Origin of the sequence: Streptomyces sp. NPDC002490 (assembly GCF_040296045.1) — a bacterium.
Lineage (GTDB): Bacteria > Actinomycetota > Actinomycetes > Streptomycetales > Streptomycetaceae > Streptomyces.
Genome location: NZ_JBEOWM010000034.1, coordinates 1 through 44,161, shown reverse-complemented (window position 1 = coordinate 44,161; position 44,161 = coordinate 1). Strand labels below are relative to the sequence as shown.

Annotated in this window: 43 protein-coding genes and 2 pseudogenes; 19 read left to right on the top strand and 26 right to left on the bottom strand. The window is 73.6% G+C overall.

What is annotated here, in order from left to right; genetic code table 11:
- Nucleotides 1-145 precede the first annotated feature (145 nt).
- The 10 genes from ABT092_RS21435 to ABT092_RS21390 form a co-directional block, all read right to left on the bottom strand.
- Nucleotides 146-613, bottom strand: a complete 468-nt coding sequence (locus ABT092_RS21435; RefSeq protein ID WP_351246173.1) for a DUF6099 family protein — start codon at nucleotides 611-613, stop codon at nucleotides 146-148.
- 349 nt (nucleotides 614-962) lie between these two features.
- Nucleotides 963-1,286 (bottom strand): nucleotide pyrophosphohydrolase, encoded by a 324-nt coding sequence (locus ABT092_RS21430; RefSeq protein WP_351246255.1) that lies wholly within the window; start codon nucleotides 1,284-1,286, stop codon nucleotides 963-965.
- Between the two features lie 89 nt (nucleotides 1,287-1,375).
- Entirely contained in the window at nucleotides 1,376-2,554 is a 1,179-nt protein-coding gene (locus ABT092_RS21425; RefSeq protein WP_351246171.1) for an AAA family ATPase, read from the bottom strand.
- A 317-nt stretch (nucleotides 2,555-2,871) separates the two neighbouring features.
- Nucleotides 2,872-3,255: a cell division protein SepF gene (locus tag ABT092_RS21420; RefSeq protein WP_351246169.1), complete on the bottom strand. Its 384-nt coding sequence runs from the start codon at nucleotides 3,253-3,255 to the stop codon at nucleotides 2,872-2,874.
- 130 nt (nucleotides 3,256-3,385) lie between these two features.
- Nucleotides 3,386-3,868 (bottom strand): pyrophosphohydrolase domain-containing protein, encoded by a 483-nt coding sequence (locus ABT092_RS21415; protein WP_351246167.1) that lies wholly within the window; start codon nucleotides 3,866-3,868, stop codon nucleotides 3,386-3,388.
- A gap of 128 nt (nucleotides 3,869-3,996) precedes the next feature.
- Complete coding sequence (locus ABT092_RS21410) at nucleotides 3,997-5,370, bottom strand: cytochrome P450 family protein (protein WP_351246165.1); 1,374 nt, start codon at nucleotides 5,368-5,370, stop codon at nucleotides 3,997-3,999.
- Nucleotides 5,371-5,437: 67 nt separating this feature from the next.
- Nucleotides 5,438-6,028, bottom strand: coding sequence for a GTP-binding protein (locus ABT092_RS21405; RefSeq protein ID WP_351246163.1), 591 nt, complete (start codon nucleotides 6,026-6,028; stop codon nucleotides 5,438-5,440).
- Nucleotides 6,003-6,377 carry a DUF742 domain-containing protein gene (locus tag ABT092_RS21400; RefSeq protein ID WP_351246161.1) on the bottom strand — a complete coding sequence of 125 codons (375 nt, stop codon included), beginning with the start codon at nucleotides 6,375-6,377 and terminating at the stop codon, nucleotides 6,003-6,005. Before ABT092_RS21400 ends, ABT092_RS21405 begins: the two co-directional genes overlap by 26 nt.
- On the bottom strand, nucleotides 6,374-6,778 hold the full coding sequence (locus ABT092_RS21395) for a roadblock/LC7 domain-containing protein (RefSeq protein WP_351246160.1): 405 nt from the start codon (nucleotides 6,776-6,778) through the stop codon (nucleotides 6,374-6,376). The genes ABT092_RS21400 and ABT092_RS21395 overlap by 4 nt, the downstream gene beginning before the upstream one ends.
- The gene (locus ABT092_RS21390; protein ID WP_351246159.1) at nucleotides 6,775-8,016 is read right to left on the bottom strand and encodes an ATP-binding protein; all 1,242 of its coding nucleotides are present in this window, start codon (nucleotides 8,014-8,016) and stop codon (nucleotides 6,775-6,777) included. The genes ABT092_RS21395 and ABT092_RS21390 overlap by 4 nt, the downstream gene beginning before the upstream one ends.
- Before the next feature lie 995 nt (nucleotides 8,017-9,011).
- On the opposite strand from ABT092_RS21390, the gene ABT092_RS21385 reads away from it, so the two are divergent.
- The 4 genes from ABT092_RS21385 to ABT092_RS21370 all read left to right on the top strand — a co-directional run bounded on the left by ABT092_RS21385 (nucleotide 9,012) and on the right by ABT092_RS21370 (nucleotide 11,689).
- Nucleotides 9,012-9,251: a hypothetical protein gene (locus tag ABT092_RS21385; protein ID WP_351246157.1), complete on the top strand. Its 240-nt coding sequence runs from the start codon at nucleotides 9,012-9,014 to the stop codon at nucleotides 9,249-9,251.
- 169 nt (nucleotides 9,252-9,420) lie between these two features.
- A complete protein-coding gene (locus ABT092_RS21380; RefSeq protein ID WP_502968474.1) occupies nucleotides 9,421-10,035 on the top strand; it encodes an ATP-binding cassette domain-containing protein in 615 nt (204 codons plus the stop codon).
- The gene (locus ABT092_RS21375) at nucleotides 10,032-10,943 is read left to right on the top strand and encodes a metal ABC transporter permease (RefSeq protein ID WP_351246153.1); all 912 of its coding nucleotides are present in this window, start codon (nucleotides 10,032-10,034) and stop codon (nucleotides 10,941-10,943) included. Before ABT092_RS21380 ends, ABT092_RS21375 begins: the two co-directional genes overlap by 4 nt.
- Nucleotides 10,853-11,689, top strand: coding sequence for a metal ABC transporter solute-binding protein, Zn/Mn family (locus ABT092_RS21370; protein ID WP_351246151.1), 837 nt, complete (start codon nucleotides 10,853-10,855; stop codon nucleotides 11,687-11,689). The genes ABT092_RS21375 and ABT092_RS21370 overlap by 91 nt, the downstream gene beginning before the upstream one ends.
- A gap of 50 nt (nucleotides 11,690-11,739) precedes the next feature.
- Here the strand turns inward: ABT092_RS21370 and ABT092_RS21365 are convergent, their stop codons facing one another.
- Nucleotides 11,740-13,440 (bottom strand): class I adenylate-forming enzyme family protein, encoded by a 1,701-nt coding sequence (locus ABT092_RS21365; RefSeq protein ID WP_351246149.1) that lies wholly within the window; start codon nucleotides 13,438-13,440, stop codon nucleotides 11,740-11,742.
- Nucleotides 13,437-15,224: a CoA transferase gene (locus ABT092_RS21360; protein ID WP_351246147.1), complete on the bottom strand. Its 1,788-nt coding sequence runs from the start codon at nucleotides 15,222-15,224 to the stop codon at nucleotides 13,437-13,439. Before ABT092_RS21360 ends, ABT092_RS21365 begins: the two co-directional genes overlap by 4 nt.
- 168 nt (nucleotides 15,225-15,392) lie before the next feature.
- On the opposite strand from ABT092_RS21360, the gene ABT092_RS21355 reads away from it, so the two are divergent.
- Nucleotides 15,393-16,631, top strand: coding sequence for an acyl-CoA dehydrogenase family protein (locus tag ABT092_RS21355; RefSeq protein WP_351246145.1), 1,239 nt, complete (start codon nucleotides 15,393-15,395; stop codon nucleotides 16,629-16,631).
- Here the strand turns inward: ABT092_RS21355 and ABT092_RS21350 are convergent.
- The 9 genes from ABT092_RS21350 to ABT092_RS21310 form a co-directional block, all read right to left on the bottom strand.
- Nucleotides 16,595-17,266, bottom strand: a complete 672-nt coding sequence (locus tag ABT092_RS21350; RefSeq protein ID WP_351246143.1) for a response regulator — start codon at nucleotides 17,264-17,266, stop codon at nucleotides 16,595-16,597. The two genes, ABT092_RS21355 and ABT092_RS21350, sit on opposite strands and share 37 nt — an antisense overlap.
- The gene (locus ABT092_RS21345) at nucleotides 17,263-18,600 is read right to left on the bottom strand and encodes a sensor histidine kinase (RefSeq protein ID WP_351246141.1); all 1,338 of its coding nucleotides are present in this window, start codon (nucleotides 18,598-18,600) and stop codon (nucleotides 17,263-17,265) included. The genes ABT092_RS21350 and ABT092_RS21345 overlap by 4 nt, the downstream gene beginning before the upstream one ends.
- A 10-nt stretch (nucleotides 18,601-18,610) precedes the next feature.
- Entirely contained in the window at nucleotides 18,611-19,771 is a 1,161-nt protein-coding gene (locus ABT092_RS21340) for an acyltransferase family protein (protein WP_351246139.1), read from the bottom strand.
- Complete coding sequence (locus tag ABT092_RS21335; protein ID WP_351246137.1) at nucleotides 19,759-20,742, bottom strand: alpha/beta hydrolase; 984 nt, start codon at nucleotides 20,740-20,742, stop codon at nucleotides 19,759-19,761. Before ABT092_RS21335 ends, ABT092_RS21340 begins: the two co-directional genes overlap by 13 nt.
- Before the next feature lie 170 nt (nucleotides 20,743-20,912).
- Nucleotides 20,913-21,821, bottom strand: a complete 909-nt coding sequence (locus tag ABT092_RS21330; RefSeq protein ID WP_351246135.1) for a hypothetical protein — start codon at nucleotides 21,819-21,821, stop codon at nucleotides 20,913-20,915.
- Complete coding sequence (locus ABT092_RS21325) at nucleotides 21,818-22,855, bottom strand: SPFH domain-containing protein (protein ID WP_351246133.1); 1,038 nt, start codon at nucleotides 22,853-22,855, stop codon at nucleotides 21,818-21,820. The genes ABT092_RS21330 and ABT092_RS21325 overlap by 4 nt, the downstream gene beginning before the upstream one ends.
- Before the next feature lie 69 nt (nucleotides 22,856-22,924).
- The gene (locus ABT092_RS21320; protein WP_351246131.1) at nucleotides 22,925-23,992 is read right to left on the bottom strand and encodes a sugar ABC transporter permease; all 1,068 of its coding nucleotides are present in this window, start codon (nucleotides 23,990-23,992) and stop codon (nucleotides 22,925-22,927) included.
- A complete protein-coding gene (locus tag ABT092_RS21315) occupies nucleotides 23,989-25,182 on the bottom strand; it encodes an MFS transporter (RefSeq protein ID WP_351246129.1) in 1,194 nt (397 codons plus the stop codon). Before ABT092_RS21315 ends, ABT092_RS21320 begins: the two co-directional genes overlap by 4 nt.
- A gap of 113 nt (nucleotides 25,183-25,295) precedes the next feature.
- Nucleotides 25,296-25,601, bottom strand: coding sequence for an alpha-amylase inhibitor (locus tag ABT092_RS21310; RefSeq protein WP_351246127.1), 306 nt, complete (start codon nucleotides 25,599-25,601; stop codon nucleotides 25,296-25,298).
- Nucleotides 25,602-25,662: 61 nt separating this feature from the next.
- Between ABT092_RS21310 and ABT092_RS21305 the strand changes: the two genes are divergently transcribed.
- From ABT092_RS21305 to ABT092_RS21270, 8 genes and pseudogenes are all read left to right on the top strand, one after another.
- Nucleotides 25,663-28,557: an AfsR/SARP family transcriptional regulator gene (locus tag ABT092_RS21305; protein WP_351246125.1), complete on the top strand. Its 2,895-nt coding sequence runs from the start codon at nucleotides 25,663-25,665 to the stop codon at nucleotides 28,555-28,557.
- Nucleotides 28,558-28,623: 66 nt separating this feature from the next.
- Nucleotides 28,624-28,728 (top strand): annotated as a pseudogene (locus ABT092_RS21300) (IS5/IS1182 family transposase); the annotation flags it as partial.
- 233 nt (nucleotides 28,729-28,961) lie between these two features.
- Nucleotides 28,962-29,330, top strand: a complete 369-nt coding sequence (locus ABT092_RS21295) for a type II toxin-antitoxin system RelE/ParE family toxin (protein ID WP_351246123.1) — start codon at nucleotides 28,962-28,964, stop codon at nucleotides 29,328-29,330.
- Nucleotides 29,330-29,653 (top strand): helix-turn-helix domain-containing protein, encoded by a 324-nt coding sequence (locus tag ABT092_RS21290; protein WP_030399261.1) that lies wholly within the window; start codon nucleotides 29,330-29,332, stop codon nucleotides 29,651-29,653. Before ABT092_RS21295 ends, ABT092_RS21290 begins: the two co-directional genes overlap by 1 nt.
- 151 nt (nucleotides 29,654-29,804) lie before the next feature.
- A pseudogene (locus ABT092_RS21285) lies at nucleotides 29,805-30,315 on the top strand (transposase); the annotation flags it as partial.
- A 200-nt stretch (nucleotides 30,316-30,515) separates the two neighbouring features.
- Nucleotides 30,516-30,911, top strand: coding sequence for a hypothetical protein (locus tag ABT092_RS21280; protein WP_351246121.1), 396 nt, complete (start codon nucleotides 30,516-30,518; stop codon nucleotides 30,909-30,911).
- A 71-nt stretch (nucleotides 30,912-30,982) separates the two neighbouring features.
- Nucleotides 30,983-32,068 (top strand): polyprenyl synthetase family protein, encoded by a 1,086-nt coding sequence (locus ABT092_RS21275; protein WP_502968475.1) that lies wholly within the window; start codon nucleotides 30,983-30,985, stop codon nucleotides 32,066-32,068.
- An 83-nt stretch (nucleotides 32,069-32,151) separates the two neighbouring features.
- Nucleotides 32,152-33,378, top strand: coding sequence for an oxygenase MpaB family protein (locus ABT092_RS21270; RefSeq protein WP_351246119.1), 1,227 nt, complete (start codon nucleotides 32,152-32,154; stop codon nucleotides 33,376-33,378).
- A gap of 84 nt (nucleotides 33,379-33,462) precedes the next feature.
- Here ABT092_RS21270 and ABT092_RS21265 read toward each other — a convergent pair whose 3' ends face one another.
- From ABT092_RS21265 to ABT092_RS21255, 3 genes are all read right to left on the bottom strand, one after another.
- On the bottom strand, nucleotides 33,463-34,128 hold the full coding sequence (locus ABT092_RS21265; protein WP_351246117.1) for a 4'-phosphopantetheinyl transferase family protein: 666 nt from the start codon (nucleotides 34,126-34,128) through the stop codon (nucleotides 33,463-33,465).
- Entirely contained in the window at nucleotides 34,125-34,976 is an 852-nt protein-coding gene (locus ABT092_RS21260) for a metallophosphoesterase family protein (RefSeq protein ID WP_351246115.1), read from the bottom strand. Before ABT092_RS21260 ends, ABT092_RS21265 begins: the two co-directional genes overlap by 4 nt.
- 216 nt (nucleotides 34,977-35,192) lie before the next feature.
- Nucleotides 35,193-37,478, bottom strand: coding sequence for an ATP-binding protein (locus ABT092_RS21255; protein ID WP_351246113.1), 2,286 nt, complete (start codon nucleotides 37,476-37,478; stop codon nucleotides 35,193-35,195).
- 199 nt (nucleotides 37,479-37,677) lie between these two features.
- Here ABT092_RS21255 and ABT092_RS21250 point away from each other — a divergent pair, with 199 nt between their 5' ends.
- Complete coding sequence (locus ABT092_RS21250) at nucleotides 37,678-38,046, top strand: hypothetical protein (protein WP_351246111.1); 369 nt, start codon at nucleotides 37,678-37,680, stop codon at nucleotides 38,044-38,046.
- Nucleotides 38,047-38,450: 404 nt separating this feature from the next.
- Here the strand turns inward: ABT092_RS21250 and ABT092_RS21245 are convergent, their stop codons facing one another.
- Both ABT092_RS21245 and prcB read right to left on the bottom strand, forming a co-directional pair.
- The gene (locus tag ABT092_RS21245; RefSeq protein WP_351246251.1) at nucleotides 38,451-38,615 is read right to left on the bottom strand and encodes a ketoacyl-synthetase C-terminal extension domain-containing protein; all 165 of its coding nucleotides are present in this window, start codon (nucleotides 38,613-38,615) and stop codon (nucleotides 38,451-38,453) included.
- A gap of 119 nt (nucleotides 38,616-38,734) precedes the next feature.
- Nucleotides 38,735-39,562 carry a proteasome subunit beta gene (prcB, locus tag ABT092_RS21240; RefSeq protein ID WP_351246249.1) on the bottom strand — a complete coding sequence of 276 codons (828 nt, stop codon included), beginning with the start codon at nucleotides 39,560-39,562 and terminating at the stop codon, nucleotides 38,735-38,737.
- Nucleotides 39,563-39,846: 284 nt separating this feature from the next.
- On the opposite strand from prcB, the gene ABT092_RS21235 reads away from it, so the two are divergent.
- The 5 genes from ABT092_RS21235 to ABT092_RS21215 all read left to right on the top strand — a co-directional run bounded on the left by ABT092_RS21235 (nucleotide 39,847) and on the right by ABT092_RS21215 (nucleotide 44,030).
- Nucleotides 39,847-40,041 carry a ferredoxin gene (locus ABT092_RS21235; RefSeq protein ID WP_351246247.1) on the top strand — a complete coding sequence of 65 codons (195 nt, stop codon included), beginning with the start codon at nucleotides 39,847-39,849 and terminating at the stop codon, nucleotides 40,039-40,041.
- 183 nt (nucleotides 40,042-40,224) lie between these two features.
- Nucleotides 40,225-41,223, top strand: a complete 999-nt coding sequence (locus ABT092_RS21230) for an ABC transporter substrate-binding protein (protein ID WP_351246109.1) — start codon at nucleotides 40,225-40,227, stop codon at nucleotides 41,221-41,223.
- Between the two features lie 68 nt (nucleotides 41,224-41,291).
- Nucleotides 41,292-42,254, top strand: coding sequence for an ABC transporter permease (locus tag ABT092_RS21225; RefSeq protein WP_351246107.1), 963 nt, complete (start codon nucleotides 41,292-41,294; stop codon nucleotides 42,252-42,254).
- Nucleotides 42,247-43,275, top strand: a complete 1,029-nt coding sequence (locus ABT092_RS21220; RefSeq protein ID WP_351246105.1) for an iron chelate uptake ABC transporter family permease subunit — start codon at nucleotides 42,247-42,249, stop codon at nucleotides 43,273-43,275. Before ABT092_RS21225 ends, ABT092_RS21220 begins: the two co-directional genes overlap by 8 nt.
- Nucleotides 43,272-44,030 carry an iron ABC transporter ATP-binding protein gene (locus ABT092_RS21215; protein WP_351246103.1) on the top strand — a complete coding sequence of 253 codons (759 nt, stop codon included), beginning with the start codon at nucleotides 43,272-43,274 and terminating at the stop codon, nucleotides 44,028-44,030. Before ABT092_RS21220 ends, ABT092_RS21215 begins: the two co-directional genes overlap by 4 nt.
- The last annotated feature ends 131 nt before the right edge of the window (nucleotides 44,031-44,161 follow it).

Sequence of the window (44,161 nt, the reverse complement as noted above, 5' to 3'; positions counted from 1 at the left end):
GACGGCTCGACGGCTCGACGGCTCGACGGCTCGACGGCTCGACGGCTCGACGGCTCGACGGCTCGACGGCTCGACGGCTCGACGGCTCGACGGCTCGACGGCTCGACCAACGCCCCGTCACGGGGGCTGGTGTGTCACGGATCGCTCACGGTTCGCCTTCCGGGAGGGGGTGGGAGAGTGCGAGCAGGCGACGGAGCATCTCCACCACGCGGTCCCGGCACTCGTCGATCGCGTCGATGGCTTCCATGCACTGCCAGTAGGCCCCCTGGTCCTCGGCGGTGCTGGCGATGCCGACCAGGGCGATGCCGACCTCGCCCAGCAGGCTGCCCAGGTCGAGCAGGGCTGCGTGCGGGTCGCTGATGCCCGTGAGTCGGGCGGCCCGTATGCCGTCGGCGCCCAGGGCCGGGTAGTGGAGCGCCCCGCTGCCCCGGCCGCCGAGTTCGCTCAGCCGCAGCGCCTCGCCCCGTAGTTCCATCGGGCCGGTGACGGCGAGTCGGCTCCCCATCACCTGGGCGAGGGCCTGGGCCTGCCAGGACTCGGCCATGACCCCGCGCGGGTCGTCGCTGGCTGCCAGCAGCTTCCTGTTGATTCCGATGAGCCTTACCGCGTCCATCCGTACCCCCGTCTCCGTGGACGCTGGGAGTGAGCGTCCGACCACACCCTGCCGTTTCATTACCCAGAGTGAGTTGTCGCGAGACGGAAAGCTAGTGGATGCCGGAAATCTGTGGGGAACAAGACGGTTGTGGAAAAGAGCGCCACTCCGGAGAGTGACTGAGCAGGGGATCCGGTCGTTCGAGGGACATACGGCACGCCTCCCGCTCGAAGCGGTCGCGCCGCACGTCAGGGGGGCGGGGGTGTCGCCCGCGAGCTCCGCCGGCCCGGAGGGCAGAGCGGGTGGGAGCCCCGGGAGGGCGCTCCGGGCGGGGTGATCGCCCGGAGCGCCCTCCCGGGGCCGTTCGCGGTCATCGGCCGGCGGTGGCGGGGATGTCCGGCGGGGGGAACCTCTTCTCGTTGCGGTCGATCTTGTCGGCCAGTGCGGTCAGCGGATCGATGTCGAGGGTCGCGCAGAACTGGAGCAGATAGGCGAGGACGTCCGCGACCTCCTCGCGGACGTGTTGGGCCCGCTCGGGGTCGGCGGTGATCCGGGCGGACTCCTCGGGCGTCAGCCACTGGAAGATCTCGACCAGTTCGGACGCTTCCACGCTCAGCGCCATGGCCAGGTTCTTCGGGGTGTGGTAGCGCCCCCAGTCACGGACCCTGGCGAATTCGACCAGTCGGTCCCGCAGTTGGGCGACGGTCGGCGCGGGGTCCGCTTCCTCGGTCGGTCGGTGGGGTGGTTGCGGGGTGCCGGGCGGGGCCGGGGCGTTCGAGGGGCTCACCGGTCAAGGTCTACCACCGTGAGGGGTTCGCCGGTCACGCCCTCCCGCACCGGTGCGGTGTCGCGTACCGAGCCCAGCAGTCGGACGTGTCCGCGTTCGCACATCTCGGCCGCGAGTCGGGCGAGTTCGCGCACCTGTCGCGCGTCCATCGAGCGGTCGAGGTCGTCGGCGAGGACGGTGAGGCACTGGTATGCGGAGGGGATCTCGGTGACGGGGTCGACGTCGAGCACGCCGGGCCCGGTGAGCAGGACGAGGGCCAGGGCGAGGTAGCGCAGTTCGCCGTCGCCCAACCGGGGCAGCGGGGTGTGGTGCCCGTCACCGCGGTCGAGGACCGCGTGGGTCCTGCCGTCCGGGAGGTCCTCGGTGCGCAGGTCGACGACGGGGCCGGTGCAGCCGGCCCGGACGGCGGTCACCAGGCGGGCGTGGCGCCTGGAGCACTCGGTTCGGGTGCGGCGCAGCACGCTGGCGAGGTTGCCGCAGTGGGGCAGGAGGCGTCCGGTGTCGTGGGGGGTGCCGGTCGCGGTCGGGGCGCGCATCCGTTCGGGACGGGGGTCGCAGGCGAAGACGGAGCGGAGCGCGACGACGACCTGTTCGGCACCGGCCAGCACCTGGCGCTGGCCGGCGGTCTTGCCGGCGACGCGCAGGGGGAGCAGGGCGGTGCCGAGGCGGTCGCCGGGGAGGGGGGCGCGGGTGACGGGGGCCAGGCCGGCGGTGTGCCAGGCGGCCTGGACGGTGGACCGGGTGGGGTCGCGCAGTGCGCTCGTGAAGAGTTCGGTGCCGTCGTCGGTGGTCAGTCGTTCGCCGACGATGCGGAGTTCGGGGTGGGTCTGGACGGCGAGGTCGAGGTGGATCGGGCCGGTGGGGCCGGTGGTGGTGCAGCCGATGCGGAAGCCGCGGCGGCCTTCGGGGTCGGGGGCGGACCGTTCGGGTGCCCAGGCGGCGGGGTCGGGGAGGGCTTCTTCCAGGGTGGCGCCGGCGGCGAGGCGGGCCAGCGCCTCGTAGGCGCGCAGGATGCTGGTGCGACCGCTGCCGCTGGGGCCGGTGAGCAGGGTGAGCGGGCCCGGTTCGAGGGTGGTTCCGAGGTGGAAGGTGCGTGCGGTGAGCCGGAGTTCGGTGAGGGCAGGCCGGACGGTCGGGGCGCCGGGTCGGGTCAGGCCCGGGGTGAGCACTGTCATGGAGCAGGACGCTAGGGACCGTGGTGCGCGCCGAACCGTTCCGCCCGGGCGGCCTTCCCACGATCGGGGGAACGGGGCGGGCTCCACGGCGGTCGGGAGTCCGTGGTGCCGGCGGCCCGTCCCGTGGGGGTGGGCCACCGGCACCACGGGACGGGCGGGCGGCGGGGCGGTCCGGGCCCTCGTCGGCAGCCTGCTGGACTCGTGTGTCTCCCCGCGCTCCGCGGGGAGGTGCTGCACCGCGTGGGTTTCCTCCCCCGCCTTGCGATCCGCGGCACCGGTTCCCGCTCCCCGGGCCGGCCGGACCCGGAAGAAGGGGCCTAGGGAAAAGTGGCGCCGGCGACGAGTCCTTGGATCTCCGTGCCGGCCGGGGCGAGCAGGAAGACGTTCCGGTCGACGCGGTGCATGCCGCTGCCCAGGCCGAAGACGACTCCGCTGCTGAAGTCCAGCACGCGTTTGGCGGTGTCGGATTCGGCGCCGGTGAGGTCCAGGAGGACGGGGATGCCGGACATGAGGGTCTCGGCGACGTCGCGGGCGTCGGAGAACACGTTGACGCGCAACACCACGAAGCGGCGCCGGGGTTCGTCGTCGGGTAGTGGTTCGGCCGGGTGGCCGGTCCACGAGGGCCATTCGTCGCGGCCCCGCAGCGGGACCACCTGGGCCAGCCCCGCCCACTGTTCGTCGGTGACGTCGTGGCTGTTCAACGGCCCACCCCGTCCTGGTTCGTACTGTTCTTCCCCACCGGACCATTCTTACGCCAAGTCACCCGATCGGCCCAACACCGACACGGGCGGTCCGGGCGGGAACGGCGGAAACCCGATGTCGGACGGTCGGTCAGTCGAGGGTCGGGGACTGGCCGCGCCAGCCCTGGGAGCGGAGGACGGCCGCCACGTCGGGCGCCCGGTAGTGGTCGCCCTTGAGCACCTTGCCGTCCGCGCGGACCCGGGGGACTCCATCGGGTCCGATCTTGCTCATGTTGGCCCGGTGGATCTCGGCGATCACCCGGTCCAGGTCGATGCCGTGGACGAGGGCCGTCCCGTAGGCGACGTAGACCACGTCGGCGAGTTCGTGGGCGAACCGGTCGAGGGGGCCCGAGACGGCGACTTCCGCGACTTCGTCGACCTCTTCCGCCAGGAGGTCCTGGCGGTGGGCGGCGAGTGCGGGCGGGACCTCGTGGGGGGTGTCGCGGGCGTCGAGCCCGCACGCCTGGTGGAACGCGCGGACGAGGTGGGCGGGCGACGGCCGGTTCGCGGGCGGGACGTCCTCGGCGGGGGTCTCGCGGGAGCCGGCCGGCTCGGCGGCGGGTGGAGTGGGCACGGTGAGGAATCTACCGGTCGCCGCTGACACCGCGTTCCGTGCGGCCGGGGTCTCGGGGAGGCCCCGGCCGGGGTCGTGGGTAGCGGTGTGCCGGGCGGGGCGGTGTCGGGTCCTGCCCGGGCCGGTGCCTACACCCGGAAGACGTCCAGGAAGGAGCTCCACCAGCCCTTCTGCTTGCGGTGGGCATCCGTGCGCGTCGACGGGGCGGACGGGACGGGGTCGGCGGAGCGGGCCTGCGGGGCGGTCGGGGGGCGGGGCGGGAGGCGGCGGGGGGCCACCGGGCTGAAGTGCACGGGCAGCGAGGTGACCGACCGGTGGAAGGGGCCGGGGCGCCACTCCAGCTTCTCCTCGGGCAGGGCGAGGGTCAGGTCGGGCAGGGCGTTGAGCAGGCGCTCGATGGCGGTGAGGGCGATCACCCGGGACATGGACTTGGCCGGGCAGCTGTGGGGGCCGGCGCCGTAGGCGAGGTGGGCGCCCTTGCTGAGGGTGAGCCGCGCGTCGGTGAGCTGGGGGTCGGTGTTGGCGGCGGCGAAGCTGATGGCGACGGGGCTGTTGGCGGGCAGGGTCACGTCGTCGAGGCGGATGTCCTGCACCGGGTAGTGGATGGCGAAGTTGGCGACGGGCGGACTGTTCCACAGGACGTTGTCCAGGGCGTCCTCGACGAGCATGCCCGCGCCGCGGCCGTGGGTCCGGCCGTCGAGGAGGAGCAGGAGCGCGCTGCAGACGAGGCTGCTCTGGGGTTCGATGCCGGCGGACATGATGACGACGAGTTGGTCCTTGAGTTCCTCGTCACTGAGCCCGGCGGAGTGTTGGACGAGCCAGGTGGTGACGTCCTCGCCGGGGTGGCGGCGCTTGTGGGCGACCAGTTCCAGGAGGGCGGTGGTGAGTTCCTCGTTGGCCCGCGCGGCGTCGCCGTGGCCGTCGAAGATGCCGGCGACGCCGCGGGTGACCCGGTCGCCGATGTCGGCGGGGCAGCCGAACATCTGGTTGAACAGCAGCATCGGCAGCAGCTTGGCGTAGTCCTTGAGCAGGTCGGCGCTGCCGCGGTCGCCGAACTGGTCGATGAGGTAGTCGGCGATCTGTTCGGCGTCCCGGGCGAGCCGGCTGGTGTTGACCTTGCCGAGGCTGTCGGTGACGGCCTTGCGGAAGCGCAGGTGCTCGGCGCCGTCGGAGAAGAGGCAGTTGGGGCGGTAGTACATCATCGGCAGCACGGGGCTGTCGAAGGACACGCGCCCCTCGTTGAGGGCCTTCCACCGTCGGGAGTCGCGGACGAAGAGCGCCGGGTTCTGGAGCACGCGCAGGGCCGCTTCGTGCTGGGTGACCAGGGTGGCCTCGACGCCGGGGGCCAGTTCGACGGGGGCCGTGGGACCGTGGGCGCGGAGTCGGTCGTAGGTCGCGTAGGGGTCGGCGGCGAAGTCGGGGCCGTACAGCTGGGTCGGCGGCTGCTGGTGCATCGGGCACCCGGGGGGAGGGAGCGGGGCGGACCCGGTCTGTGCGTCCATGCGTAAGTCCTCGGGATGATCCCGGGGCCCGGTGGGGCCCCGGGAGGTGGGTGACTGAGGGGGTGGTTCAGTTCACGCGCGCGAGCAGGTGCTTGACGAGCGTGATCAGCGCCTGGGCCGACGACGTCTGGTCGCGTGCGTCACAGAACACGACCGGGGTGTGCGGCAGGAGGTCGAGCGCTTCGCGCAGTTCCTCCTCGGCGTGCTGGTCTGCCTGTTCGAAGCTGTTGACCGCGATGGCGTACTCAAGGCCGTACTTCTCGATCAGGTCGATGACGGGGAACGACTCGTTGAGCCGTTGGGGGTCGACCAGGAGCAGTGCTCCGAGCGCGCCCCTGGCCATGTCCTCCCACAGCTGCATGAACCGCTGTTGGCCGGGCGTGCCGAAGAGGTACAGCACGAGTTCGTCGCTCAGGGTGAGTCGCCCGAAGTCCAGGGCGACGGTGGTGGTCTCCTTGCCCGTGACCCCGCGCAGGTCGTCGACGTGGGTCGACGCCTGTGTCATCTTCTCCTCGGTCCGCAGCGGAGTGATCTCCGACAGGGTGCCGATGAAGGTCGTCTTGCCCACGGCGAAGTGGCCGACGACGAGGATCTTCGCGGTCGTGAGGACCGCTTCCGGTAGGTAGACGGTGTCAGCCGAACCGGCGTTGGAGCCCATGCAGCACCTCTTCGAGGATCTTCCGGTCGACGAGCTTGGCGGCGGGGGGTGCCGCGCGGCAGATTAAGTGTCCCTGCTCCGACAGGTCGGTCAGCAGCAGCCTGACCACGCCGACGGGGAGGGCGAGTCGTCCGGCGACCTCGGCCACCGAGAGGTAACCGCCCGCGCACAGGCCCCAGATGGCGCTGACCTCGGGGCTGGGGCGGGCGGGGGGCGTGCGGTCGGGGGCGATCGTCACGAGGGTCACCAGGGACAGGTGGTCCGCGGCGGGCAGGTTGCGCCCGCCGGTGATCACGTAGGAGCGGATGAACCCGCTGGTGACCGACTGTTCTTCGCCGGGCGCGGTCATATGTCGCTGCCGGCGTTCTGGCGCGGCGGCGAGGTCATGGCCTTGCCGAGGGCGCCGACCTGCTGCTGCATCCGGAAGGACATGGCCTCCATGTCCACGTCGGAGGAGGTCGCGGCGGCGAGGTAGGCGCCGCTGCCGGCGGCGATGAGGAAGATCCAGCCGTCCTCGTACTCCAGCAGCGTCTGACGCCAGCGGCCGGTGGTGCGGCTGCCGATGAACGGCGCGACGGCCCGGCTCAGCGATTGCATCGAACTCATGGCGGCGGCGACGGTCTCGGCGTCGTCGCGTCCGATGGCGCTGGAGTGCTCCAGCAGGAGGCCGTCGGCCGAGACGAGGATCGCGTGCCGTGCCCCGCGCACCTGGAGCACGTCGTTGAGCACCCACGACAGATCGGGGTTCACTGGTGGTCGGGTCCTTCCGTGGTCGTCATGTCGCGTCCGGATCGGGTGCCGCGCTGGAACGCGCCCAGCAGGGAGGCCGTCTCTTCCTGGCTCCGCGGCGGTTCGGGGGCTTCGACCGGTTCCGGCACCACGGCGACGGGGCGTTGGCGGCGGCGCTTGGGCAGGCCGCCCGCGGTGGTGCCGCGGACGGTGGAACCGGGTTCGGCGCTGGGAACGGCGGCGAAGAGCGGGGTGGGCTGTGCGGCCCTGCCCTCACCCGTCGACCGGTGTTGGCGGATGACGGGAACGCTGCTCTGGCCGGTGAGGTCGGCGTCCGTGACGGTGGCCGGCACGTCGCTGGTGAGGAGTTCGTCCGGGAGCAGGATCACGGCCCGGACGCCCCCGTAGGGGGAGACGGAGTCGACGGAGACCTTGAACCCGTAGCGGGCGGCCAGCATGCCGGAGACGGCGAAGCCGAACTGGGGCGGGTTGCCGAGGCCGGAGATGTGGATGGGTTCCCGCGGGGAGAGCAGGGCGGACGCCCGGTCCTTCTCCTCCTGCCCCATGCCGAGGCCGGCGTCGTCGACGATGAGGCACACGCCCTTGGGCACGGCCTGGATGTTGATCTCGACGGGGGTGCCGGGGGCGGAGTAGTTGGTGGCGTTGGCGAGCAGTTCGGCGAGGACCACCGCCACTGGTTCGACCACCTTGCTGACCACGGAGAAGTTGGCCTGGGCGTGGATCTGGACGCGGTCGAACTGGCGGATGCGGCCCTGGGCGCTGCGGGCGACGTCGTAGACGGAGGCGACCGTCTCGCGCCGTCCGAGCCAACCGCCGCACAGGACGGCGATGCCCTGGGCCCGGCGGCCGAACTGGTTGTTGGTGTGGTCGATGGCCATGAGGTCGGCGAGCATCGACCCGTCGTCGCCGTACTTCTTCTGGACCTTGTCGATGACGATCTGCTGCTCGTCGGCGAGGCTCTGAAGGGTGCGCATCGCCGCCTTCAGCACCGCTTTGGTCTCCTCCTCCGCGTCCTTGCGGACCTCCGCGAGTTCGTTGATGTGTTGGTTGCGCAGGCCGCTGTGCGCCGCGCCGAGTTCGTTGCGCTGGTGGAGCAGCGCCTCGTTCTCCGCGGCGAGGTTCGCGTTGCGTCTCCGCAGACCGATGTTGGTTTGCCGTGCGCGCAGCACTCCGCCCGAGGCGGCCACTACCACGGCGATCAGGACCCAGAAGAAAGGGTCCTGCACAAATGACGTCATGAGACTCTCTTCGAGTGGCATTCCGGTGGAAACGGTCGCTTTCCTCCAGCCGGGGCGCAGCCGTGACCCGAGGTCACGGGGTGCGCCGTCCGGGCCGGAGAACGTTTCTCCGGGACGGGGCCCGTTCGGCTGACTCCCCCTTGGTGCTTCTGATGCACCGTCAGCCCACTGTGAAGATCACACACTGTATCAGCGAGGCACATCCCGTACGCAAGTGCCAACATGTCCCGCACACCACTTTCCGTGCCGGACCGGTCACTGTCGCACCGGGCGATTCGCCCCTCCCTAAAGGGATATGACGGGGCGTCAGCGACGCGCACAGGCGTCGACTCACACGTGCCTCCAACACCCCTTTCCGCCAAGCAAGAGAGGCGCTCCATTTCTCCATATCCGAAGCGTTCGACGCAACATGACAGAGCGTCATATACGGACGGGCTGCCGCGTCCGGCCACCTTCCGGCACCCCTCGCCGGCACCCGGGACCGCCATCGGGATGATCGCCGTGGTGAAGAATCCGCGAAGGATTCGGGGCGCCCGCGGCGGAGAGCGACACCATTCGGCCAGTTCGCCCGGAAAGAACCGGAGGGACACATTCCCCTCATCGGAAGTCGTCCGGCATCCGGACACCCCGACGACGTCAGGGGTACAGACCACTGATGGCCGAAAACGTGAGGACAAGTCGGCCGGAAAAGTGTGCCCCATGAGGGAACTTCACGGGGCGGTCCACCGTCGGGTGCACGCCGTGTCACCACCGCCCGGGGAGCCGGTACCGAGCGGGGCGGACGGTCCCGACCGCAACGGCTCCCGCCATCAGGTCGCGGGACGGCTCCGATGAGTTCCCCTGCCCAGTGGGCGACATTCCTCACATCGACGAGGGACGGACGGCCCCCCTCACCACCACCGCGGCGGTGCCACCATGGACGGGCCGCCCCGCGCCACCGCCCTCCGCTCGTGCGACGCGGCTGCCCCCTTTCCCTTCCCCCTCCAGGAGCGGCGATGCCAGAGCCCCGTCCCTCGGACGCCCCGCGCCGGGCCCCGTACCGCACGGTCCTGGCCTTCCTGCTGCTGCTCGGTGCGGTGTTCTCCGCCGGCCGGGCGATCGGCTCCGCCGTGGACCCGGTGGGCCCCTCGGTCCACCCCGCCCGCACCGGGACCGACCGCCCCTCCCCCGTCGAGGGCACCGACCCCGGCGCGGAGCACCCGCCCGGACACCCCGCCCCGCACACCGGCCACTGAGCACACCGCCGGCCGGCCCCTCCCGGGAACGCACCGGAGCCGCCGCGAAGCACCCGGGAACCAACCCGACCCGCCGCCCGACCACTTCCCCTGGAGATGCGGTCTGCGCCCCGGCCGCCCGGACCGGGGGCGAGCGGAAGGACGGTCGGTGCGGGGACTCGAACTACGGATGCGGAAGGTGACGTGCCGCCACGGGCGCGTGGCCGTGGTGACGGACGTCGATCTGGAGATCGGGGCGGGCGAACGGGTCGCACTGACCGGAACCAACGGATCGGGCAAGACGACCCTGCTGCGGGCCGTGCTCGGACTGCACCGTCAGACGACCGGCAGCGTCACCGTGGGCGGCCGGGACGCACAGACCGCCTCCGACTGGGCCTGGCGACGCCGCAGTTGTGCCTGGATCCCGCAGAAGCCCGCCGCCGGCCGCTTCCCCCTGCTCGGCGAGGAACTCCTCGCGAGCAGCGAAGCGCCCGCCGAGGCCGCGGAGGGCGCCCGCCGGCTCGGGGTCGGATCGCTGACCGGACGGCCCCTGCACACCCTGTCCGGCGGCCAGTTGCAGCGGATGTACCTGGCCCGCGCCATCGGATGCGTCGCGGCGGGCGCCCGGGTGCTGCTCGCCGACGAGCCCACCGCCGCCCTCGACTTCGCCGGCCAGGAGGACGCCGCCGAGGTGCTCACCACCCTGCCGGTGACCCTGGTCGTGGTCACCCACGACCGCTCCCTCGCGGCCCGCTGCGACCGGGTGCTGGAGATGGCGGCCGGACAGCTGCGGGAGGTGCGGTGAACCTCGCGGCCGACGTGGGCGCCCTGCTCCAGCTCGTTCCCGTGCAACGGGCCGGATTCGCCCTGCTGTTGGCGGCGGTGGGCCTGCCGGTGATCGGCGTGGTCATCGTCGGGCTCGACATCATGCCGGTGCGGTTCGCGATGATGCACGTCGCCCTGCTGGGCATCGCCGTGGGCCTCGCCACCGGACTGGACCCGATGGGCTGCGCCCTGGTCGCCTGCGCCCTGTCCGGGGCCGGGGTGGCCCCGCTCGCCCGCACCCCGAGCGGGCTGTCCGGGGCGATGGGGCTGCTGATGAGCCTGGCGATCGCGGCGGCCCTGCTGCTGCTCGCCGTCTCCGGGGTCAACGCCTCTGGCGCCTTCGCCCTGTTGTGGGGGTCGATCCTCTCGGTGGGCACGGTCGACCTGGTCGTGCTGGGGGCGCTCGCGGTGGTGGTGCCCGCCCTGTTCTGGTGGCGCCGGCGCGACCTGGCGCTGCTGCTGCACGACCGCGAGCTGGCGCAGTGCTCCGGCGTCCCCGTGGGGGCGCTGACCCTGGCGCTGCTGATGCTGGTGGCGGTGTCCGTCGCCGGGGCGATCACGCTCACCGGCGCCCTGCTGGTCGACGCGCTGACCCTGCTGCCCGCGCTGGCCGCCCGTCGACTGGGCACCTCGCTGCGCTCCATCGTGTGCTGGGCGGTGGGCATCGGCGTCGCCGTCAACGCCACGGGGTTCCTCGTGGCCCTCTGGCTGGACTGGCCGCCCGGCCCGGTCCTCGTCCTGACCGCGGGGGCCGTCGTCCTCGCCGTCCACCTCCTCCCCGAACGGAGCACCCGCTCATGGCGCGCATCGGCGTCCGTCCCCCCGCAGTCCCCGCAGTCCCCCGCCCCCGGCGGGCCCGTCGCGCGCTCACCGCACTCCTCGCACTGAGCACGGCCGCCCTCGCGCTCGGCGGATGCGGCCGGGAGGAGACCGCGGGCGAAGGCGATCCGGGAACGGTGACGGTGGTGGCCACCACCACCTGGGAGGGCGCCTTCGCCCGGGCTGCGGGGGCCAAGGACGTCAAGGTGCTCGTCCCCCCGTCGACGGGGCACGCGCCCGACTACGAGCCCAAGCCCTCTGACCTGACGACCGTGGCGGCGGCGGACTTCGTGCTGTACGCGCCCTTCGAGCCGTACGCGGAGCAGATCAAGGACGCGGCCGGGTCGCAGGCCGAGCTGGTCGAGGTCGGCCTGGACAACGACGCCGCGAAGGTGCGGGCCGAGGTGACGCGGCTGGCCGCGCTCTTCGGCACCGAGGACGCCGCCGCCGACTGGCGGAAGCGGTTCGACGCCCACTACGCGCGGCTGGAGAAGGAGCTCAAGGCCGACTGGCCGGACGGGAAGCGGCCGAAGGTGGTCAGCCAGGTGTTCACCACCTGGGCGGCGAAGCTCGCGGGAGCCCGTACCGTCGGCGCCTTCGGGCCCGAGGCGGTGACGCCCGAGCAGCTCTCGCGGCTGTCGGCCCACGAGCCGGCCCTCGTCCTCGACAACGCGCACATGACCACCGGCGAGGTGCTGCCCGGCACGGACGCCCGGCAGGTGGACGTCGTCAACTACCCCGACCGGGACCTCGACCTGCTGGCGGTGTACGAGGACGCTGCGACCGCCCTGAGCGAGGCCATGACCGCCTCCTGACCCGCCCCGTCCCGCCCCCGGCCGCGCCTCCGCGACCGGGGGCGGTGCCGTCAGGCGGACGCCGGGTCCGGCTGCTCGTCCGCCGACGTGCCGGACGCCAGGAGGGCGCGCAGGGCCGCGCGGTCGACCTTCCCGGCGGGGGTCAGGGGCAGTTCGTCGACCAGCAGCAGCCGCTCGGGGTGCTTGGGCCGGCCGACGCCCCGCCCGGCGAGGTGCCGGCCGAGCGAGTCGAGGGTGGGCGACGGGCCGGGCGCGGGGACCACGCACACCGCGAGCCGCTCCCCCATCAGGGGGTCGGGGACGCCCACGCACACCAGGTCGCGCACCTGCGGGTGGCCGTGCAGCTCGCGTTCCACCTCGGCGGGGCTGATGTTGGCGCCACCGCGGATGACGACGTCCTTGAGCCGCCCGACGAGGTGCAGCAGGCCCTCCTCGTCCAGGAAGCCGAGGTCACCGGTGCGCACCCAGCCCTCGGCGGTGCGGTAGCGGGCGTCGAGTTCGGGCGCTCCGACGTAGCGGAGCGGGGTCATCGGTCCGCGGGCCACGATCTCCCCGGTCCGGCCGACGGGCAGCGGCTCGTGGGTCTGCGGATCGACGATCCGGATGTCGGCCACCCGCGGGTCGGGACGGCCCGCGACCACCCCGGTGCCGGCGGTGGGCGGGGTGCGGTGCTCCAGACCGGTGTGACAGTTGACGCCGTCCGCGGAGCCGTACAGGTTGACGACCGGACAGCCGAACGCCTCGGCCGCGGCGGTGGCGGTGGCCCCGTCCAGGGGGGCGCCGCCGAGCACCAGCGCCGTGGGCGGCGGCAGCCGGTGCCCGTCCCCGCCCGTCCCGGCCGGCTCGGCCGGTTCGCCGGCGAGGTGGTCGAGCATCATCCGTACCGCGGTGGGCACGCCGAGCACATGGGTCGGCCGGTGGTCACGGATCGCCGCGAGGGCCGCGGCGGGGGTGAAGTGGTCCAGCAGGACCAGGGTGCCGCCGTGCCGGGCCAGGGTGACGGCGGTGGCGTTGGAGCCGAAGGCGGAGGCCAGCGGGACCAGGAAGAGGCAGCGCGGCGGGGTGCCGTCCGGGATGAGGGAGGCGAGGAAGTTGCCGCGCCCGCCGGCGAGGGCGTTGGCGGAGTAGGCGACCATCTTGGGTTCGGCCTCGGAACCGGAGGAGACCAGGATGCGGGCCGCGGCGTCCGGGTCGGAGCGGTGGGGGACGAAGTCGGTGGCGTCGGTGCGCATCAGCTGCGACAGCGCCAGCGTGCCCTCGGGTGCCGTCCGCGCGCCCTCGGCGATGACCTGGCGCAACTCCGGCAGCCGGGGCGCGAGGTCCCGCAGTTCCTCGGCGTGCCGGGCGCCCCGGTGCTGGGTCGTCGCGATGACGGCGACGGCGCGGGAGCGGCGCAGCAGGGACTCGGCCTCACGGCCGCCCCGGCCCACCGGGAAGGGCAGGGCCACCGCACCGAGCGCGGCCAGCGCCAGGTCGACGACGACCGCGCTGCGCCGGGCGGGGAGTTGGACGCCGACCACCTCGCCCGGGGCGACCCCGAGGTGTCTGAGTCCGGCGGCCAGCGCGCGGGCCCTGCGGTCCAGTGCGGTGTAGCAGAGCGGTCCCTTGGCGTCGATGACGGCCGTGCGGTGGGGGTCGGCGATCGTCCGGGCCCGGTAGAGGCCGTACAGGTCGAGGTCGGGGGTGGAGCCGTCGGCCGCCCAGGAGCGGCGGAGGGCGGCGGGCAGCAGGTCGGTCAGGTCGAGGTTCATGCGAAGCTCCAGGGTGCGACGACGGTGGGGGCGCCGTGGGCGTCCCGGCTGATCGCGCCGGGCAGGCGGGGGTCGTGGGCCGGGTCGGTGAGGTCGGTGGTGACCCGGGTCGCGCCCAGGCCGTGGGCGTGCAGGCGGGCCAGGGCCGCCTCGGTGGTGAGCCGGCCCAGGTCGTGGCGGGCCGCGGCGGCGGCGCCCGCGTCGGCGGGGGCCACCCAGCCGTCCGCGGTGCGCAGGGGACGGCGGAAGCCCGCGGGGCTGCGGGGGGCCTCGCCGGCGGCGGCCCGGCGCAGGGCGGGGGCGGTCAGGGTGTCGGCGGCGCCGAGGAGGGAGGAGTCCACGCGCACCCCGTGCCCGGAGCGTTCCCGCAGCAGGAGGCCGGCGAGGACGGCTTCGGCGCCGAGGAGTCCCCCGAGGACGTCCAGCAGGGTCAGCAGGCTGGGCGCCGGGGGTTCGTCCGCGGGGCGGGCCGCCTCGCCGACCCCGGTGCGGGCCTGGACCATGAAGTCGGTGCCCATCGGGGCGTCGGCGAGGCGGTCCGCCCAGCCGCCGGTGTAGGCGTACACCAGGGCCGGGTTGACCCGGGCGAGGTCGGGCGCGTCCAGGCCGAGCTGGGCGGCCTTGCCGGGTGCCCAGTTGTGGAGGAACACATCGGCACCGGCGGCCAGTTCGCGCAGGCGCGCCCGGTCGGCGGGGTCCTTGATGTCGATCCGGACGGCCCGCTTTCCGCGGTTGAGGGCGAGCCAGCGGGCCGAGGTTCCCGCGCAGGTGGGGGGCATGCCGCGCAGCGGGTCGCCGCCCGGTGGCTCGATGCGGACGACGTCCGCGCCCAGCAGGCCCAACAGGTGTGCGGCCAGCGGGGCCTGGATGCGGCGGCCGGCCTCCAGCACGGTCAGCCCGGCCAGTGGCCGCTCCGGTGCCGCGGCGGGGGCGGGCGGGGCGAGGGGGTGCGGCCGTCCGGCGTCCAGCGGGGTGAGGGCCCAGGGGGCGGCGCCGTCGTGCTCCGCGGCGCGTTCGGCGAGGGTGTGCAGCCGGCACACGTCGACGCCGGTGGTGGCGGCGGCCCGCCGGACCGCGGCGAAGCCGTGGGCCCGGGTGGTGCGGTGCAGGGCGGACGGGAAGGGGGCGCAGCCGGTGGCGTAGCGGAACTGGAAGGGGAGCCAGCCGGTGCGGATCGCGTCGGCGGGGGCGTCCAGGGCCCGCCAGAAAGCGGCCCAGTCGCCGGGGTCGAGGGTCTCCAGTTCGAAGCGGACGCCGTCCGCGGAGGTGAACGGGGGGCCGCCGGGCGCCGGTTCGACGGCTTCTGCTTCGGTGGCGCCGGCGGCGGCGAGGTACTGGGAGACGGTGAGCAGTGCGGCGTGGTCGGCGCGGGTGGTGACCCGTTCGACGGTGCCGCCCCGGGCCCGGGCGAGGAGCGCCGCCAGCAGCCCCTGCACGGTGAGGACGCCGGTGGCGGTGGACACCCAGTCGACGGCGAGGCCGCGCGGGGTGCCATGGCGACGGCCGTGCACGGCCATCACTCCGGTGGCGGCCTGCACGGTGGCCTCGTCGACGAGTTCGCCGCCCGGCGGCGCCCACCGGATGCGGGCGTCCACGGGCGTCGCTCCGTCGCCGGAGAGGTGCACGCGGCCCTCGGCCCCGGGGGGCGCGGGGACGGGCTCGGGGCGGGCGCCGAGCAGGCGCAGGTGGTCGGTGACGAGGGCGGTGAGCTGCGGGGGCCCACCGGTCGTGAAGCGGAGCGCGTCCAGGGGGCGGGCCGCCGGGGTGGCGACGCGTGGCGTCATCGGGAACTCCTCTCCGGACCCGGCCGGGGCCGGGACCGTGGTCGGTCGCGCGGGGACGCCGTGGGAAACGTCGCCCGCGGGGAACCGGAAGGGGCTCGCGCCCGACCCGTTCCACCGAGAGGCAGTCGGACGGGTGTTCCCCCGAGTTCCCGGGGGCGGAGGAGAGAGATGACACGCACGGGCGATCCGGAGGAGTCGGGGGCGGAGCGGTTGCGGGGGGAGGTCGAGCGCTTCGTGCGCGGGCGGGTGGTGCCGCAGGAGCCGCTGCTGGACGCCGGCGGTCCGGCCGCGGCCGAGGCGTTGGCCCGGCTGCGCGGCGCGGCGCGGGAGGCGGGGCTGTGGGCCTTGCCGTTGCCGGCGGAACTGGGGGGCGGCGGGCTGTCGTTCGGCGCGTACGCGGAGCTGGCGGAGGCGGAGGGCGCCAGTGACCACGGTCCGGCGGCCCTGGGTTCCGCCACCCTGCTGGACGTGCGGATGCTGGGCCGGCACACTCCGCGCGCGGTCCGCGAACGGTACCTGGGGCCTCTGGTGGCCGGGGAGGTGCACGCCGCGTACGCGATGACGGAGCCGGACGTGCCGGGCACCGATCCGTACGGCACCGCGACCCGTGCCGTACGGCAGGCGGACGGGGGGTGGCGGGTGAGCGGGCGCAAGTGGTTCGTGTCCGGGGTGGTAGGCGCCGACCTGGTGACGGTGCTCGCCCGCACCCACGGGGCTCCCGGCGACCGGGACGGGCTGTCGCTGCTGCTGGTGCCCACCGGCTCGCCCGGCTTCCGGGTGGTGCGGGAGCTGGGGGTGCTGGGCGCCGCGGGTCAGGGCGAGATCGCCCTGGACGGGGTCGTGGTGCCGGCCGACCACCTGGTCGGGGAGCCGGGGCGGGGTCTGGAGGTCGCCGGGGAGCGGCTCCAGCTCGGGCGGACCCTGCGCTGTCTGCGCTGGCTGGGGCAGGCCCGACGCGCCTTCGACCTGTTGTGCCAGCGGGCGGTGTCCCGCACGGGTTCCCGGGGCCGGCTGGCCGATCACCAACTCGTCCAGCAGCACGTGTTCGAGTCGCTGTTGGCGCTGCGGACGACCCGGCCGTTGGTGTACGAGGCGGTGGCGCTGGTCGAGGCCGGTCGGGACGCGCGCACCGAGGTCGGCTTGGCGAAGGTGGCGGCGGCGCGGACCCTGCACCGGGTGGCCGATGCGGCGGTGCAGGTGTACGGGGCGGCCGGGTTGGGGCCGGACACGGCCCTGCCCGCGTTGCTGCGCACCGGGCGGGCGGCCCGGGTGCTCGACGGCCCCGACGAGCTGCACGTCACCTCGGTGGCGCGCCGGGTGCTGCGCGGGTACGAGGGGGCGCCGGCGGTCCCCGGCCCGGTGGGGGGAGCTCAGGCGCCGCCCGGGCGTACGAGCCCGGACTCGTAGGCGTAGATCGCCGCCTGGGTCCGGTCGCGCAGGTTCTGCTTGAGCAGGATCCGGCTGACGTGGGTCTTGACGGTCTCGTCCGCCACCACCAGGTGCGCGGCGATCTCCGCGTTGGACAGACCCCGCGCGATCAGCGACAGGACCTGGGTCTCGCGCTCCGTCAGGTTCCCGGTGCGCGCCCGGGGCAGCGAGCGGGGTTCCGCGCTCAGCCGGGAGAACTCGGCGATCAGGCGTCGCGTCACGTTCGGCGCGAGGAGCGCCTCGCCGGCCGCCACCACCCGGACGGCGTGGGCGAGTTCCGCCGCCGTCGCGTCCTTCAGCAGGAAGCCGGAGGCGCCCGCACGCAGCGCCTGGTACACGTACTCGTCCAGGTCGAAGGTGGTCAGCACGAGCACCCGGGCGGTCGTGGTCGCCGAGGAGGTGATGCGGCGGGTGGCCTCTATCCCTCCGAGGCCGGGCATCCGGATGTCCATCAGGACGACGTCCGGGGCCAGTTCGTCGACCTTGGCGACGGCCTCCGCGCCGTCGGCGGCCTGGCCGACGACCTCGATGCCCGGTTCGGCGTTGAGCAGCACCGTGAAGCCTTGACGGACCATGGTCTGATCGTCGGCTATCAGCGCGCGGACGGTCTTCATGCGGTGCTCTCCGTGCTCTCCTCGGGGGCGGCCGGGACGTCGCCGGGAAGCACCGCGGTCACTTCGTACCCCCCGTCGGCCGTGGTGCCGAAGGCGACGGTGCCCCCGAGCATCGCGGCCCGTTCCCGCATCCCCAGCAGCCCGTGTCCGGCGCCCGGCGAACACGGCGCCGGCCGGGTCGGCGCGGTGTTGGTGACCCGCACCGTCACCTGGCGCCGGTGGTACCGGATGTCCACGTCGACCCCCGCACCGGGGGCGTGGCGCATCGCGTTGCTCAACGCCTCCTGGACGATGCGGAACGCCGACAGTTCCACGCCCTGCGCCAGCGGGACCCGTTCCCCACTGGTGCTCAGGGTGACGTCGAGCCCGGCGCCGCGAACGGTGGCGACGAGTTCGTTCAGCCGGTCGAGGTCGGGCTGCGGGGCATGCCGTTCGCCTTCGGACCCGGTGCCCTCGGAACGCAGCACCCCGAGCACCTGGCGCAGTTCGGTGAGCGCGTCCTTGGCGCTCCGTCGGATGCTCTCCAGCGTCTCCTTCAGCTCGGCCGACGGCTGCTCGACGAGGTGCGGTGCGGCCTGTGCCTGGATGGAGATCACCGACATGTGGTGGGCGACCACGTCGTGCAGTTCGCGGGCGATCCGGGTGCGCTCCTCCAGGACGGTCCGCCGGGCCCGTTCCTCCGCGGTGCGCTCCTCCTGGACGACGAGCCTGCTGCGCGCCACGTTGCGACTGTGGAGGGCGGAACCGACCAGGGCGGCGATGGACAGCACGGCCACCTTGAAGACCGCATGGCCCGCGAAGCCCCAGACGAAGACGGCGAGCAGGCCCGCCACGACGCTGATCACCAGCGTCTCGGCCGCGATGCGGGGCCGGTTGCGCAGGGCCACGAAGAACAGCGCCCACGCCTGGAGGGCGAGTTCGACGCCCGTCCAACGGGGACCCTCGTGGTGGAAGTCGGCCCCGCCGGGGGTGAGGACGATCTCACCGGGGGTGAAGGCGACTTCTCCGGGCATGAACCAGGCTGCTGACAGCGCGAGTTGCATCAGTGTGGACATCCACCAGGCCGGGATCGGACGGTGTAGCGCGAGGGCCGGCACCACGGCTTGGCACAGCGCGATGAGGATGCCGGGAACTCCCAACTGGTAGGTGACGAAGTAGCGGTTCCACCCCGAGACGAGCAGGGCCGCCCCGGTCACCACCAGCCCCAGGTTGACGAATACCGACAGCCAGCGCGGCAGGTCGGTGCGGGGGCCGTCTGTCTCGGCCGCCCAGAGGTCCCTGCGCAGGGCCCGTCCGGCCGCCACGAACCGGCCGCCCACGTGCAGTTCGGTCATGAGGGCCACCCTAGACGTCGTGGTGAACGGGCTCGGACGGAGCAGGACTGCCCCGGCACGCCACGCGGGCCCCGCCGCCCCCGCGCTCGTACCTGTGGAAGGCGGCGCAGCAGACGAGGAGCGCCACGGCGAACGCGGGCAGCCAGGCCAGCCGGGCGAGCACCCAGTCCGGGGAGTCGGGCACGGTGTGCAGTCCGGGCAGCGGCCGGCCGGTGAGTAGCCCGAGGGCGGTGATCGCCATCATCGAGGTCTGGTGCCACAGGAAGATGGACATAGCGGAAATATTGACCAGGGCCACCGGCGTCCAGAGGGCGGGCCGGGCGAACACCCTCCGCAGCGGGCCGAGCAGCAGCAGGGCGGCGCCGCACTGGGCGAGCCCGAAGGCGACCGCCGCGAGGGTCGGCGGGTCGAGGTTGGAGACCTCCTCTCCGGGCACGCCGACCATCGAGGCGGGGTACCCGCCCCACCGGACGAGCCCGGCGGTGGCGACGGCGCCGCCGCACAGCAGCGTCCAGCCGGTTGCGCGGCCGTGCAGCCGGCCGCGGTCCCGGGCCGCGCCGAGGCAGTACGGAACCAGCCAGCCGGCCGCCACGTTGACCGGGTCGAGCCAGTCGGGTCCTTCCAGGGCGAACCTGTTGAGGTCGACGAGCAGGACGATCCCGAGCGGCCAGCCGGGGTGCAGCCTGGCCACCAGGGGGGTCGCGGCGGTCAGGGCGGCGAGGACGAGCAGGAACCAGAGCGGGGAGAGCACCCGCTTGCCCAGGGTGTGCAGGGTCGTCACGTCGACCCCGGAGGCGAGCATCATGAGGACCGCCGCCGCCCACACGGCCAGCAGCACGGCGGCCGGGCGGAGCAGTCGTACCAGACGGGCGCCGAGCCACTGCCGGTAGCGGAGTCCTCTGCCCTGGGCCGCAGCGTGGCTCTTCGCACCGACCTCGCCGCCCACCAGGAAGAAGACGGCCAGTGTCTGGAAGGCCCAGGAGACCGGTGTGAACCCTGGCAGGTGCGCGAGGGGGCTGTCGCCGCGCAGAACGCCGCTGTCGGTCACCAGCGCGGTCACCAGCCAGTGGCCGAGCACGACCCCGAGCATGGCCAGGGCGCGGAGCGCGTCGACGGCGCGGTCCCGGTCGGGAGGGGTGGCGGAGTCGATGCGCCTGATCAGTTCGCGCATGCCGGCACCCCGGTGGGCCGTTCGCACACCCGCTCGCCGGTGACGATCCGGGCCATGTTCCGCAGGGCCGGGGAACCCGGCCGCAGGTAGTCACTGTGGTCCCCGTCGCCCGTCGCGAAGAACCTGGCCCCGAACTCGGGCGAGACGGGGTCGGTGCCGAATCCGATCGGGCCGAAGGGCGTCCACAGCCGGATGTGCGGGATGCCCCCGGTCCAGTCGTCGGAGCTCCGGCCCGCCCAGACGGTGGCGTCGGTGCCCAGCGCGGCCACGTCCTCGTAGCCCGTCCCCGGACTGCCGTAGAGCACGAGGTCCGCGGCCTCCAGCCCGGACGCGGCGCGGGCGCAGACGACGCTGCCGTAGGAGTGGCACAGCAGGGAGGTGCGGGCAGCGGGCTTCAACCGGTGCAACTCGCGGGTGAAGGACCGGAGTGCGGGAGCGGCCTCCTCGGCGCGCCCGGCCGTGGCGGCGGCCAGGCTCGCGGTCACCGGGGTGCGGTACCCGAGCCAGGCGACGACCGCGGCCCGGTCGCCGAGCTGTCGCCGTAGCGCGACGGCGCCCGCCCTCAGTCGCCGGTAGCTGTCGACGCTGGTGCCCGCGCCGGGGACCAGGACGGCGAGCCGGTCGGCGCGGGCGAGATCGCCGACGATCTCGACGCTGCGGCCCCCGTCCCTGCCGTCGAAGGCGAGGAACTGTCGCGTGGGTGAGGCCAGGGTGCGCAGCGCGTCCGCCCTCCTGCGGTCACCACGGTCGTCCGCCACGCCTGCCGCCGCCTCGATGTCGGTGCGGGTCCCGGCGTACCGCTCGGCGAGTTCGTGCGGGGTGGCCGCGTGCAACCGTCCACGGACGGTGGGCGTCGGTGCCGGCACGTCCACGGGACGGGCCGCACCCGAGATGGGCACGGCCACCGAGGCCGTGACGAAGGCGACGAGCACGAGGCGCCGCAGGCGTCCCCTGCGGGTGCGGATGGTCATGGCGGGCCCCTCCGGCCAGTGGCAGGTCGTCTGTCGACCACCGAAGCTACGGATCGGCCCTGGTCACGGGCGTCCCGCCCGAGAGTGATCCTTCGGCGTAGCTCTCAAGTGCTACGGGGACGAATCCCGACGCGCACCGGGGCGCATCACTCTCCGGTCGTGCCGTCGTGCTAGACGAGGAGCCGCAACCGCAGGTCCGCCAGGCCCACCCGGACCGTCTGGCCCCAGGTCAGTTCGAGGGCGTCGCTCTCGACCCCGTCGCCGAAGGCGACGAGCCGGTCCGACTCGACCACCAGGTGCAGGTGTTCTCCGGTGGTGAGGGCGCCCTGGACGAGGGTGGTGCCGGTGGTGGGCGAGGGCCACGCCTCGCGGACGAACCAGAGGAGTCGGGGGTCGGCGGGGGCGGGCAGGGCGGGCGGGCCGGAGCGTTCCCGCCACAGGGAGCGCAGCCAGCCGGTGGCTCCGGTGCCGGTGCCGACGAGGACCCCGGAGGACGCCTGGGCCTCCTCGTGCGCGGGGCGCTCGGGGCGGGTGCCGGTGGCCAGTCGGTAGCGGGCGGTCTGGTGGCCCGGGGCGCCCAGGTAGACCTCGTTGAGGGCGCGGATGCGCTGGGTGTCGTCGGCGACCGCCTCCACCATGGTCAGTTCGTCGAAGGCGGCGCCGGGGCGGACGGCCGCGGCGAGCAGCTTCGCCGTGTCGGCGGGGCGGTGGCGCACCAGGACGCCGAGTCCGCGTCCCGGTTCGGGGTCCACGCCCACCACGGGCTGTCCGCCGAGGTACTTGGCGGTGTTGGCGACGAGTCCGTCCGCGCCGACCACCACCACGACGTCCTCCGGGCCGAAGAGGAACCGGTCGAGGTCGCCGCGTTCGACCCGGGCCCGGCGCCAGTGGAGGGGGACGGCCGCCTCGACCGCGGCGAGGGTGCGGCGGGCCCGGGCGTGGCGGGCGGCGACCGGTTCGAGGTCGCGGCCGCGCGAGGTGAGGAAGAAGGCGGCCTGTCCGGGGGTGCCGTGCCGGGCGAGCAGTTCCTCGTACTCGGTGGTGCGGTGGACCAGGACGGCCCGTGGGGCCAGGCTCATTCCGCGCTGCCCGGGGCGGGTGCGGGGCGCGGGTCCGCGGGCGGGCGGCCCAGGCGTTCCAGCAGGCCGGTGAGCACGTCCGGGGAGACGGTCAGGTGGTCGATGCGCGGCAGGTTCTCGGCGAGTCGGGCCGCGGTGAGGGCGTGCAGGGTCGTGGGGTCCGTCTCGGCGTGCACCTTGAGCCAGGCGGCCTCCGCCCGGGCCCGGGCCTCGCCGGCCTCCCGGGCCGCTTCGGCCTGCGCCTTGGCCAGTCGGACGGTGCGGGCGGCCTCGGCCTCGGCGCGGATCGCGTCGGCGGCGGCCCGTTCCTCGGCCTCCCGGCGGGCGTTGGCGCCGCGCTGTTCGACCAGGCGTTCCTCCTGTCGGGCGAGTTCGATCTTGCTGGCCAACTCGTTCTCGGCGATGGCGCGTTCGCGTTCGACGGCGACCGCGCGGCGTTCGTAGGTGGCCCGGTCGGCTTCCTGCTGGACGCGTTCGCGGGTGGGGGTGCGCAGGGCGCGTTCGACTTCGGGTTCGGGGCGGACGGCGACCACCCGCACGCCGACCACGTGCAGTCCGGTGGCGGCGAGCCGGGGTTCGGCGCCCAGGCCGGCGGTCACCCGGTCCCGCACCGCGGCCACGCCGTCCGTGAGGGCGTCGGCGAGGGGGGTGCGGGCCAGCACGGCGAGCGCGTGCTGTTGGGCCGTTTCGGAGAGCAGGGTGGAGAGTTGTTCCAGGGGCGCGCCGCGCCAGACGCCGGTGTCGGGGTCGATGGAGAAGTCGAGCCGTTCGGCGGCGAGGGCGGGGTCGCCGATCCGGTAGGTGACGGTCGCCTGCACGGTGACGTCCTGGAAGTCGGCGGTGCGGGCGTGGAAGGCCATGGACTCCTCCCGGTCGTCGACGGGGATCTCGGAGAGCGCCGCGGTGAGCGGCCGGTACCAGAAGCCGAGTCCGGGTCCGTCGTGGACCAGGCGCCCGCTCCGGTGGTGACGGATGTGCGTGGTGGGAGCGGAGCGCAGGTGGCGCCAGCCGAGGCGCCTGGTGATGTCGGCCATGGGGACCCCTTTTCGTCCCCTCGACGCTAAAGGGTTCCGGTCATTCTCGTCAAGGTGACGAAATAGGGGCTACGCCTCCCCTGGGTCGACCAGTCCCGCCCGGACCGCCAGCCCGAGCGCCAGGAAGAAGTCGCCCCACACCAGTTCGTGCCGCACCGCAGTACCGCGCTCCAGGTCGTAGCAGCCGTCCAGCAGCATCCCGGCCGGCCGGCCGCCGGCCGCCCCGCTCAGGTGAACGGACACCAACCGGTCCAGGACGGCGCCGGCCCGCCGCCCGTGCCGCCGCGCACCGGGCCCCGGCAGCCGGGCCAGCTTGAGCAGCGCCACCGCGGTGATCGCCGCGGCGGAGGTGTCCAGCGGGCCCGCGGCCCGCCCCTCGTCCGCCGGCGGCACGAGCGGCCCGGGCCCGGCCGTCAACCGGTCCGCCGCCGAGGCCAGCACCTCGGGCCGCCACCGCTCGGCCTCCGGACGGGCGAGGGCATCGGCGACCGCCAGCAACAGCCAGGCCCGGCCCCGGCTCCAGCCCGGCGCCGGTGCGCCCTCCGGGCGCCATCCGGCGGCGGTGTGCCGCCAGGCCGGCACCAGGGGTGCCCCCGCATCGCCGAGACAGAGGTCGAGGTGACGGTGGAGATGCGCCCCCGCCGCCCGGCTGCCGGCCGGACCCGCAGCAGCCAGCAGGGGAACCGTGCCGGGGACCCCGTCGACCCGCGCCAGTGCCCGCTCCCCGCCCAGGGCCGCGCCCCAGGGCACGGTCCCGAGCACCGGGTCCCACGCCTCCAGGCAGGCCCGCGCCGCCCGTTCGCGCAGCGCCGCCGCCCCTGGGTCCGCCCCGGCCAGGGCGGTGCCGTACCAGAGGACGAGACCACGGGTCGCCGTGTCGGCGGACACCCAGGGGGCGAGCCGGTGCACGGCGGCCGAGGCCGCCGCCCGGTCCTCCGCAGCCCCCGTCCACCGGGCCCGCAGCCACAGCAGCCCGGCCCAGAAGCCCCCGGTCCACGAGCCGCGACGGGTCGTCGTCCACCGCCCGGTCTCCGGGTCGGCGTACAGCGGGAACCGCTCGCCCACCTCCGCCCGGGTGCCGGCCACCCGCTCCAGGACCGCCGTCAGCGCCCGGTCGGCCCGCCCCGCGGCGCTCACCCGGACGTCCGCGCGGTGCGCCGGTCGCGCACCGCCCAGGCGTACGCCACCGCGGCGGCCACCGCGAACTCCACCGCCACCACCGCCCAACCGGCCCCGTAACGGCCCCGTTCGGCCAGCGCGCCCACGAGCGGCGGGCCGAGCGCGAAGCCGGCGAAGAAGCCCGCGGCCACCCACGCCGAGTCCTGTCCGGCCCGCCCCGGCACCGCCCGCTGCACCACCAGCACCATGGACACCGCATTGCCGGAGACGGCGAACACCCCCACCGCGACCACGGCCGGCCACACCAGCCACTCGACCCGCACCGACGCCACGAGCAACAGGGCCGCGGCGACCGCCCCCACCGCCAGGCCCCCCGGCAGCCAGGGCGCCCGCCCGGGCCGCGCGGCCCTCGACCAACCCACCCGCCCCGCGACCCCCGCCACCCCGAGGACGGCGACCAGCGTCGCGGCGGCCGTCGGCCCCAGGTGCAGGCGGTGGTCGCCGAAGAGCGTCACGTAGGTGTTGACCGAGGCGATCCCGCACCCCAGGAAGACGGAGAAGACCGCGAGGTGCGCCACGTGTCCGCGCGGGCGCCCCGGACCCCCGGCAGCAGCGGGCGGCGGAGGGTCGGGCGGGAGGGTCCGGGCGGCCCAGCCGGCCACCAGGACGGCCACCGCCGCGGCCGTCCACACCGCGCCCCGCCACCCCACCGACGAGGCCAGCACGGCCAAGGGCAATCCGGCCGCGAACGCGCCGAGTTGAACGCCCGACTGCTTGATCCCGGTGACGCCCGCCCGCCGGGCGGGGGCGACGAGCGCGAGGACGGCCTTGTTGGTGGCCGGGTTGGCCAGGGCCTGCGGCAGCCCGCCGAGCGCCACGGCACCCAGCAGCAGCCCCGCCCCCGGTGCCATCGCGATCAGCGCCAGGGCGACGGCGGTGACCAGCGCGGAGGCCACCAAGGCCCGGCGCGGCCCGATCCGGTCCACCAGCCGACCGCTCGTCGGCGACAGCAGCGCGGCCACCCCGAAGCCCAGTGTCGTGGTGAACCCCAACACCGCCACGGAAAGGTCGAGTTCCTCGACCAGCCGGGGCCCCAGCGCGCCCAACAGGAACAGTTGCAGCATGGACAGCGCCATCGCCGCGGTCAGCAGCGCCGTCACCGCCCGCCCGCCGCCGTCCGCCGTCCGTCCCGTACCGCCTGCGCCCACGTCCCGACCGCCTCTCCCCGCCCGCCGTGCCGCTGACAGCGGTCGCGCGGACGGGCCCCGGGAGGCCCTTCGGAGCCGTCAGGCACCCCGGCGACCGACGGGCCGGCCGGCCGTCAGCAGTTGACCGTGCGGTCGTAGTTCCCGAGGATCCCGGAGTAGATGTACAGCGTGCTCGCACCGCGTGCCAGCCGGTAACAGGGGCTGTCGGGGGCCAGGGAGACCACGACCTTCACCGAACGGGTGCCGGAGCAGTTGTTGGTGAGCAGGACGTCGAAGCCGTCGGTGGTCGCGGTGACCATCCGACTGACGCAGGACGGGGCGGTGGTGGCCGCCGCCGCGGGCGACGCCGAAACGGCCAGCGAACCGACGAGGCCCACCGCGGTCACCGCGGCCTGCGCGGCCATGCGGAACTTGCGCATCACGTACTCCTTGCCGAGAGGTTGTCCACAACAGCCGGAAGGTTAGGCTGACCTGCGCACAATGCGCGCACGACAGGGGCACAACTCGGCGTCGTACGGCCCCCGTCGTGGCCCCGCTCTCGCGACCTGGTTGGTGACGGTGCACTTCGCTCTCCTCGGACCCCTGGAGGTCACCCTCGACGGACGACGCCTCGCCCTCGGCTCGATCAAACAGCGCCTGCTGCTGGCCACCCTGCTCAGCCGCCCCTCGGAAACGGTGCCGACCGGCGTCCTGGTGACCGCGCTGTGGGGCGATGACCCCCCGGCGTCCGCCGCCGCCAACCTGCGCACCTACGCAGGGGGGTTGCGCGGCGCCCTGGGCGGGGACGGGCCCTGGGAGGGGATGCCGACCACCCGGGGCGGCTATCTGCTCCGGGTCCCCCCGGGGGGCACGGACGTGGAACGCTTCGACGAGGCCGCCCACCGCGGCCGGCGCGCCCTGGCCGCCGGCGATTCCGCGCTGGCCCGCGAGGAGTTGGCCCGGGCGCTCGCGATGTGGCGCGGCCGGGTCCTGGAAGGACTCGTGCTGCCGGACGTCCTGGCCGCCTGGGCCAGGGGCCTGGAGGAGAGCCGGTGCCACACCGAGGAGGAGCACGCCCAGGCGCTCCTCGCGGAGGGGGACCCCTCCCAGGCGGTGCTGCGGATGCGCAGGCTGGTGGCGCTCCATCCGCTGCGGCAACGGGCCTGGGCCCATCTGATGCTCGGCCTGCACCGGGTGGGCGACGTACGAGGAGCGCTGGAGGCGTACCGCACGGTGCGCGACGCACTGGTCCGGGAGACCGGCCTGGAGCCCGGACCCGAACTCGCCCGGGTCCACGAGGACGTCCTGCGGCAGCGGGCGACCACGGCCGGCCCGGACTCCCCGCCGCAACCGCCCAGGCCCCGACAACTCCCGCTCGCCACCGCCGACTTCGTCGGCCGGAAGGACGCCCTGGCCGCGCTCGACGCCGGCCTGGACCGCGTCGACGGCCAGGCCCCGGGCGTCGTGATCACCGCCGTCTCGGGGATGGCCGGCGTCGGCAAGACGACCCTCGCCCTGCACTGGGCCCATCGGGTCGCCGACCGGTTCCCGGACGGGCAACTCCACGTGGACCTCAGGGGGTTCGACGAGAGCGGAGCGGTGTCCGCAGCCGACGCCCTCCAGGGCTTCGTCCAGGCCCTGGGCGTGCCGCAGGCCCGGGTGCCGTCCGGAGCGCAGGCCAGGGCGGGCCTGTACCGCAGCCTGCTGGCCACCCGCCGGATGCTGGTGGTGTTGGACAACGCCCGGGACTCCGCCCACGTGCGGCCGCTGCTGCCCGGCGCCGGGGAGAGCGTGGTGGTCGTCACCAGCCGCAACCGGCTCCAGGGGCTGGTGGCCTCCGAGGGGGCACGCGCACTGACCCTCGAAGTGCTGAGCACCGAGGAGTCGGCCCTCATGCTGGCCCGCCGGCTGGGCCCACGGGTGGCGGCCGAACCGGACGCCGCCGCGGACATCGTGGCCCTGACCGGGCGGCTGCCCCTCGCGCTCGCCGTCGTGGCCGCCCGGGTGGCCGACCACCCCGCGTTCCCCCTGCACGCCTTCGCCGCGGAACTCCGCCCCACCGAAGCCCTGTTGGACGTGCTGGAGGACAGTGACGCGCAGCGGGTGCTGGCCTGGTCCTATCTGGCCCTCTCCGAAGCGGCGGCCCGGCTGTTCCGGCTGCTCGGGCTGCACCCGGGACCCGATCTGACCCTGGCCGCGGCAGCCGCGCTGGCCGGCGCCCCGACGCGCTCCGTCAGACCCCTCCTGCGGGAGCTGACCCGGCTGCACCTGCTCACCGAGCACCTCCCCGGCCGCTACGTCTTCCACGACCTGCTGCGCACCTACGCGGCGGCCCTGGTCCGGGCCGAGGAACCACCCCCCGAGGTGCTCCGGGCCCGGGAACGGTTCTACGACCACTGTCTGCACCGCGCGCACGCCGCGGCCGTGCTGGTGCAGCCGCAGTGGCCGGCCGTCGTGCCCGTTCCCGCGCTGCCGTCGAACGACGGCGACCGCGCCCGGGACGCCGACACCGCCCTCGCGTGGTTCGCGGCCGAGCGCCGGGTGCTGCTGCGGACGGTGACGCAGGCCGCGGCGTGCGGCTTCGAAACGTACAGCTGGCAGCTCGCCTGGGCGCTCACCGCCTACCTGGCTCCGCTCGGGCTGTGGCAGGACCAGCGCACGGTCCAGCAGACGGCGCTGGCCGCCGCCGAGCGGTCCGAGGACCGGGTGGGCGAGGCCATGGCCCGTCGGCTGCTCGCCCGGGCCGACGCCCGGCTCGGTTCCCTCGACACCGCCGAGCAGTCGCTGCGGCGGGCCCTGGAACTGTACGAGCGGTTGGGCGAGACCACCGGGCGGGCCCAGACGCTGCACAACTACGTCGAACTCTGCTACATGGGAGGCCGGTTGTCGGAGGCCCTGGCCCACGGACGCGAGGCACTGCGCCTGTACGGGCTCAGCGGCAACCGGGACGGCGAGGCCCGCACCCTCAACGCGATGGGGTGGCTCCACGCGGCGGAGGGCGACTACCGGGCCGCGATCGACCACTGCACCCGCGCGCTGGACCGGCAGCGGCAGGCCGGTGACCGCAACGGTCAGGCCGCCACCCTGGACAGTCTGGGATTCGCCCACCACCACCTGGCCCGCTACGACCGGGCCGTCGCCTGCTACGAGGAGGCCGTCGACCTGTTCCGGTCCTCGGCCGACCGCTACCACGAGGCCGAGACCCTGGTGAGGCTGGGCGACACCCTGGTGGTCACCGGGCGTTCCACCAGGGCCGAGGAGGTCTGGGAGCGGGCCGCCACGATGTTCGAGGAGCTGTGGGACCCGGAGGCCGACGCGGTGCGGGAGCGGCTGGCCGCCCTGCGCGGGGGCGGGGGGAGCGGCTCCCCCGAGAGTTCATCTCAGTTGGCTCGGTAGGTTGTGGGTTGTGGCGACGATCGTTGAGCGGTCGGTGCCGGATGAGTTGTGGGAGCTGTTCCAGTGGACAAGGACTATGACTACCGCTAGCTGCGGCGATGGCTCTCCACCCGAGGTATCCGACACCGTCTCGCCCGCAAGGGCGTCGAGAGCCCACAGCGGCTCGGGCGACAGATGACTTCTTAGGAGATTTATCTGGGCAGGGCCTTGACCTGCATAGATGCCACCTGCAGGGCGCCTGACCTGGGGAGACGCTGCTCAATAGTTCTCGCATGTTCGCGGGATTTCCCGGCCTCATGTGTGCTGAACACGTTCCGTGCCGACTGTCGGGGCGACCTCTTGCGGTAGGCAGGGGGTTCGCCAAGGCTTGCGCTATGCAATTGAAGGTATATACCGTTGATTGCATGACGGAGCGGTGGGAGATCGAGATCGAGCCCGAGGTGCGGGATTGGCTGGAGTTGCTTCCGTTCCGTCTCTACCGGCGAGTGGAGGACAAGACGGACCGTCTCCTGGATGAGCCGACGACACTTGGCGAGCCGTACTCGCGCCACCTGGGCGGCAAGCTGCGCGAGCTGCGCTTCGAGCTGGACGGCGAGGCCGTGCGCATCCCGTACTGGCTTGCCTCCGGGCAGCGGATCGTTCTCTTGACGGTGTTCCGCAAGACGAGGATGCGCGAGGCGGCGGAAGTCGAGAGGGCGCATCAGGCCCAGAAGATCTGTGAGGCCGAGCACGACCGGGCCGAGCACGCCTACGATCGACGCAAGGAGAGTTGATGAATCACAGCACGTGGAGGACGCGCCGGGCTCGGCAGCTTGCGGGCGAGGCGGTGGAGTACGACCAGGAGTACGTCGATGCGCGGCTGGCCGGCGATCTCGGGCAGGCGGTCTACGACCGTCGGATCGAGCTCGGACTGTCCCAGACCGAATTGGCCGAGCGGGCCGGGATGACGCAGCCTCAGGTGTCGCGGATGGAGGGCGGCGACACCGTACCCACTCTCCCGCTGCTGCGGCGCCTGGCCAAGGCATTGGACGGCACCCTGAACCTGGCCATCGACGAGGGTGACTCCCGTGTCACCTTCACCCCGCACGCCGCTTGAATGCGAGCCCGGCCAGCCCGTCGAGGATGTCGTCTGACGTGAGTCAACGCGTACGAGGGCCTTCCTGTCCGGCGGACAGGAAGGCCCTCGTACCTGTTGTTGCGTGGTGCCCCCGGCAGGATTCGAACCTGCGACTCCCCTGAGAGTTCATCTGAGTTGGCTCGGTAGTTGTGGGGTTGTGGCGAGGATCGTTGAGCGGTCGGTGCCGGATGAGTTGTGGGAGCTGTTCCAGCGGGTGGTGCCGGGGGCGCCTTCGCGGCCCCGGGGTGGTGGTCGGCGTCGGCATGGTGACCGTGAGGTGCTGGCCGCGATCGTGTTCCTGGCGACCTCCGGGTGCACGTGGCAGCAACTGCCTGCTGCCACGTTGGGGCCGTCCGGGGCTACGGCTCACCGCCATCTCCCGGACGAGCTCGACTCCCGGGGCGAGCTGGACTGGTCACGGTGCACGATCGACTCGGTGAACATGCGGGCGATGAAAAGGCGGACCTGACGGGTCCGAATCCTATTGACCGGGGCAAGTACAGGTGGAAGATCCATCTGATCACCGAACGGACCGGTCTGCCCATCTCCATCGGAATCTCCGGCGCCCACCTCCACGACAGTCAGGCCCTGATCCGCCGGCGAAGGGCATGCCTCCCATCCGATCACGCCGTGGCCGACGCCCCCTTATCTGCTACCGCAGACATACCCCCATGAGATGACTTCTTAGCAGAGGACGCGCTCCACCAGCGGACGTCCCTCGCACCGTCATCCGATCGGAGGACTGCCGGCGTGATCGTCCCACCGGTGGGCATCCCGGAACCGGAGGGCACGGCGGGGCGGCAGCGGCGTGCGGACCCGTACGACGCGAGGGTGTTGAGCGATGACGCAGGACGGCAGGGCCACAACGGGGACGGGCGGAACGGAGCGGGCGGACGCGGCCGACCGACGAGCGCGCCGGGCCGACGAGGCGGTCCTGTTGGTGGCCGGCGCGGTGGACCTGGTACTGGAACGGGCCGAGGAGACCGTACGGCAGGTCAGGTCCTTGTTGACCCGCTCCGATCTGGGGACCTTGGCACAGGACCTGCGGCGGGACCTGGTGGCACGGGGTCGCACCAGCGGCTTCGATCCGGTGCGCGCGGTGTCCGCTCCCCCGCACCTGGAGCTCCTGGCCCAACGGGCCCGCACCCGACTGGAGCGCGAGGGGCGGCTCGACCGAAGCCCGGCTGGAGACGGCGCCGGGCGGACGGCGGACGGATCCGAACGGCGGCCCCGGTGACGGCGGGCGCCACCACCGCGACGGACCCGACGACGGCCGGGCGCCACGGACCGGGTTCCCCGACGTCCGACCTGGGGGCGCTCAAGGTCCGGGTCGACGCCGCCCTGGAGGAGTTCGCCCGGCACGAGACGGCCCTGCTGGTGGCGGTGGACCCGGAACTCGAACCCCTCGGGGAGCAGCTCCGGGCGATCGTGGGCCGGGGCAAACGGCTGCGGGCCGCGTTCTGCTACTGGGGTTGGCGGGCGGCCGGGCGACCGGACGGCGACGGGATCGTACGGGCCGCCGCTGCCGTGGAGTTGGTGCATGCGGCGGCCGTCGTCCACGACGACCTGATCGACCGCAGTGCGGTGCGGCACGGGCTGCCCACCGCGCACCGGGCCCTGGCCCCGCGCGCCGGGGTCCGTGCCCGGCGCACCGGCCGGGCCGCCGCCGGACGGGCGCTGGCGCTCCTGGCGGGTGATCTGCTGATCGCCTGGTCCGCCCAACTGTTCGGCGCGTGCGGACTGCCGGGCGCCTATCTGGGGCGGGCCCGCCCCCTGTGGGCGACGTTGGCCCGCGAGTTGGTGGCCGGGGAGTGCCTGGAGGTGTTGCGCACCGGCGCGGACGGCGACCCGGTCCGCGCCGGTGACGGGGACGACTGCGCGCGGTCCTTGCAGATCGTGCGCTACAAGACCGCGAAGTACACCGTGGAGCATCCGCTGCACCTCGGGGGCGTGCTCGGCGGGGCGCCGCCGGAGCTGGTGTCGGCGTTCAGCCGCTACGGGCTGCCGCTGGGCGAGGCGTTCCAGTTGCGGGACGACCTGCTGGGCGTCTTCGGGTGCCCCGGGACCACCGGGAAGTCCAATCTCGACGACCTGCGCGGAGCGAAGCCGACGGTGCTGTCGACCTTGATGCGGCGCGGGGCGACGGACGCGGAGCGACGGGAGCTCGGGGTCCTGCTGGCCGGTGGCGGGGCCCTGGGGCCGGACGAGTTGGCCCGGTACCGCGAGATCGCCGAGCGGACCGGGGCGCGGCGCGGGGTCGAGGCGTTGATCTCGGCGCGGGCCGCGACGGCGGCCGAGGCGGTGGCCGCCGCCCGGCGCACCGGGTTGCTGGCACCGCACTGCGCCGAGGCCCTGGACGCGTTGGCGGGCCACTGCCTGGCCCGGGCGTCCTGAGGGGTGCCGACCCGCCACGACCGCGCGTCACCGCGCACCGCATCCGGCCCGTCCGGGCCGCCGACCGTCCGGGGAGACGACGCATGGACAGCACCCGTGAAGACCGGGGGGCCGCGGCGGACGCCGCCCCCGCGTACACCGAAGCCTCGCTGGACGCGTTGCGGTCGGTGGGGGACGAACTGGCGGACGCCACGGTCGAGGAGTTGTTCGCCCGCGGCGAGACGGGCGCCTTCAACACGTTGATGCGCTGGTTCACCACCGCGGGGCAGGACCTTCCGGACGGTCTGCCCGCAGTGGCCCGGGACTACCTGGAGGCGACGGCGATGCCGCCGTCCTGGGTCGACTGGGGGGAGATGGAGCGGGCCCGGCTGTTCTTCATCGACAACAACGTCCACGTGTCGACGGCGTTGTCCTTCGCGGCGATGCCGAGCTGCTACGCGGTGCCGCGCGTGGCGAAGCTGCTGAGCGCGACGCACTCCCTGGACTACCCCTCGCGGCGGATGGCGGAGACCGGCCAGTTCACCGTCTACCTGATGCAGCCGGACGCCTTCGAAGCGGGGAGCCGCTTCATTCCGGCCGCGCAGAAGGTCCGTCTGCTGCACGCGTCGATCCGGTACCACCTGAGTCGGGGGAACCGCTGGGACGTGGCCCGGGCGGGGGTGCCGATCTGCCAGGAGGACATGATCGGCGGGCAGATGATGTTCTCCATCCAGGTGCTGGACGCGCTCCACCGGCTCGGTGTCCACCTGTCCAACGAGGGCGCGGACGCCTACTTCTACGCCTGGCGGGTGGTCGGGGCGATGCTCGGGATCGACCTGGCGCACATGCCCGGGGACCTGCACCGGGCGCGGCTCTTCTCCGACCTCTACATGAGTCGTCACATGGGTCCGTCACCGGAGGGGGCGAAGCTCACCCGTCAACTCATCGACCTGTACGAGGAGGTGGTGCCCGGCACCCTGTTCGACCCGGTCGTCCCGGCGATGGTCCGCTTCCTGGTCGGGGAGACCGTGGCGGACTGGCTGGAGGTGCCGCGTTCGCCGGTGTGGGACACGGCGGTGCGGTCCGCGCCCGCCCTGCTGGGCGTCCTGGAGACGCTGGAGGACCGCTCCCCCCTGGCCACCTGGGCACTGGACCGCCTCGGTCACCACACCACGGTCTTCGAGCTGAGTTCGCTGACCCGCGGGCGGGTGATGCAGTACGCCATCCCGGAGCAGTTGAAGGGCGAGTACGGCGTCACCTCCGCCGCCCGGCGGCTGGACCGTTGGACGCCGCCGCCCGTCACCCCCGACCCGGCGGCCCCGGACGGGTGAGTCCGACGCTCGCGCCCGCGGAGCCCGTGCGGCAGCGGGGCCGGGGAGGCGGGGCGGGTCGCGTGCGCGGCCCGCCCCACGGCGTCACGCCCCGTCCCGCAGCACGACGATCCCGGTGAGCACCAGTCCCCCGCGCACCAGCCAACGGCCCGTGAACTCCTCCAGTCGCCGCTCCCCCACCACGGGGCCCGCAACCAGCAGGCGGGCGGTGAAGGTGCCCGACTCCGGCGCGAACCGCACCTCGGCCTCGGTGAAGTCGAGTTCCTTGCGGGTCAGCGGGTACCAGGTCTTGAACACGCTCTCCTTGGCGCTGAACAGCACCCGGTCCCAGGGCACTTCGGGGTGGGACGCGTCGAGTCCGGCGAGGTGGTGGCGCTCCTCGGGCAGCGACACCACGTCGAGCACCCCGTCGGGGAGCGGACCGACGGGTTCGGCGTCCACCCCGAGGGACACCACCTCGGTGGCCCGGGCCAGGGCGGCGGCCCGGTACCCGGCGCAGTGGGTCATGGTCCCGACCACGCCTTCGGGCCAGGCCGGCGCACCGCGCCGGCCCGGCACCAGGGGCGTTCCCGGCAGGCCGAGCCGGGACAGGGCGTCCCGGGCGCACAGCCGTACGGTGGAGAACTCCCGTCTGCGCTTGTCGACCGCCCGGGCGATGAAGGCCTCCTCCTCGGGGAACAGGGTGACCGGCTCGGTGTCGTCGGTACGCCAGGCGGTGGCGACGGACGGCGGCAGCAGTTCCCCGATCACCGGCGGGCCTCCGCAGGGGCGGGGGCGGGGAGGATCTGCCGCAGGCCGGGGGGGTGGGCCCGGCCGCGCCACTCCCGCGGGTAGCCGACCGAGACCTCGGTGAACCGCACCCCGTCGTGCCAGGTCACCCGGGGGATGTGCAGGTGCCCGTAGACCATCTCCACCGCACGGTACCGCCGGTGCCAGTCTGCGGTCAGGGTGGTGCCGCACCACTGGGCGAACTCGGGGTAGTGCAGCACCCGGGTGGGGTCGCGCACCAGCGGGTAGTGGTTGACCAGCACGGTCGAGTGGTCGGCCGGCACGGCCTCCAGACGGCGCCGGGTCAGCTCCACCCGGGCCCGGCACCAACTGGCCCGGTCCGGGTGGGGGTCGGGGTGGAGGAACACCTCGTCGGAGCAGACCACGCCGGTCTCGTGGGCGATGCGCAGCGACTCCTCGGGGGTGGTGGCCCCGGGGGCGAGGAACGAGTAGTCGTACAGCAGGAACAGGGGGGCGATGGTGACGGGCCCGGTCTCGCCGTGCCACACCGGGTAGGTGCACTCGGGGGTGAGCACGCCGTGTTCCCGGCACAGTTCCACCAGGCGGTCGTAGCGGGCCTGGCCGCGGAGTTGGACCGGGTCGGACGGGTGCGTCCACAGTTCGTGGTTCCCCGGGGCCCAGATGACCTTGGCGAACCGGCGGCTCAGCAGCTCGATCGTCCAGGCGATGTCGGCGTACTTCTCACCGATGTCGCCGGCGACGATCAGCCAGTCCTCGTCGGACCGTGGTCGTAGCGCCTCGGTCAGTTCGCGGTTCTCCTGGTAGACGACGTGCAGATCGCTGATGGCGAGCAGGGTGCCCGTGCTCATGGAAGTCCTTCCGTTCGGGACGGGTGGGGCTGCCGTGCGTGCGGCGCGACGTGTGTCCCCGGGGCGCGTCGCACACGGCCCGAGGCTATGCCGCCGGCCACCCGCACCGCATTCCCCCGCCAAGGCTCCCCGTCACCACGGGTCGGCAAAAGCGCACTTCGCCACAGTGACCCGGCAGCGGTGGACGGGATCCGCACGGACGGGGCGGGGGGGGCGTCAGCGGGGGGTGCTGTCGAAGGCGTCCAGCTCGGCGGCGGCTTCGGCCTGCCGGGGGTGGTGGTGCGCGCTGAGGATGTGCAGGGCGGAGGTCAGCACGGCCCGGGCCTCCTCGCCGCGGTCGAGGCGGCGCAGCACCCGCCCGAGGTCGAGCCCGGCGGGCCCGCTCCAGGCCGGCATGTCCGCTTCCTCGAAGATGTCCAGGCACTGGCGCAGCGGGGCTTCGGCCTCGGGCCAGCGGTCGAGGGCGGCGTAGTCGTTGCCGACGTGCTGGAGGGTGACGCCCCGGTAGAGGGCGAGGAGGTGCGGGTCCTGTCCCGGGATGCCCCGGGTGCAGATGTCCACGCCGCGCCGGTGGATGTCCAGGGCCTGGTCGGCCCGGCCGCGTTCGCGCAGGGTGATGCCGAGGGCGTTGAGGGCCGTCAGTTCGGCGAGGCGGCCCCGGGACGAGGGGTCGCGGCGGAGGCAGTCGACGGATTCGCGGAGCCAGGTCACGGCCTCGCCGTTGCGGTCCATGCGGCGCAGGGCGGAGGCGCCGTACACGAGGGCCCAGCCCGTCTGGTAGAGGTCGTCGCACTCACGGGCCACGGCGAGCGCGGAGCGGGCGGTGTCGAGGGCGGCACGGGCGTCGTGGGTACAGGTGTTGTGGGCCCAGGCGAGGTAGTTGAGGTGGGTCGCCTCCTCCTGGCGGCTCTCCAGGGCGCGGGCCGCGTCGACGGCACGGCCGAAGACCTCGACCCACTGGTGCCAGTGCTTGGTCAGGTCGGAGAACCAGTGCATGGCCTCGGCGGCGTCGAGGACCTGCCGGTGGTCGCCGGTGGTGCGGGCGCGTTGCAGGGCGGCGAGCCACTGGGCCCGTTCCGCTTCCAGCCACGCGCGGGCCTCCTCGCGGCCGACCGGGGCGGTGGCGGGGTCGGGGTCTCCGGTGGCGTGCCGTTCGGCGTCGAAGTGGAGGGCCGCGGCGGTGGCCCGGGCCAGCGTCCAACGGGCGGTCCGGTCCAGCGCGGCGTCCCGGGTGGCCGGGTCGTCCTCGGCCGCGGTCCGTTCGGCGGCGAACAGCTTCAGGAGGTCGTGGAAACGGTACCGCTCGGCCGTGGGCGCGGTCTGGAGCAGTCCGCGGTCGGCGAGCGCCTCCAGGTGGAGTTCCGCGTCGTCGAGCGGGACTCCGGCGAGGAGGGCGGCGGTCGCGGGGCTGACGTCGGGGCCGGCGGCGAGCGCGCAGCGCCGCAGCAGCAGGCGGGCGACCGGGTCGAGTTGGTGGTAGGAGAGGGCGAAGACGGCCCGGACTTGCAGGTCGCCGGCGCGGAGGGTGTCGAGTCTGCGTTCCTGACGACGGAGTCGGTCGGCGAGCTTGGTGAGGGACTCGTGGGGCCGGGCGGCCAGCCGCTGGCCGGCGATGCGGAGGGCCAGCGGCAGGTGCCCGCACAGGTCGGCGAGGTCCCGGGCGGCCTGCGCCTCCCGTTCGACGCGTTCGGGGCCGAGGATGCGGGTCAGGAGTTCCACCGCCTCCTCCCGGCGCAGCAGCGGCAGGTCGACGCGGTGCACCCCTTCGAGGCCGCTGAGGCAGTTGCGGCTGGTGACGACGGTGAAGCAGGTTCCGGAACCGGGGAGCAGGGGGCGCACCTGTTGCTCGTCGACGGCGTTGTCCAGGACCACGAGCAGGCGCCGGCCCGCGGCGAGCGAGCGGAACAGCGCGGCCCGTTCCTCCGGTTCGCCGGGCTGGGAACGGTCGGCGACCCCGAGGGCGCGCAGCAGCCGGGCCAGGGCGTCGCCCGGGCGGACGGGTTCCGCGTCCATGCCGCGCAGGTCGAGCCAGAGCCGCCCGTCGGGGAAGAGGGGGGCGAGGAGGTGCGCCGCGCGGGTGGCGAACGCGGTCTTGCCGAGGCCGGGTTGGCCCGCGACGACGGCGACGGGCGGATACGCGGGGTCGGCGGCGGTGGCCAGGGCCCGCAGATCCGTCAGGTGGTGGCCGCGGGCGGTGAAGTCGTGGGTGTCCCTGGGCAGGGCGAGCAGCGGCCCGGTCGTGGCGGGCCCGGGGGCGGAGCGGGGTCGTCCGGCGGCAGCGGCGGCTTCCAGGTCGGCGGCCTCGTCGGCGCCCAACCCCAGTGCGCGGGTGAGCAGTTCGATGGTCCGGCGCTGCGGCCCCGTGGTGCGGCCGCGTTCCAGGTCGGCGAGGGCGCGCACGCTCAGCCCCGCCTGGTGGGCGAGTCGTTCCTGGCTGAGGCCGGCGCGCGCCCTCAGTTCGCGCAGGCGCTGCCCGAAGTCCCCGGTGGTCGGGCGGCTCATGTCCCCGAACTCCCCCCGCTGTGTGCCCGGCTCGGGCGTGGTGGTCCGGCAGAAGTATCGCGCACCGCAATCGTGCCGGTCATCCTGCCTGGTGGGGCGGCGGGGCCGGTGGTGGACTCGACTCGACGTGGACCCGCGGGCCGCCCGTGCCGAGGGGAGCGTCCCACCCCGCCGGCCCCGGATGGAGAGAGAGGCTTCGTTGCCCTTCGTTCCCCGCCCCCCGTCCCTGCGGCGCCCCGGCCCGCCCCGCCGCTTCCGACGGTGGCGGCGCCTGGCGGTGACCGGTGTGCTGACGCTCGCCACGGGGCTCCCCGTCGGATACTCGCACGGCCCGCTGACCGCGGACGGTCCCCCCGCCGCCCCCGCACCGGCTGCGGAGCGAACGGCCCCCGGAGCCCGGGCGGCCCTCCCGGACCGGGAGGAGGACGCCGCGGTCCCCGCACGGTCCGCCGCCGTCCGGCGCGCCGCGGAGGCCGGGGAGCGGGTCCGCTCCCTCGTCGACGAGGGCACCCCCGGGGGCTCCCGCGCCGCCGGAACGGGGGCGTCGGGCTCCCGGGTCCGCGTCTGACGGCACCCCGGAGACGACCGGCCGGCCCTCGCGCGACCCGCGCGGCGGCCGGTTCGGACGTGTGGCGGCCGTGCGGGGAACGCGGTGACGCCCACGGCGCGGGCCGCCGGTAGCGGCGCCCGGGCCGAACCAGCAGGAGCGAGGAGCGGAAGCGCTCCAGCAAGGTCGTCACAGTCTCCCTTTCCACCAAGGATGGCTTGTACTGGACCTGGCCGACCACGGCGTCCGAGACGTCGGCCACCGTGATCTCCAGGTCGAACTTCGCGAGGTCCCGTCGCAGCGGAAGCGGGACGAGCGGCAGCGCCCCGGAGGGCTCCCCGGCCGGTAGGTCCGTCTCCGCGCCTCCTCCACCTCGGCGCGCACGGCGGCGGCCCGGACGGCGAGTTCTTCGGCGGAGTCCGCGCTCAGCAGCAGGAGGGGGCGTACGGGTGGGCGAACTCCTCTGCCACCACATGGCAGTTGGTCCCGCCGGACCCGAAGGCACTGACTCCCGCGCGGCGGGCGCCCGTCCGGCGGGGCCAGGCGGTGGTGTGGTCCTGGACCCGCAGCTGCGCCTCGGCGAAGGGGATCCGGGGGTTGGGTTCGTTGTGGCGCAGCGTGGCCGGGAGGACTCCGTTGCGCAGGGCGAGGGCGGCAGCCTTGACGAGGCCGGCGGCGCCCGCCCCGCGGGCGCCCGGTGCTCCGCGCGCTACGGCGCGGCGGTCGGTCCGTCCGGCCGGCGGTGGCGCTGCTCGACCATCTCCCGGCTCAGTTCCTCGGTCTCCGCCTCGGAGAGCCGTTCGTACCCGTCCCCGGTGATGACGGAGACGGTGGGAAAGATGCGACGGCCCAGGTCGGGGCCGCCGGTGGCCGAGTCGTCGTCCGCCGCGTCGTAGAGCGCGTGCAGGGCCGCGAGCGCGGCCTCACGACGGGGCATGTCCGCTCGGAAGAGCTTCTTCAGCGCGCCCCGGGCGAAAGGGGAGCCGGAGCCCTCGGCGTGGAAGTCCCGCTTCTCGTACGGGCCCCCGGTGACGTCGAAACTGAAGATCCGGCCCCGGGGACCGTCGGGTGCGTCGGTGTCGTAGCCGACGAGCATCGGCACCACGACCATTCCCTGCATCGCCTGGCCGAGGTTCTGGCGGACCATGCCGGCCAGCCGGTTCGCCTTCGCATTGAGCGTCATGGAGGTTCCCTCCACCTTCTCGAAATGCGTCAGCTCCACCTGATAGAGCTTCACCATGTCCACGGCGAGCCCGACGGTTCCCGCGAAGGCGACCGCGGTGTGGTCGTCGGTGGGATGCACCTTCTCCAGATCGCGCTGGGCGATGAGGTTTCCCCTCGTGGCCCGCCGGTCACCGGCTATCAGCACGCCGTCCCGGTAGGTGAGCGCGAGAACGGTGGTGCCGTGGGGAATTCCGTCGTCGGCGACCCGTACCTCCGGTGGCAGGGATTCGGTGATCAGGAGGTCCGGCCGGTGGGCCGTCAGGAATTGGATGAAGGAGGAGCTTCCGGGGGTGAAGAATTCCTCGGGCAGCATTCCGCCGGTCGCGTCCAGCCCCACGCCTTCTCCTTCGGTTGTCCGGGTACAAGCAACTACTACCATGGGCGGGCGGGGAGAAAACGCCGCTCTCCACCAAGGTCGTTGGGCCCGGGCCGAGTTGGGGGCCACCGACCGTCACGGCAGGATCACCACCTGCGCGGCGTACGTCAGCCCGGCCGTCGTCACCCCCGCTGGCACGGGCGACCCCCACGCTGCCGCGCCCCACCGAGGGCGGGGTGCTGGCCGTGGGCACGCTCGGACCGCACGGCACAAGCAGCGAAGTGGCCGCGGCACGGTTCGTGCGGCGGGCTGGCGGCGGCCAGTGCGTACTGGTCGCCCCGGAGCTGTTCGACCAGCGCGACACGGACGGCGTCGTCGTCCTGCTGACCCCCGCCCCGCACCCGCGCCACCACGCGGAGGCCCGCGAGGCCGCGCTCCTCTGTCCGGGAGGGGCCATCACCGTCCACACCTCCTGACACCGCCCCCGGCCGGAACCCCCCACCGGCCGGTCCCGCGCCTTCATCACGGTGCAGACACATATCGCCACCCGGCGGCGATTATCAGCCAATACTTAGGTTAGGCTAAGCATGGTTACACGTTCACGCAGCCGCATGGCCATGCATGGCCGGCTGTTCCACCCGTCCCAGGAGTCACCCGCCGTGCGTTCCATCAGCCGTTTCCGCAAGACCACCCTCGTGACCAGTTCGGTCCTGTGCGCGGGGTTGGTGCTGAGCGCCTGCGGAGAATCCGAAGAGAAGAAGGACTCGGGCAAGGCCAAGAGCGAGGCGACCGTCACCGTCGCCACCGCCAAGGGCGACCTCGACGTCCCCGTGAAGCCCGCCAAGGTCGCCGCGCTCGACAACACCTCCTTCGCGACGCTCAAGGCGTTCGGCGTGAAGCCCGTCGCGGTGCCCAAGGCGCTGCTGCCCAAGGAGGGCTTCGAGGACTGGCAGAACGACTCCTCCATCAAGGACATCGGCACCCACCGCGAGCCCAAGTTCGAGGCCCTCAACGCCGCCGAGCCGGACGTGATCATCGGCGGCTACCGCTTCAGCGACCACCACGACAAGCTGGCCAAGATCGCCACGACGGTGGACGTCTCCCCCTCCGACGAGGCCAAGGACGGCTACGTCAACGCGCTGAAGACGCAGACCCAGGAGCTCGGCAAGATCTTCGGCCAGGAGGCCAAGGCCAAGGAGATCGTCGGCGCCCTCGACAAGGCCGAGAAGGACGCCGCCGCGGCCACCAAGGGCGAGAGCGTCTTCCTCGCCGTCGCCAGCGCCGGCAAGATCGACAACGGCGCCAGCCGCATCGGCCGGCTCTCCCAGCCGCTGAACCTGAAGAACGTGCTCAGCGCCGAGGGCGAGGACAGCACCTCCGTGCACAACGACTCGGGCCTCGCCCCCGAGACCGTCGCCAAGCTGAACCCGGACTGGGTGATCATGCTGGACCGCGACGCCGCCGTGGGCACCGAGGACGGCTCCGAGGCCGTCGCCGCGAAGAAGATCGTGGACGGCATGGAGGCGTGGGACAAGACCACCTTCCGCAAGCAGGACCAGGTCATCTACCTCGCCAGCGACTTCTACGTCACCGAGGGCGCCCAGGCGTACACCGACGCCTTCAACCAGGTGGCGACCGCGTTCACCGCGGCCGGCTGACCACCTGACCGTCGACGCGGCCCCGCCGGTGGCGGGGCCGCGTCGTCCTCCTTCGCCCCGGAAGCCCCATGCGCCGACTCGCCCTGCCGCTCGCCGCCCTCGGCGTGCTCGTCCTGGTCACCGTCTCGCTGTTCGTCGGCGGGTACGACATCGACCTGCACGCGCTGTTCACCGACCCCGAGGCCCGGCGGATGTTCCTGATCTCCCGGGTGCCCCGCACGCTCGCCCTGGTCCTCGCCGCGGCCGCGATGGCGGTCTCCGGCGTGATCATGCAGATGCTGGTGCAGAACCGGTTCGTCGAACCGACCACCACCGGCACCAGCGAGTGGGCGTCCCTCGGCGTGCTGCTGCTCACCCTCCTCGCCCCGGCCGCACCGCCGTTGGTGAAGATGGGCGCCGCCAGCGCCTTCGCCTTCGTCGGCGCACTGGTCTTCCTGTTCGTGCTCGGCCGGATCGCGCTCAAGTCGCAGGTCATCGTGCCGATCGTGGGCATCATGCTGGGCGCGCTGGTCAGTGCGGTGACCCTGTACATCGCCTCCTCCACCAACCTGTTGCAGATGCTCGCCACCTGGCGCTCGGGCGGGTTCAGCTCCGTGGTGCGCGGCACCTACGAACCGCTGTGGGTGGTGGGGGCCATCGTCGTCGGCCTGTACCTCGCCGCCGACCGCTTCACCATCGCCGGACTCGGCCGCGACACCGCCGTCAGCCTCGGACTGCCCTACCGGCGCATCCTCTTCGTCGGGCTCACCATGGTCGCCCTGGCCACCGGCGTGACCACCGTCGTCGTCGGCTTCATCCCCTTCCTCGGGCTGATCGTGCCCAACCTGGTCTCCATGGCGCGCGGCGACGACGTCCGCAAGAACCTGCCCTGGGTGGTGCTCAGCAGCGTCGCCCTGATGATCGCCTGCGACCTGGTCGGCCGGCTCGTCGTCTTCCCGCTGGAGATCCCGGCGACGGTGGTCCTGGGTGCGGTCGGTGCGCTGGTGTTCGTCGCGATGATCCTGCGCCAGCGAGGGAAGGCCCATGTCTGAGACCCGAGTGACGACCGCTCCCCCGGCGCCGGACGCCGCACCCGCCGGACGCCCGAAGGGCGGCCGCCGCGGACTGCCCGTGGCCGGCCGGCTCGCGGTGGCCGCCGCCATCGCCGCCGTCTGCATCGGCGCCTTCCTCTTCCTGTTCATCGAAGGCTCCTTCGAGTTCGCCTTCGAGCGGCGGCTGACCATGTTCGGCACCATGGTCGTGATCGCGTTCGCCCAGGCCATGGCGACGGTGGTGTTCCAGACCATCACCCACAACCGACTGCTCACCCCGTCGATCATGGGCTTCGACTCCGTCTACATCCTGATGCAGACGCTGTTGGTCTCCGTCTTCGGCGGCAGCGTGCTCGCCGCCACCGACGGCACGCCCAAGCTGATCACCCAGACCCTGCTGATGGTCGGCTTCACCATGGTGCTGTTCGGCTGGCTGTTCTCCGGGCGCCGCGGCAGCCTCCACGTGCTGCTGCTGGTCGGCGTGGTGCTCGGGCTCGCCTTCCGCAGCCTGTCGGACTTCCTGCAACGGTTGCTCTCCCCCGCCGAGTACGACGTGCTGTCGGCGCGGCTGTTCGGACGGCTCAGCGCCGCCGAGGCGGAGCACCTGCCGCTGGCCGGCGCGGTCTGCCTGGTCGTCGGCGTGGTGATCTGGCAGCGCCGCTACCGGCTGGACACCCTGCTGCTGGGCCGGGACGCCGCCACCAACCTGGGCATCGCCCACAAGCGCGAGCTGATGGTGATGCTGCTGCTGATCTCGGTGCTCATCGCCATGTCGACCGCGCTCGCCGGCCCCATGACCTTCTTCGGCTTCGTCACCGCGATGCTCGCCTACCAGTTCGCCGGCACCCACCGGCACGTGGTCGTGCTGCCGATGGCCTTCCTCATCGGGCTGATCACCCTGGCCGGCGGCCAGTTCGTGATGGAGCACGTCTTCTACGCCTCCGGCATGCTCACCGTCGTCATCGAGTTCCTCGGCGGGGCGATCTTCCTCGTCCACCTGCTCAGGAAGGGCACCCTGTGATCGAGTTCACCGACATCCGCAAGAGCTACGGCGACGACACCGTGCTCGGCCCCGTCTCCGGGCAGATCCCCGCGGGCGGCGTGACCTCGCTGGTCGGCCCCAACGGCGCCGGGAAGTCCACCCTGCTGACCATCATCGGCCGGCTCACCGAGCCCACCTCGGGCACGGTCACCGTGGACGGCCTCGACATCCACCGGGCCAAGTCGCCCGAGGTGGCCCGCACCCTGTCCATCCTGCGGCAGGAGAACCACTTCACCGCCCGGGTGACGGTGCGCGAACTGGTCTCCTTCGGCCGCTTCCCGCACAGCCGCGGCCGGCTCACCCCCGAGTGCGTGGCCAAGGTCGAGGAGGCGCTCGACTTCCTCCACCTCGGCGACCTCCAGCACCGCTACCTCGACCAGCTCTCCGGCGGCCAGCGCCAGCGCGCCTACGTCGCCATGGTGCTGGCCCAGGACACCCGGTACGTGCTGCTGGACGAGCCCCTCAACAACCTGGACATGAAGCACTCCGTGCGGATGATGGGCCAATTGCGCCGGGCCGCCGACGAACTCGGCAAGACGGTCGTCCTGATCGTGCACGACATCAACTTCGCCGCCACCTACTCCGACCGGATCATCGCCCTGCGCGACGGCCGCATCGCCGCCTCCGACACCGTCGACGCGATGATGCGCGCCGAGGTGCTCACCGAGGTCTTCGACACCCCGGTCCAGATCCACGAGGTCGACGGCAAGCGGACGGCCGTGTACTACCGGTGAGGTCCGGGCGTACGGTCGGGCCTCCTCCCCCACGGGGCCGTCAGGCTCACGCGCTCGGACGGTGAGGGCGGCTACGCTCCCCGCGCCAAGATCGGCAACGGCTATCCCGCCGGGGAACTGCACTTCGGACG

What these genes read in the sequence shown, in the direction of transcription:
- ABT092_RS21435 (WP_351246173.1), bottom strand. Translation starts at nt 613, where the DNA reads ATGGACGCGGTAAGGCTCATCGGAATCAACAGGAAGCTGCTGGCAGCC.
- ABT092_RS21425 (WP_351246171.1), bottom strand. Translation starts at nt 2,554, where the DNA reads ATGACAGTGCTCACCCCGGGCCTGACCCGACCCGGCGCCCCGACCGTC.
- ABT092_RS21410 (WP_351246165.1), bottom strand. Translation starts at nt 5,370, where the DNA reads ATGGACGCACAGACCGGGTCCGCCCCGCTCCCTCCCCCCGGGTGCCCG.
- ABT092_RS21405 (WP_351246163.1), bottom strand. Translation starts at nt 6,028, where the DNA reads ATGGGCTCCAACGCCGGTTCGGCTGACACCGTCTACCTACCGGAAGCG.
- ABT092_RS21400 (WP_351246161.1), bottom strand. Translation starts at nt 6,377, where the DNA reads ATGACCGCGCCCGGCGAAGAACAGTCGGTCACCAGCGGGTTCATCCGC.
- ABT092_RS21390 (WP_351246159.1), bottom strand. Translation starts at nt 8,016, where the DNA reads ATGACGTCATTTGTGCAGGACCCTTTCTTCTGGGTCCTGATCGCCGTG.
- ABT092_RS21385 (WP_351246157.1), top strand. Translation starts at nt 9,012, where the DNA reads ATGCCAGAGCCCCGTCCCTCGGACGCCCCGCGCCGGGCCCCGTACCGC.
- ABT092_RS21380 (WP_502968474.1), top strand. Translation starts at nt 9,421, where the DNA reads ATGCGGAAGGTGACGTGCCGCCACGGGCGCGTGGCCGTGGTGACGGAC.
- ABT092_RS21370 (WP_351246151.1), top strand. Translation starts at nt 10,853, where the DNA reads ATGGCGCGCATCGGCGTCCGTCCCCCCGCAGTCCCCGCAGTCCCCCGC.
- ABT092_RS21365 (WP_351246149.1), bottom strand. Translation starts at nt 13,440, where the DNA reads ATGAACCTCGACCTGACCGACCTGCTGCCCGCCGCCCTCCGCCGCTCC.
- ABT092_RS21360 (WP_351246147.1), bottom strand. Translation starts at nt 15,224, where the DNA reads ATGACGCCACGCGTCGCCACCCCGGCGGCCCGCCCCCTGGACGCGCTC.
- ABT092_RS21355 (WP_351246145.1), top strand. Translation starts at nt 15,393, where the DNA reads ATGACACGCACGGGCGATCCGGAGGAGTCGGGGGCGGAGCGGTTGCGG.
- ABT092_RS21350 (WP_351246143.1), bottom strand. Translation starts at nt 17,266, where the DNA reads ATGAAGACCGTCCGCGCGCTGATAGCCGACGATCAGACCATGGTCCGT.
- ABT092_RS21345 (WP_351246141.1), bottom strand. Translation starts at nt 18,600, where the DNA reads ATGACCGAACTGCACGTGGGCGGCCGGTTCGTGGCGGCCGGACGGGCC.
- ABT092_RS21340 (WP_351246139.1), bottom strand. Translation starts at nt 19,771, where the DNA reads ATGCGCGAACTGATCAGGCGCATCGACTCCGCCACCCCTCCCGACCGG.
- ABT092_RS21335 (WP_351246137.1), bottom strand. Translation starts at nt 20,742, where the DNA reads ATGACCATCCGCACCCGCAGGGGACGCCTGCGGCGCCTCGTGCTCGTC.
- ABT092_RS21330 (WP_351246135.1), bottom strand. Translation starts at nt 21,821, where the DNA reads ATGAGCCTGGCCCCACGGGCCGTCCTGGTCCACCGCACCACCGAGTAC.
- ABT092_RS21325 (WP_351246133.1), bottom strand. Translation starts at nt 22,855, where the DNA reads ATGGCCGACATCACCAGGCGCCTCGGCTGGCGCCACCTGCGCTCCGCT.
- ABT092_RS21310 (WP_351246127.1), bottom strand. Translation starts at nt 25,601, where the DNA reads ATGCGCAAGTTCCGCATGGCCGCGCAGGCCGCGGTGACCGCGGTGGGC.
- ABT092_RS21305 (WP_351246125.1), top strand. Translation starts at nt 25,663, where the DNA reads ATGCGCGCACGACAGGGGCACAACTCGGCGTCGTACGGCCCCCGTCGT.
- ABT092_RS21295 (WP_351246123.1), top strand. Translation starts at nt 28,962, where the DNA reads ATGACGGAGCGGTGGGAGATCGAGATCGAGCCCGAGGTGCGGGATTGG.
- ABT092_RS21290 (WP_030399261.1), top strand. Translation starts at nt 29,330, where the DNA reads ATGAATCACAGCACGTGGAGGACGCGCCGGGCTCGGCAGCTTGCGGGC.
- ABT092_RS21280 (WP_351246121.1), top strand. Translation starts at nt 30,516, where the DNA reads ATGACGCAGGACGGCAGGGCCACAACGGGGACGGGCGGAACGGAGCGG.
- ABT092_RS21270 (WP_351246119.1), top strand. Translation starts at nt 32,152, where the DNA reads ATGGACAGCACCCGTGAAGACCGGGGGGCCGCGGCGGACGCCGCCCCC.
- ABT092_RS21260 (WP_351246115.1), bottom strand. Translation starts at nt 34,976, where the DNA reads ATGAGCACGGGCACCCTGCTCGCCATCAGCGATCTGCACGTCGTCTAC.
- ABT092_RS21255 (WP_351246113.1), bottom strand. Translation starts at nt 37,478, where the DNA reads ATGAGCCGCCCGACCACCGGGGACTTCGGGCAGCGCCTGCGCGAACTG.
- prcB (WP_351246249.1), bottom strand. Translation starts at nt 39,562, where the DNA reads ATGCTGCCCGAGGAATTCTTCACCCCCGGAAGCTCCTCCTTCATCCAA.
- ABT092_RS21225 (WP_351246107.1), top strand. Translation starts at nt 41,292, where the DNA reads ATGCGCCGACTCGCCCTGCCGCTCGCCGCCCTCGGCGTGCTCGTCCTG.
- ABT092_RS21220 (WP_351246105.1), top strand. Translation starts at nt 42,247, where the DNA reads ATGTCTGAGACCCGAGTGACGACCGCTCCCCCGGCGCCGGACGCCGCA.